This window comes from Granulicella sp. WH15 (genome assembly GCF_009914315.1).
In the GTDB taxonomy this organism is placed as follows: Bacteria; Acidobacteriota; Terriglobia; order Terriglobales; family Acidobacteriaceae; genus Edaphobacter.
In genome coordinates this window covers 1,954,929-2,011,471 of record NZ_CP042596.1, presented here as the reverse complement: position 1 = coordinate 2,011,471, position 56,543 = coordinate 1,954,929, and the positions used below count along the sequence as shown (strand labels likewise).

At 62.1% G+C, this 56,543-nt stretch carries 57 protein-coding genes (2 of these 57 cut by a window edge); 31 read left to right on the top strand and 26 right to left on the bottom strand.

All coding sequences use genetic code 11. The features are described 5' to 3' along the window. On the top strand, positions 1–387 hold the 3' portion of the coding sequence (locus FTO74_RS08360; RefSeq protein WP_162537730.1) for an anti-sigma factor. It extends 480 nt beyond the left edge of the window; 387 of the gene's 867 nt are visible here — the last part of the coding sequence; its start codon lies off the left edge, out of view; the stop codon is at positions 385–387. Positions 388–460: 73 nt separating this feature from the next. Here the strand turns inward: FTO74_RS08360 and FTO74_RS08355 are convergent, their stop codons facing one another. Then, complete coding sequence (locus tag FTO74_RS08355) at positions 461–1,822, bottom strand: YncE family protein (RefSeq protein ID WP_255462577.1); 1,362 nt, start codon at positions 1,820–1,822, stop codon at positions 461–463. Positions 1,823–1,925: 103 nt separating this feature from the next. Here FTO74_RS08355 and FTO74_RS08350 point away from each other — a divergent pair, with 103 nt between their 5' ends. Further along, positions 1,926–2,828, top strand: coding sequence for a DUF92 domain-containing protein (locus FTO74_RS08350; protein WP_162537729.1), 903 nt, complete (start codon positions 1,926–1,928; stop codon positions 2,826–2,828). Here FTO74_RS08350 and FTO74_RS08345 read toward each other — a convergent pair. Then, entirely contained in the window at positions 2,825–3,502 is a 678-nt protein-coding gene (locus tag FTO74_RS08345; RefSeq protein WP_162537728.1) for a YdcF family protein, read from the bottom strand. The genes FTO74_RS08350 and FTO74_RS08345 overlap by 4 nt on opposite strands. A gap of 172 nt (positions 3,503–3,674) precedes the next feature. After that, positions 3,675–4,319 carry an L-threonylcarbamoyladenylate synthase gene (locus tag FTO74_RS08340; protein ID WP_162537727.1) on the bottom strand — a complete coding sequence of 215 codons (645 nt, stop codon included), beginning with the start codon at positions 4,317–4,319 and terminating at the stop codon, positions 3,675–3,677. Between the two features lie 188 nt (positions 4,320–4,507). On the opposite strand from FTO74_RS08340, the gene FTO74_RS08335 reads away from it, so the two are divergent. From FTO74_RS08335 to FTO74_RS08325, 3 genes are read left to right on the top strand one after another with little or no spacing between them, the layout of a single operon-like run. Then, a complete protein-coding gene (locus FTO74_RS08335; RefSeq protein ID WP_162537726.1) occupies positions 4,508–5,302 on the top strand; it encodes an RNA methyltransferase in 795 nt (264 codons plus the stop codon). Continuing rightward, entirely contained in the window at positions 5,299–6,633 is a 1,335-nt protein-coding gene (locus tag FTO74_RS08330) for a replication-associated recombination protein A (RefSeq protein ID WP_162537725.1), read from the top strand. Before FTO74_RS08335 ends, FTO74_RS08330 begins: the two co-directional genes overlap by 4 nt. 50 nt (positions 6,634–6,683) lie before the next feature. Beyond that, positions 6,684–7,172, top strand: coding sequence for a glyoxalase/bleomycin resistance/extradiol dioxygenase family protein (locus FTO74_RS08325; protein WP_162537724.1), 489 nt, complete (start codon positions 6,684–6,686; stop codon positions 7,170–7,172). Positions 7,173–7,242: 70 nt separating this feature from the next. Here the strand turns inward: FTO74_RS08325 and FTO74_RS08320 are convergent, their stop codons facing one another. The 6 genes from FTO74_RS08320 to lnt form a co-directional block, all read right to left on the bottom strand. Continuing rightward, positions 7,243–7,842, bottom strand: a complete 600-nt coding sequence (locus tag FTO74_RS08320; protein ID WP_162537723.1) for a thioredoxin family protein — start codon at positions 7,840–7,842, stop codon at positions 7,243–7,245. An 85-nt stretch (positions 7,843–7,927) separates the two neighbouring features. Next, positions 7,928–10,027: a thioredoxin family protein gene (locus FTO74_RS08315; RefSeq protein WP_162537722.1), complete on the bottom strand. Its 2,100-nt coding sequence runs from the start codon at positions 10,025–10,027 to the stop codon at positions 7,928–7,930. A 79-nt stretch (positions 10,028–10,106) separates the two neighbouring features. Beyond that, the gene (locus FTO74_RS08310) at positions 10,107–10,514 is read right to left on the bottom strand and encodes a CoA-binding protein (RefSeq protein ID WP_162537721.1); all 408 of its coding nucleotides are present in this window, start codon (positions 10,512–10,514) and stop codon (positions 10,107–10,109) included. Between the two features lie 11 nt (positions 10,515–10,525). Then, positions 10,526–11,020 (bottom strand): DinB family protein, encoded by a 495-nt coding sequence (locus FTO74_RS08305; RefSeq protein WP_162537720.1) that lies wholly within the window; start codon positions 11,018–11,020, stop codon positions 10,526–10,528. 53 nt (positions 11,021–11,073) lie between these two features. Next, a protein-coding gene (gene prfB / locus FTO74_RS08300; RefSeq protein WP_181955723.1) for a peptide chain release factor 2 occupies positions 11,074–12,205 on the bottom strand; the annotation gives its coding sequence in 2 pieces (ribosomal slippage) (positions 11,074–12,135 and positions 12,137–12,205; 1,131 coding nt in all). A gap of 11 nt (positions 12,206–12,216) precedes the next feature. Continuing rightward, positions 12,217–13,776 carry an apolipoprotein N-acyltransferase gene (gene lnt / locus FTO74_RS08295; protein WP_255462629.1) on the bottom strand — a complete coding sequence of 520 codons (1,560 nt, stop codon included), beginning with the start codon at positions 13,774–13,776 and terminating at the stop codon, positions 12,217–12,219. A 403-nt stretch (positions 13,777–14,179) separates the two neighbouring features. On the opposite strand from lnt, the gene FTO74_RS08290 reads away from it, so the two are divergent. After that, positions 14,180–14,521 (top strand): hypothetical protein, encoded by a 342-nt coding sequence (locus FTO74_RS08290; RefSeq protein ID WP_162537717.1) that lies wholly within the window; start codon positions 14,180–14,182, stop codon positions 14,519–14,521. A gap of 92 nt (positions 14,522–14,613) precedes the next feature. Here FTO74_RS08290 and FTO74_RS08285 read toward each other — a convergent pair whose 3' ends face one another. Together FTO74_RS08285 and FTO74_RS08280 are read right to left on the bottom strand one after the other, a co-directional pair. Next, positions 14,614–15,159, bottom strand: coding sequence for a class I SAM-dependent methyltransferase (locus FTO74_RS08285; protein WP_162537716.1), 546 nt, complete (start codon positions 15,157–15,159; stop codon positions 14,614–14,616). 154 nt (positions 15,160–15,313) lie between these two features. Continuing rightward, positions 15,314–15,655 carry a polymer-forming cytoskeletal protein gene (locus FTO74_RS08280; RefSeq protein WP_162537715.1) on the bottom strand — a complete coding sequence of 114 codons (342 nt, stop codon included), beginning with the start codon at positions 15,653–15,655 and terminating at the stop codon, positions 15,314–15,316. Between the two features lie 211 nt (positions 15,656–15,866). Between FTO74_RS08280 and FTO74_RS08275 the strand changes: the two genes are divergently transcribed. Then, positions 15,867–16,814, top strand: coding sequence for a hypothetical protein (locus FTO74_RS08275; protein WP_162537714.1), 948 nt, complete (start codon positions 15,867–15,869; stop codon positions 16,812–16,814). A gap of 2 nt (positions 16,815–16,816) precedes the next feature. Here the strand turns inward: FTO74_RS08275 and menC are convergent, their stop codons facing one another. Genes menC through mazG form a run of 3 tightly spaced genes read right to left on the bottom strand, consistent with a single transcriptional unit; the run spans position 16,817 to position 19,541 of the window. Then, positions 16,817–17,929 carry an o-succinylbenzoate synthase gene (gene menC / locus FTO74_RS08270; RefSeq protein WP_162539779.1) on the bottom strand — a complete coding sequence of 371 codons (1,113 nt, stop codon included), beginning with the start codon at positions 17,927–17,929 and terminating at the stop codon, positions 16,817–16,819. Between the two features lie 23 nt (positions 17,930–17,952). Continuing rightward, the gene (locus FTO74_RS08265; RefSeq protein WP_162537713.1) at positions 17,953–18,723 is read right to left on the bottom strand and encodes a GNAT family N-acetyltransferase; all 771 of its coding nucleotides are present in this window, start codon (positions 18,721–18,723) and stop codon (positions 17,953–17,955) included. Continuing rightward, positions 18,723–19,541, bottom strand: a complete 819-nt coding sequence (gene mazG / locus FTO74_RS08260; RefSeq protein WP_162537712.1) for a nucleoside triphosphate pyrophosphohydrolase — start codon at positions 19,539–19,541, stop codon at positions 18,723–18,725. Before mazG ends, FTO74_RS08265 begins: the two co-directional genes overlap by 1 nt. 91 nt (positions 19,542–19,632) lie before the next feature. Between mazG and FTO74_RS08255 the strand changes: the two genes are divergently transcribed. Beyond that, positions 19,633–19,851, top strand: a complete 219-nt coding sequence (locus tag FTO74_RS08255; protein ID WP_162537711.1) for a DUF3311 domain-containing protein — start codon at positions 19,633–19,635, stop codon at positions 19,849–19,851. A 55-nt stretch (positions 19,852–19,906) separates the two neighbouring features. Here FTO74_RS08255 and FTO74_RS08250 read toward each other — a convergent pair whose 3' ends face one another. Beyond that, positions 19,907–20,668 carry an OmpA family protein gene (locus FTO74_RS08250; protein WP_255462576.1) on the bottom strand — a complete coding sequence of 254 codons (762 nt, stop codon included), beginning with the start codon at positions 20,666–20,668 and terminating at the stop codon, positions 19,907–19,909. Between the two features lie 354 nt (positions 20,669–21,022). Between FTO74_RS08250 and uvrC the strand changes: the two genes are divergently transcribed. Next, positions 21,023–23,014 (top strand): excinuclease ABC subunit UvrC, encoded by a 1,992-nt coding sequence (gene uvrC, locus FTO74_RS08245; protein WP_162537709.1) that lies wholly within the window; start codon positions 21,023–21,025, stop codon positions 23,012–23,014. A 39-nt stretch (positions 23,015–23,053) separates the two neighbouring features. Here uvrC and FTO74_RS08240 read toward each other — a convergent pair whose 3' ends face one another. Next, entirely contained in the window at positions 23,054–23,956 is a 903-nt protein-coding gene (locus FTO74_RS08240; RefSeq protein WP_162537708.1) for a neutral zinc metallopeptidase, read from the bottom strand. A 90-nt stretch (positions 23,957–24,046) separates the two neighbouring features. Between FTO74_RS08240 and rsmA the strand changes: the two genes are divergently transcribed. Then, a complete protein-coding gene (gene rsmA / locus FTO74_RS08235; RefSeq protein WP_162537707.1) occupies positions 24,047–24,841 on the top strand; it encodes a 16S rRNA (adenine(1518)-N(6)/adenine(1519)-N(6))-dimethyltransferase RsmA in 795 nt (264 codons plus the stop codon). On the opposite strand, the gene FTO74_RS08230 is transcribed toward rsmA, so the two are convergent. From FTO74_RS08230 to FTO74_RS08220, 3 genes are read right to left on the bottom strand one after another with little or no spacing between them, the layout of a single operon-like run. Next, positions 24,833–25,444, bottom strand: a complete 612-nt coding sequence (locus FTO74_RS08230; RefSeq protein ID WP_162537706.1) for a hypothetical protein — start codon at positions 25,442–25,444, stop codon at positions 24,833–24,835. The genes rsmA and FTO74_RS08230 overlap by 9 nt on opposite strands. Beyond that, positions 25,441–25,953: a crossover junction endodeoxyribonuclease RuvC gene (gene ruvC / locus FTO74_RS08225; protein ID WP_162537705.1), complete on the bottom strand. Its 513-nt coding sequence runs from the start codon at positions 25,951–25,953 to the stop codon at positions 25,441–25,443. Before ruvC ends, FTO74_RS08230 begins: the two co-directional genes overlap by 4 nt. 36 nt (positions 25,954–25,989) lie before the next feature. After that, positions 25,990–27,603: a glycosyltransferase family 39 protein gene (locus FTO74_RS08220; RefSeq protein ID WP_255462575.1), complete on the bottom strand. Its 1,614-nt coding sequence runs from the start codon at positions 27,601–27,603 to the stop codon at positions 25,990–25,992. 96 nt (positions 27,604–27,699) lie between these two features. Between FTO74_RS08220 and FTO74_RS08215 the strand changes: the two genes are divergently transcribed. From FTO74_RS08215 to FTO74_RS08205, 3 genes are all read left to right on the top strand, one after another. Then, positions 27,700–28,275 carry a TetR/AcrR family transcriptional regulator gene (locus FTO74_RS08215; protein ID WP_162537704.1) on the top strand — a complete coding sequence of 192 codons (576 nt, stop codon included), beginning with the start codon at positions 27,700–27,702 and terminating at the stop codon, positions 28,273–28,275. 57 nt (positions 28,276–28,332) lie between these two features. Beyond that, positions 28,333–29,286: an oxidoreductase gene (locus FTO74_RS08210; RefSeq protein ID WP_162537703.1), complete on the top strand. Its 954-nt coding sequence runs from the start codon at positions 28,333–28,335 to the stop codon at positions 29,284–29,286. Between the two features lie 141 nt (positions 29,287–29,427). After that, positions 29,428–30,846, top strand: coding sequence for a pyridoxal-dependent decarboxylase (locus tag FTO74_RS08205; RefSeq protein ID WP_162537702.1), 1,419 nt, complete (start codon positions 29,428–29,430; stop codon positions 30,844–30,846). Here the strand turns inward: FTO74_RS08205 and FTO74_RS08200 are convergent. Continuing rightward, a complete protein-coding gene (locus FTO74_RS08200) occupies positions 30,839–31,609 on the bottom strand; it encodes a thiazole synthase (protein WP_162537701.1) in 771 nt (256 codons plus the stop codon). The genes FTO74_RS08205 and FTO74_RS08200 overlap by 8 nt on opposite strands. 415 nt (positions 31,610–32,024) lie before the next feature. Here FTO74_RS08200 and FTO74_RS08195 point away from each other — a divergent pair, with 415 nt between their 5' ends. Beyond that, the gene (locus FTO74_RS08195) at positions 32,025–33,473 is read left to right on the top strand and encodes a carbohydrate porin (protein WP_162537700.1); all 1,449 of its coding nucleotides are present in this window, start codon (positions 32,025–32,027) and stop codon (positions 33,471–33,473) included. 103 nt (positions 33,474–33,576) lie between these two features. On the opposite strand, the gene FTO74_RS08190 is transcribed toward FTO74_RS08195, so the two are convergent. Then, the gene (locus FTO74_RS08190; RefSeq protein WP_162537699.1) at positions 33,577–34,488 is read right to left on the bottom strand and encodes an A24 family peptidase; all 912 of its coding nucleotides are present in this window, start codon (positions 34,486–34,488) and stop codon (positions 33,577–33,579) included. Between the two features lie 210 nt (positions 34,489–34,698). Here FTO74_RS08190 and FTO74_RS08185 point away from each other — a divergent pair, with 210 nt between their 5' ends. The 14 genes from FTO74_RS08185 to FTO74_RS08120 all read left to right on the top strand — a co-directional run bounded on the left by FTO74_RS08185 (position 34,699) and on the right by FTO74_RS08120 (position 49,462). Further along, positions 34,699–35,106, top strand: a complete 408-nt coding sequence (locus tag FTO74_RS08185; protein WP_162539777.1) for an NADH-quinone oxidoreductase subunit A — start codon at positions 34,699–34,701, stop codon at positions 35,104–35,106. After that, entirely contained in the window at positions 35,107–35,598 is a 492-nt protein-coding gene (locus FTO74_RS08180) for an NADH-quinone oxidoreductase subunit C (protein ID WP_162537698.1), read from the top strand. Beyond that, the gene (nuoD, locus tag FTO74_RS08175; RefSeq protein ID WP_162537697.1) at positions 35,598–36,869 is read left to right on the top strand and encodes an NADH dehydrogenase (quinone) subunit D; all 1,272 of its coding nucleotides are present in this window, start codon (positions 35,598–35,600) and stop codon (positions 36,867–36,869) included. The genes FTO74_RS08180 and nuoD overlap by 1 nt, the downstream gene beginning before the upstream one ends. Continuing rightward, complete coding sequence (locus FTO74_RS08170) at positions 36,870–37,184, top strand: transcriptional regulator (protein WP_162537696.1); 315 nt, start codon at positions 36,870–36,872, stop codon at positions 37,182–37,184. A 72-nt stretch (positions 37,185–37,256) separates the two neighbouring features. Beyond that, on the top strand, positions 37,257–37,766 hold the full coding sequence (locus FTO74_RS08165; RefSeq protein WP_162537695.1) for an NAD(P)H-dependent oxidoreductase subunit E: 510 nt from the start codon (positions 37,257–37,259) through the stop codon (positions 37,764–37,766). Continuing rightward, positions 37,766–39,091 (top strand): NADH-quinone oxidoreductase subunit NuoF, encoded by a 1,326-nt coding sequence (gene nuoF / locus FTO74_RS08160; RefSeq protein WP_162537694.1) that lies wholly within the window; start codon positions 37,766–37,768, stop codon positions 39,089–39,091. Before FTO74_RS08165 ends, nuoF begins: the two co-directional genes overlap by 1 nt. 151 nt (positions 39,092–39,242) lie before the next feature. Beyond that, the gene (locus FTO74_RS08155; protein WP_162537693.1) at positions 39,243–41,618 is read left to right on the top strand and encodes a molybdopterin-dependent oxidoreductase; all 2,376 of its coding nucleotides are present in this window, start codon (positions 39,243–39,245) and stop codon (positions 41,616–41,618) included. Positions 41,619–41,650: 32 nt separating this feature from the next. Further along, on the top strand, positions 41,651–42,706 hold the full coding sequence (gene nuoH / locus FTO74_RS08150; RefSeq protein WP_162537692.1) for an NADH-quinone oxidoreductase subunit NuoH: 1,056 nt from the start codon (positions 41,651–41,653) through the stop codon (positions 42,704–42,706). Positions 42,707–42,817: 111 nt separating this feature from the next. Further along, positions 42,818–43,327: an NADH-quinone oxidoreductase subunit J gene (locus FTO74_RS08145; RefSeq protein ID WP_162537691.1), complete on the top strand. Its 510-nt coding sequence runs from the start codon at positions 42,818–42,820 to the stop codon at positions 43,325–43,327. Beyond that, on the top strand, positions 43,327–43,632 hold the full coding sequence (gene nuoK / locus FTO74_RS08140; RefSeq protein WP_162537690.1) for an NADH-quinone oxidoreductase subunit NuoK: 306 nt from the start codon (positions 43,327–43,329) through the stop codon (positions 43,630–43,632). The genes FTO74_RS08145 and nuoK overlap by 1 nt, the downstream gene beginning before the upstream one ends. A gap of 17 nt (positions 43,633–43,649) precedes the next feature. Then, positions 43,650–45,617: an NADH-quinone oxidoreductase subunit L gene (gene nuoL, locus FTO74_RS08135; protein ID WP_162537689.1), complete on the top strand. Its 1,968-nt coding sequence runs from the start codon at positions 43,650–43,652 to the stop codon at positions 45,615–45,617. Positions 45,618–45,646: 29 nt separating this feature from the next. After that, complete coding sequence (locus FTO74_RS08130; RefSeq protein ID WP_162537688.1) at positions 45,647–47,239, top strand: NADH-quinone oxidoreductase subunit M; 1,593 nt, start codon at positions 45,647–45,649, stop codon at positions 47,237–47,239. Then, positions 47,239–48,759, top strand: coding sequence for an NADH-quinone oxidoreductase subunit N (locus FTO74_RS08125; RefSeq protein WP_162537687.1), 1,521 nt, complete (start codon positions 47,239–47,241; stop codon positions 48,757–48,759). The genes FTO74_RS08130 and FTO74_RS08125 overlap by 1 nt, the downstream gene beginning before the upstream one ends. Positions 48,760–48,769: 10 nt before the next feature. Further along, positions 48,770–49,462: an amino acid racemase gene (locus tag FTO74_RS08120; RefSeq protein WP_162537686.1), complete on the top strand. Its 693-nt coding sequence runs from the start codon at positions 48,770–48,772 to the stop codon at positions 49,460–49,462. 64 nt (positions 49,463–49,526) lie between these two features. Here FTO74_RS08120 and FTO74_RS08115 read toward each other — a convergent pair whose 3' ends face one another. From FTO74_RS08115 to FTO74_RS08100, 4 genes are all read right to left on the bottom strand, one after another. Next, positions 49,527–49,832 (bottom strand): ATP synthase F0 subunit C, encoded by a 306-nt coding sequence (locus FTO74_RS08115; protein WP_162537685.1) that lies wholly within the window; start codon positions 49,830–49,832, stop codon positions 49,527–49,529. 159 nt (positions 49,833–49,991) lie between these two features. Beyond that, the gene (gene atpB / locus FTO74_RS08110; RefSeq protein WP_162537684.1) at positions 49,992–50,723 is read right to left on the bottom strand and encodes a F0F1 ATP synthase subunit A; all 732 of its coding nucleotides are present in this window, start codon (positions 50,721–50,723) and stop codon (positions 49,992–49,994) included. 30 nt (positions 50,724–50,753) lie between these two features. Beyond that, positions 50,754–51,152, bottom strand: coding sequence for an ATP synthase subunit I (locus tag FTO74_RS08105; protein ID WP_255462574.1), 399 nt, complete (start codon positions 51,150–51,152; stop codon positions 50,754–50,756). After that, complete coding sequence (locus tag FTO74_RS08100; RefSeq protein WP_255462573.1) at positions 51,149–51,418, bottom strand: AtpZ/AtpI family protein; 270 nt, start codon at positions 51,416–51,418, stop codon at positions 51,149–51,151. Before FTO74_RS08100 ends, FTO74_RS08105 begins: the two co-directional genes overlap by 4 nt. Before the next feature lie 66 nt (positions 51,419–51,484). Between FTO74_RS08100 and FTO74_RS08095 the strand changes: the two genes are divergently transcribed. Continuing rightward, the gene (locus tag FTO74_RS08095) at positions 51,485–53,299 is read left to right on the top strand and encodes a lysine--tRNA ligase (protein WP_162537683.1); all 1,815 of its coding nucleotides are present in this window, start codon (positions 51,485–51,487) and stop codon (positions 53,297–53,299) included. 76 nt (positions 53,300–53,375) lie between these two features. Here the strand turns inward: FTO74_RS08095 and FTO74_RS08090 are convergent, their stop codons facing one another. Further along, the gene (locus FTO74_RS08090) at positions 53,376–54,524 is read right to left on the bottom strand and encodes an L-rhamnose/proton symporter RhaT (protein WP_162537682.1); all 1,149 of its coding nucleotides are present in this window, start codon (positions 54,522–54,524) and stop codon (positions 53,376–53,378) included. A gap of 191 nt (positions 54,525–54,715) precedes the next feature. On the opposite strand from FTO74_RS08090, the gene FTO74_RS08085 reads away from it, so the two are divergent. Together FTO74_RS08085 and FTO74_RS08080 are read left to right on the top strand one after the other, a co-directional pair. After that, the gene (locus FTO74_RS08085; protein WP_162537681.1) at positions 54,716–55,909 is read left to right on the top strand and encodes a TIM barrel protein; all 1,194 of its coding nucleotides are present in this window, start codon (positions 54,716–54,718) and stop codon (positions 55,907–55,909) included. 114 nt (positions 55,910–56,023) lie between these two features. Beyond that, positions 56,024–56,543, top strand: partial view of a substrate-binding domain-containing protein gene (locus FTO74_RS08080; RefSeq protein WP_345934178.1) — the start only. Its footprint extends 647 nt past the window's final position; the window shows 520 of its 1,167 coding nt (coding positions 1–520); its start codon is at positions 56,024–56,026; the stop codon falls past the right edge of the window.

The following is a 56,543-nucleotide window of genomic DNA, read 5'->3' as shown; positions in this document are numbered from 1 at the left end:
AGCCGGGTGATCGAGACCGTCGAGGACCCGGCGACGGTGCGGGCCACGCTATCGGCAGCCGATCACCTGGAACCGCAGGGAGAGGTGAGCTATCTGCCCGGAAGCGGCTCACTGGTCTTTCTCGCTGAGGGCCTGGCTCCATTGCATACCGGCATAACCTATGAGCTTTGGCTGATTCCCGCCAATGGAGGCACGCCTTTGCCTGCGGGAACCTTCCAGCCGGATATGCATGGCAGCGCCCATGTTCTGCTGCCGGATCTGCCGAAGAGCATCGCTGCCCAGGCATTTGACGTCACCATCGAGAGTGCGGGCGGAGCCACCTCCCCCACACTGCCCTTCATCCTAAAAGGTACTTCGTACCGTTCTCGGGGTGACGTGGGTGAGTAATCAGCGGTGAAAAAGTAACGAGCCATCCTCCACGACGTGAAGGATGGCTCGTTGCGTAGCAGATGCGGTCAGGCTAGGGAGCGGTGACGCGAACAGCGACTCCATTACCCTGCAGATTGATGTGCGCGGTCACAACGTCGATGTCGGTTCGCATGACCGTCATGTCGGTCGAGTCCGGCGCGGTGACATAGACCTTGCCCGTGGGTGTGCCGGTGGTAACGGCGATCCAGTTCGGATGGCCGTGAACCGCGGTGTCGAGGAGGTTGGTATCGCCAGAGACGGCAGGCAGCGTGGCCGTAACCGTGTTGCTGTTCAGGTCGATAACGCTGATCGAACCGGCGATACCGGCAGAGACGTTACCCGCGTTGGCGACGTAAGCCTTGGTTCCGTCCTGCAGAACCGCAATCATGATCGGGTTTACGCCGACCGGAACCGTGGCGACGGTGGTGCCGAATCCGGTTGCGTCGACCGGATTGGCCGGGTCGCAGTTCGGGTTATCGACCGCCGTCGTCGAGCAGAGCGGGATGCTGATGATGCTGACGCTTCCATTGCTCGTGCCGGTGCCCGAGTTGGCGACGAGCAGCTCCGAGCGGGTGGGGGCGAAGTCGGCCCAGACAGGCGCCACGCCCACGGGAATGGTGCTCGTGACCACCTTGCTGGAGTTGGTGAAGGTATCGAGCGCGTTGGTCTGCGCGTTGATGACACTGACGCTGTTGCTGCCCTTGTTCATCACGAAGGCGCGGCGCGTGTCTGCGGTCATTACGCCGTAAACGGGGTTGACGCCGACCGTGATCGGAGCGTCGGGGGTGTTGCTGGTGGTCTCAATGGGCGTGGCCAGGCCTGGAGCGGTCTTGTCGCCCACCGAGAGGGCGTAGACGCGGGTTGCCGTGTTGGCCCCGACGGTGTAGACCGGGTTCGATCCGGTCGGGATCTCCTGTTGCAGGGCGGGAGGAGAGCCCGTGAGCTGCGCAACCGCGCTGAGACCGCCCTCCGCAACGTAGGTGTTGGCCGCGACCTGCGACAGGCTGATGGGGTTCGCACCCGGGAGCAGCGTGGTCCGGAGAACCTGGCTGGTCAGCAGGCTGGTCGTAATGGTGAAGCTGTTCATCGTGCCGTCGGCGTGGAGCGTGAAGCCCGTGCCTCCGCTCGAATCCAGTTGCAGATACTGCGGCACCGGATCGATGTTGGCCGCGACCAGGACAGAGTCGCCGAATACATCGACGAAGGTGACCAGGCCCGGAGCATTCGCACTGGGGTTTGAGATCACCACGGCGTACTTGGTGGCCTGGCCCGCCGGGCCGACCGGATTGATCGAGCTGACGACGGGACGGTAGGTGTTGCCGCAGCCTGTAGCTGCAAGAGCAGCGGCCAGAACCACACCCGCAACCGACTGCGACCAAAAGGCGGAGTGCTTTGACGCGCTCTTAACGATCATCACTTCTTCCTGCTTTTCTGCTGAATGCAAAAGTGCTCCCACGAGTGTTCCCGTCTTGGCTATGCTCAAGGTTCGATTGTAAATCAAGGCAGGGGTGGAGAGCGTGGCAGCCGAACCGAATGTGAGTCCTCAAGAAATACTATGGCGAAAACCGATCCCCCTTGAGCGAGACCGTCGGCAATCGAGCTGGCTGGTGGCCGTGGTGGGAGTTCTGCTGGCGGCGTTATGCGCGGAGACGATCCTCTGGGCGGCTGTGCCCTGGCGGGAGCTGGCGGTCAGCGCCATCTTCGCACTGTCGGCCTGGAGGCTGCGGGCCGCAACCCCGGCGGCAGCCGTCGCGGGAGGCTCGATCTGCCTGCTGCTGACCTTCTGGACCGCCTCGGGGCTGCGGCAGAGCGTGATGCACACGGCGCTGACTCCCCTTCTGGCACTCTTTGTCATCACCTTCTCGGCCACCCGCGCGGGCAAGCGGCGCAAGATCGCCGCCGGACTCGCCGAGGGTAGACGCGGGCGGAGCGCCTCGCAGATCATCGCCAACCTGGGGGCCGCCGGGCTTTTTGCCGCGTTGCCTGTTCTGACAATTCACAGGGCAACGGTGCCGCTGTTCCTCGGCAACCTGATCCGTGTGCTGGCGCTGGCCGCACTCGCCGAGGCCACGGCAGACACAGTCTCCTCCGAGATCGGTCAGGCCTTCGGGGGCAGGCCGTTTCTGCTGACCAGCCTGCGCCGCGTCGAGCCGGGCACCGATGGCGCGGTCAGCCTCCTCGGCACCGTCGCCGGAGTCGTTTCAGCGGCACTGGTAGCTCTGGTGGGCGCATGGGCGATGTTTCCCCAAGTGGGAACAGCAGCGGGGATTGCTCTGCTGGGAGGAGTGGCGGGGTTGGTCTTTGACAGCCTGCTGGGCGCAACGATTGAACGCAAGGGATGGCTCGGCAACGATCTGGTGAACTTCACCTCGACGGTCTTCGCAGCCGTGATCGCCTACCTGCTGTTTCGGATGATCTAATCTTCGTTCCGGCCCTCGGCCCAGCGGTGCACGCTGCCGTTCAGGTGCAGGGTCAGCGCGGTGTAGCTGACGATCTCGTGCAGGTACCGCATCGCCAGATCCCACGGGCCGATGTTGCCGAAGCTCGGCCGCGGCGAGGTGTAGACGTCCAGCCCGGCGGCGGCGCAGAGCTGCTGGATGCGGAACAGGTGGGTCGGATCGCTGACCACCACGATGCTGTGCATCTGGTTCTCGCGCGCGATGGCGGCCAGACGGCGCACCTGCTGCTCGGTATCGGTCGAGCGCGTCTCGGCGATGATCCGTTCGAAGGGGATGCCGTTGGCCAGCAGATAGTCTCGGCCCACGCCGCCCTCAGTCTTGCCCGAGTCGCGGTCTCCACCGCCACCCAGCGTGATGACGATGGGGGCGATCTGCATCCGGTAGAGCTGCACGGCGTGGTCGAGCCGGGCGTGGAAGACCGGCGACGGGCGACCGGCGTACTCCGCCGCGCCGAAGACCGCGATGGCATCGGCGGGCTGGGCCTGATCCTGCTCGGCGACCTTGTTGATGCGGAGATAGATCCAGAACGACCACGCCAATGCCACCAGCACCAGAAGAGCAAGCAGACGGCCGAGCAGACGCGCGAAGCTGCCGGAGTCTGAAACGGATCGCGGGTTGGAGGGGCGAGCGGTCATGAAAAAAGCGTCAGAAGTCCGTACGCGTGCCAAAAGGGAGTGTACGGTGTCCTTAGGTGATTGGAACAGTATCGCCCGGTATGGGCTATCGCGCCAATCCCAACAGCAACAGCGTCCTAACGCCGGACGAGCGGCGCTTCGTGCGGTTCTGGACGCTTCGCGTGTTTCTTGCCTACCGTTGCAGGCAGAGGGCTATCTCATGCGTCGGGATCGCGCCCTCACGCAGGATCATCCACGAGTTGCCGCCACCCGAAAGATCGACGATCGTCGTAGCCACCGTGCGCGAGGTCGGACCGCCATCCACGATGAGCGGAATCTTATCCCCCAACTGGTCGAAGACGGCGCGGGCATGGGTGCATTCAGGCAAACCGTGCAGGTTCGCGGAGGTCGCCGTGATGGGTAGCCCCAGACGATCCACCACGGCGCGGGAGATCGCTGCTTCGGGCACGCGCAAGGCCACATTGCCGGTGTTGGCCGTCACCCGCAGCGGTAGCCGCGAGCTGGCCTTGACGATGATCGTCAGCGGCCCCGGCCAGAAGCGCTCGGCCAGCCGGTCGAAGGCCGTGTCGATATTGCGCGCGAGGCCATAGGCCTGGGCGACGTCGGAGATGAGCAGCGAGAGCGGCTTGTGCCGGGCGCGGTTCTTCAGGTCGTAGATACGCTCGACCGCGTAGAGATTGACCGGATCGACGGCGAGCCCGTAGAAGGTATCGGTCGGGAGCGCCACCACGTTGCCTGTGTTGATGCTTTTGACGACGTAGTCGATGAGGCTGGCTTCGGGCTCGTCGGGATGAATGCGGAGAATCTCTGCCGTCAAAGTTCAGGCTCCTGTGCCGGTTTCAGTTTGGTAAACGACCACGGGCCATCACGGCTGGGTCAGTCGAGGGCCGTTCCCTAGCATACCGTCTGACGGCCTATGGCGAAACGGGGGTGCCATGACTGCGTGGACCTTTTTCCCACAAACCGCCGGAGCCTTTCCCATAACCGGACGCGTAAGATTTTGAGATGGGGTTTACTCAAAGCGGCGAACAGGCAGTGGTGACGAGCCGCAGCAATGCGCGGGTGAAGCAGTTGCGCGCGGCCTTCGCCGGGCAGGCGAGGCTGAGCAGCGGACTGGTTGCGATTGAAGGCGAGCATCTGCTCGAAGAGGCTCTGCGCAGTGGGCAGGTGCTGAAGACCGTCTTCGTGAGCGAGCGGCGGGAGACGCCGTCGTGGGTGCCTCGCGGGGTTGAGGTCATCCGGCTGGCTGGCGATGTCTTCGCGAGCTGCGTCGAGACGCAGACGCCGCAGGGGATCGCCGCGCTGCTGGTACCGCCGACGGCGAGCGTCGAGGCGATGCTGGTGGGGACTCCGCTGATCTTGATTGCTGTGGGATTACAGGACCCCGGAAATTTAGGCACGCTCATCCGCTCGGCCGAGGCGTTTGGCGCAACGGGAGTGATGACCTCGCCGGGAACCGTGAGCCCGTGGAACCAGAAGGCTATCCGAGCCTCAGCCGGATCGGTCTTTCGGATGCCGCTGGCGGTCGCGGGGAGCGAGGAGATGAAGCTGCTCGAGGCCCATGCGGTAAGGCTCTTTGCCGCAATGCCGGAGGACGCGAAAGACGCGGGCAGCACCGACCTGACCGGACCGGCGGCGCTGCTGATCGGCAACGAGGGCGCGGGTCTGGGCGAGGGTTGGGTCTCAATGGCCGACGCGCGGATAACGATTCCCTGCCCGGGACGCGTCGAAAGCCTGAACGCCGCGGTGGCGGGATCGCTGCTGCTGTATGAGGCTTCGCGGCAGAGGAGAGTGCTTTGAGCTTATTCGATACATCGCCGCTGGCTGCCGCGCAGGCCGCCAAGCAGGCTCCGCTGGCCGAGCGTATGCGACCGCGCACGCTCGCCGAGTACAGCGGGCAGCAGCATCTGCTGGGCGATGGCAAGCCGTTGCGGCTCGCCATCGAGCACGACGACGGCGGCTCCATGATCTTCTGGGGTCCGCCCGGCGTGGGCAAGACGACGCTCGCCAAGATCATCGCGCAGGTCACCCAGGCCAGTTTTATCGAGTTCTCCGCCGTGCTCTCGGGCATCAAGGAGATCAAGCAGGTGATGGTCGAGGCCGAGAAGGCTGCGGGCTTCGGCTCGCGCACCATCCTGTTTGTCGACGAGATTCATCGCTTCAATAAGGCTCAGCAGGATGCATTCCTGCCCTACGTGGAGCGCGGGACGATCCGGCTGATCGGCGCGACGACCGAGAACCCATCGTTCGAGATCAACGCGGCGCTGCTCTCGCGCTGCCGCGTGTACACGCTGGTCGCGCTGAGTGAAGATGAGGTTCTGGCGCTGTTGCGGCGGGCTCTTGCCGATGAAGAGCGCGGGTTGGGAGCGATGGGGCTCGAAGCCGACGATGACGCTCTGACGACGATTGCGGCCTATGCCAGCGGCGATGCTCGCAACGCGCTGAACGCGCTCGAAGTAGCGGCGAAGCTGGCCGACGGGCGCGGCGGCAAGACCATCACCAAGGCTCTGGCAGCCGAGGCCATGCAGCGGCGGATGCTGCTCTACGACAAGAAGGGCGAGCAGCACTACGACATCATCTCGGCGCTGCACAAGAGCGTGCGCAACAGCGATCCGGATGCGGCGCTCTACTGGCTGGGACGGATGCTCGAGGCGGGTGAAGACCCTATGTACTGCGCGCGGCGGGTGGTGCGGATGGCCGTCGAGGACATCGGACTGGCCGCGCCCGAGGCGCTGAACCTGTGCCTCTCGGCTCGGGACGCGATGCACTTCCTCGGCCAGCCGGAGGGTGGGCTGGCGCTCGCGCAGGCGGTGGTTTATCTGGCGTTGGCTCCTAAGTCTAATGCGGTCTATACAGCTTACAACGCGGTGAAATCCGATATTCAGGCAACCATCGCCGAGCCGGTACCGCTGCATCTGCGCAATGCGCCCACGCGTCTGATGAAAGAGCTGAACTACGGGCGCGACTACCAGTACGCCCACGACGTCGAAGGTCGCGTGGCCGACATGGAGTGCCTGCCGCCCTCGCTCGCCGGGCGGCGCTACTACCAGCCCACGCAGGAGGGACGCGAGCGCCAGTTGGCGCAGCGGATGGAGGAGATTTCACGGATTAAGGCAGCAAAACGTGGGTAGAGCGTGGTAGATTTTCCGTGTTCACCAGATCCGCCTGATCGAGGATGCCCATGTCCACTCCCGTACCGCCTCTGACTCCCTACCTGATCGTCTCGAACGCAGCCGAGGCCATCGAATTCTACAAGAAAGCCTTCGGCGCCATCCAGGAGGGAGAGGCCCACCTGATGCCGAAGACCGATAAGATCATGCACGCGCGGCTGCTCGTCAACGGCGCGATGATTATGCTCTGCGACGACTTCTCCGAGATGATGCACCAGCCGTCGATGACACCCATTGCGCTGGGTGGAACGCCGATCACGCTGGCGCTGCAACTGGACGACGTGCAGAGCTTCTGGGACAAGGCCGTGGCAGGCGGCGCGACCGTGAATATGCCGCTCGCGGATATGTTCTGGGGCGCTCGCTACGGGCAGTTGACGGACCCGTACGGGCATAAGTGGTCGGTCTCCCAGGAGCTGCGCCAGATGACTGCCGAGGAGACGCAGGCAGCAGCCGACGAAGCGCTCGCCAGCAGGGGCACGCTCATGGGCGATAAAAACTAAGGCAAAAGCGCCCTCACGCCGGGCAGGCGGCACTTCGTGCGGTCTTGGACGCTTCGCGTAAAGGCAAAAGCTACTGCGCGTACTTCACCGAACAGCCGTAGGAATGCGTCATCGGTGTCGGCACCGGCTTGCCCGCTATGGCGGCGTTTAGCGCCTCGCTAACGTAGTTGTGCGCGTGAGCGATCTCGGCTGGGTCTGGCGTGGGCTGATCGTCGATGGCTCCCTGGTAGATGACCTTGCCATTGGGGTCGATGACGAACATGTGAGGCGTCGTCTTGGCCTGATACGCACGGCCAATCGTACCGCTCGGGTCTAGGATCGCCGCCGTCGGAGACGCGTGCATCTGGGCCAGATAGGCGTTCTCTTCGGAGGGTGTCACATTTCCCTGCTGGCCGGGAGCCGACGAGATAACCGAGAGCCAGACCACGCCCTTCGCAGTCCACTCCTTTTGCAGCTTTTCCATGTTGCCGCTGTTGTACTGCTTCTGCTCGTAGGGACAGCCCTTGTTGGCCCATTCGAGCACGACGAACTTGCCTTTGTACTGCGAGAGCGAGTGCGTGTGGCCGTTCGAGTCGGTTCCGGTAAACTCCGGCGCTAGAGAGCCGGGCGGGATGGCGTAGGCAAGGGTAGAGGCGAGGAGAACGAGGGGAGTAAAGCGGATGAGATGCATGGGTACAACCTCCGAATGGAGGATGAACTGCGCCTCAAGTTTGCTCCCACTCGCCTTTGGGATGCAAGTGAAAATTCACGCCGAGCTACTTTGTATCGCGTTCGATGGCGTCGAGCACGAGGCTCTTGGTCAGCAGCTCGGGCAGAACGTCGGCCTTGCTGTCCTGCTTGCCCGGATAGAGCACGTAGGTGGGTACGCCGCTCCGGCCCACTGCGGCCAGTTGCTTGGTGATCTCCGGGTCCTCGTGGGTCCAATCCGCGCGCAGCAGGGTAACCTTGCCCGCCGAGAGCTGGCGTTCGACATCCGCCGAACGCAGGACGGCCTTCTCGTTCACCTGACAGCTCAGGCACCAGGCGGCGGTGAAGTCGATGAAAACGGGATGCCCTGCGGCGCGGGCCTGGTCGAGCGTAGCCTGCGAGTAGGGCTGCCAGACGAGCGGATCGCGGTTCGGCTGAACCAGAGGCACCGCCAGCGCGACGGCACAGAGTAGCGTGGCGGCAATGGCGCTGCCGGTCTTGGCGGGCCAGCGTCCAAGCGCCCAGCCCGCGATGGCCAAGATCAGCAAACCGAAGAGCAGGCGGGCGATATGGTCGACGCTATCGCTGACGCTGCTCGAATAGAGGCTGCCGTAGACCCAGACCAGCCCGACCACCGTGATGAAGAGCGGCACGGAGGTAAGCTGCTTGAGCACCTCCATCCACGCGCCTGGACGCGGCAGCAGACGGGTCCAGCTCGGCTGGAACGTAAGCAGCAGGTACGGCAGCGCGAGCCCTACTCCGAGGGCGGTGAAGACCGCAAAGGTAATCAGCGGCGGCTGGGCCAGGGCGAAGCCTACTGCCGCTCCCATGAGGGGAGCGGTGCAAGGGGTTGCAACCACAGTAGCCAGAACGCCGGTGAAGAAGCTGCCGGTGAGGCCCTCCTTCTTAGCCAGACTGCCGCCCGCGCTGGTGAGCGAGAGGCCGAGATCGAACTGGCCCGCCAGCGACAATGCGAAGAGGAAGAGGAACGAGGCCAGCACCGCGATGAACGTCGGCGACTGGAGCTGGAAGCCCCATCCGGCCTGACTTCCGCCCGCTCGAAGAATCAACAGGATCGCGACGATGATCCAGAAAGAGACGAGGATGCCGAGCGTGTAGACGAGGCCGTGCGCGCGCATACGGCTGCGCTCTTCGCCCGAGGACTGCACCAGGGCCAGCCCCTTGAGGAAGAGAACCGGGAAGACGCACGGCATCAGGTTGAGGATGGCTCCGCCCAGCAGTGCGAGGCCGATGGCGCTGAAGGCAGTGAGCTTGCTGGCCGAGCCGTTCTGCGCCGCACCAGCCGCTTGAGGAACTTCGCCAGCCACGACCGGAGCCGTGAACTCATACGCCAGCTTGTCGTTCAGGCGCAGCAGCCCATGCATCTCCGAAGGCAGCTTGGTCAGATCGGGCGACCGCTTGACCCGCAGCCGGAAGCCGCCGGGGATACGCTCGAAGCTCTGCTCGGCGGCGTTTTGAATCTGGTCCTGATCGAAGGGGTAGAACTCCACGTCGCTGGTGTCGTCCTTGGTCAGCAGCGTGAAGACGAACTCGTTCGCGCCACCTGTGACGGTGAACTTATCGCTCGCGGGCAAGGGCTTCGGCAGCGCGTTGATCGCCGCGCCAAGAGCGCCAATCGGCTGCCCGGCGGGGCTGTTGGGAGCGATCTTCAGGTCCAGCCCCATGTGCGCCTTACCGGGGATGCAGACCTCGCGGCAGACCAGCCAGCTCACCTTGGCATCGAGGTGTACCGTGCCGGGCTTCAAGTCGGGAGAGGCGGTGAGCAGCATCGGGAACGCCGCCGTGTCTTCGTAGCCGAAGTCCATCAGCGGTCCCAACGGCAGCCGCGTGGGCGGCGCAAACTGCATCGGCCCTGCTGTGATTCCGGCAGGCAGCGTCCACTCCACCTTGGGTGCCTGGCCGGAGTCGCCCGCGTTGATCCAGTAGACGTGCCACTTCTCTTCCATCGTCAGCACAAGCCCAGCCTGCAACGTGCCGCCGGGCGAGATCGACGGGGCCAGCGTCACCATCTCTGCCGTAAGATGCTGGGCCTTCACCGGACCCGGGCCGCCATCGCCGACCACGGCGATCTGTGCCTGGGAAGAGACACCAAACAGAAGCAGAGCAGCGGCAAAGAGCAGAGAGAGGTGGGTACGCATAACTTTCATCACGAACAATTGTATGTGCCTCGACGGATATTAGACGCAGCCGCCACAAAATGATGACAAAACAATGACGGCATGTGAACTAGACCTTGGCACGATGCGCGTGCTCGACCATGATGCAGCGGTCCATCACCACCTGGATGCCCGCTGCCTCGGCCTTTGCCGCTGACTCCAGGTCGACGATTCCCTGCTGCACCCACAGCCGCTTGAGGCCGAGCGCGATCATCTCGTCGACAATCGCAGGAATCGCGGCTGGTAGACGAAAGACATCGACGACATCTGGAGTAACCGGCAGCTCGCTCAGCGACTTGTACGCCGTCTCGCCCAGCGCCGACGGGATCGTCGGATTGACCGGAAGAATACGATAGCCGTGGCTCTGCATGTAGGCCGAGACACGGTGGCTGGCCTTCGCCGGATCGTCCGACATGCCAACGACAGCGATGGTCAGGCCGTCACGCAGCATCTCGCGGATCGCTTCGGGTTCATTCATGTGTCACCCCGCTATTTGTGCCACGCGCCGAGCAGCCGACGCAGCATAACCAGCTCGCCCAGATGGTACGCATTGTGATCGGCGACCAGCAGCGCCTCGCGCAGCAGGTTCTGACCATCGCCCCAGAGGAACGGCTTGTACAGATCGATGTTCGGCTTGAGCAGAAGCGCCTCAAACTTCTCGCGGTCGTGCCGGATGGCATCGACCGTGTGCTGCCACGACTGAGCGCTCGGCGGCTCGGGCGACTTAGGCCAGTAGTCGTCCGGCCACTCCATCGAATGGTATCCGCCGGTGGGCGGGGCCGAGAAGTTGAGGATGTCGCGCTGGGTAATGCGCAGGTGCTCCAGCAACTGCCACGCCGAGTAAGGCAGGTTCGGCACCACGGTCCCGCGCAGCTCTTCGGGAAAGCCTTTTACAGCGGAGTCGAAGTCCGCGTGGGCCTGGCCGCCGCGAAGCAGCGCCAGCAGTTGAACGACGACGGGATTCGAGCTTTCAACCTGAGCCATAGGTCAATACCTTTCGGGCCTTCACCGTGTTGGATGCTCGAAACCCCGTTGAGTTACAAGTCTTCTGAGTCGTCGACCGTCGCCGGTAGATTTCCTTCGCGGCGCATCCGCAGGTAGCCGCGGATAAACGGCTCCAGGTCGCCGTCGAGCACCTTGTCCACGTCGCCGACTTCAACGCGCGTGCGCAGGTCCTTGGCCATCCGGTACGGCTGCAAGACGTAGCTGCGAATCTGCGAGCCGAAGCCAATCTCCAGCTTCGAGTCCTCGATCTTGCGCGTCGCCGCTTTCTTTTTATCCAGCTCGTACTCATACAGCTTGGAGCGCATCATCTTCATGGCGCGTTCCTTGTTCTTATGCTGCGAGCGTTCGTTCTGGCAGCCGGTCACGAGGCCCGTCGGCAGGTGAGTGATGCGAACCGCCGAGTCCGTCGTGTTGACGTGCTGGCCGCCCTTGCCGCCGGAGCGATAAGTGTCGATGCGGAGGTCTTCCACCTTGATGTCGATGACGATGGTGTCGTCGATCTCAGGGGAGACGAAGACGCTGGCGAAGCTGGTGTGGCGACGCTTGGCCGAGTCAAAAGGCGAGATGCGCACCAGGCGATGCACGCCGGTCTCGCCCGAGAGCAGGCCGAAGGCGAACTCGCCGCTGATGGTGAACGTAGCGGACTTGATACCTGCCTCGTCACCATCCTGAATTTCGTTGATCTCCACCTTGAAGTGCTGGCGCTCGCCCCAGCGGATGTACATCCGCATCAGCATCTCGGCCCAGTCCTGGCTCTCGGTGCCGCCCGCGCCGGGGTGCACCGTGACGATGGCGTTGAGCATATCGGTCTCGCCCGAGAGCATCGTCTTCGACTCAAGCTGATCGGCGTACTCGACCAGCGCGGGGATCTCGCGCTCGAGATCGGCGAGCGTAGGCTCACCCTCGCGCGCAAGCTCAAAGTAAGCTTCAATGTCCTCGGAACGGCGGAGCAGCTCGGTGTCGTCCGCAAGCAGCGTCTCCAACCGCTTACGCTCACGCATCAGCGGCTGTGAGCGCGAGGCATCGGCCCAGACGGCAGGGTCGGCGATCTTCTCTTCGATGGAGGCTAGTTCACGACGCAGGCGAGGCGAGTCAAAGATACTCCCGCAGATCGCGCACTTTGTCGCGGACCGGGGAGTAGGCGTATTCAAGATCACTCAACATAGAGATTTATTCTAGTTCATTCGGCGCAAGAAGCTAAATAGAACCGCTGCACCAGTTATCAAGGCACAGAGATAAGCCAGCCAGTCACCGAAACGAGTGTAGATGGTCTGGTCCTGAGTAAAGCCGAAGCGGAAGGCAAACGCCGCACGCACATGACGCGGCGCTTCGACGGCGATCTGCCCGCGTGGATCAATCGCAGTGGTGATGCCGGTGTTAGTCGAACGCAGCACCCAGCGATGGTTCTCGATGGCACGCATTCGAGCCATGTTCAGGTGCTGCCACGGCGCGCCGGTGTCGCCATACCAGCCGTCATCGGAGATATTCACCAGCACTTCGGCGCCACGCTTTGCAAACTGCCTCACCTCATCGCCAAAGATAGACTCATAACAGACAAAGGCACCATAGGTGTGATCGCCGAGCTTGAAGACTGAACGGTCCTGTCCACGATCCATGTCGCCGACGCCTTCGGTCAGCTTCTGCGCGAAGGAGAAGAACTCCTTGAAGGGAACATATTCGCCCCACGGGACCAGGTGAATCTTGTCGTAACGTCCGCGATATTCTCCGCTGCGATCGAAGACTGAGGCAGAGTCGTAAAGGTAATAACCACGCGCAGGAATGTTACTCATATCCACGCCGAGACTACCCGCTACCACGGCCGCATCCGCACTCCGAGCCATCGCACCAAGCTGCGCGCGGAAGTAAGGATCGGAGGACTCGAAGTGCGAAGGAGCCTCAGGCCATACGATAATATTCGGAGTTACTCCCGAAGTATCAGACCAATGGGTTGCTCCGCCTTCTTCTTTAAAAACGTACGGATGAAGGCTTCCGTTGATGAACTGTTCATACTCCTGGCTACGAGTAAGTGGGATTACTTCTCTGCCCACTGCGCCGACGCTTAGATTCTCCTGCATCAGCACCGCAATCTGGCTGGGCGAGGAGCTACCCGTATCACGCAAGGCAGGTACTCTTCCCGCAACTTCAAGAATAAGTGCCAACGCCACAGCTACTATCGGTAGAGCGATAACTCTTCGTGCCCTCTCCAGAAATAAAGACGCGATGCCCGCGTTGACAGCGGCGATGACAAAGCTAAGCCCCATTACGCCAGCAACCGGAGCCAGACGCGTCAACAGAAGGTTATCTACCTGCGTATACCCCAGCAGGTCCCAGGGAAATCCGGTAATCTGGCCGCGTGCAAGCTCGACGGTCACCCATAAAAAAGGAGCTGCAAGTAAGGCACCACGAGCACCCGAGGCCGAACGGCGTATGACCACAAACATCGCCGCGAAGAGTCCGTGGTACAGCCCTAAGTAGAGGGAAAATAAAAATAATATCCCCACCGATACAGGCTTAGGCAGCCCTCCGTAGAGGTACATCGTCTGGTAGATCCAGTAACAGTTGCCCGCATACCAGACAATGCCGCAGAGATATCCAAGCATCGCGCCGCGCCGTATGGATAACGGCTTCCCCGTCTTATCCGGCTGAATCAGCGCGTAGAACAAGGGCACAAGCGCAATCCAGCCTATCCCTGTTCGCCAGGCAGGCACTGGTCCGGCAAGAGGAAACGGAAGCATCTGCAGGACTGCAGAGAGAAGGATCGAAAGCCAGACTCGCGCTGGAATAAGTCGCATAACCAGTCGAAGTCTAACATTCACCCGGCGGAAAGGTACTTCCTGAATACCTTCAAAAGCCTGCATTAAACGCAGCGATCAGCATTACGTAACAAAATGACACCGAGTGACACAGCCGATCTTGCGTTACAGATCAAAGTATTTTTATTCGACTTTATTTCGCTTGAATGAGACGCACTCCGGCTCTCATTTTTTATTTGCATACCCATCGAATTTAATTTGCCAAGTACTTTTGTCAGTTTTTCTTGCACGATGCACGATTTTTTCTGTATCGTCAATTCTGTGGTTCGCCGCCGTGTGCAGATAAGTACCTCTCTGCATCGTGCGGAAGAAAAGGAAGGTATAAGTGGAAGTTAGTAATATCCTCGCTGTCATCGACGCCGAGATCGCCAAGCTGCAACAGGCCCGGGCGCTTCTCGCTGGTGCTGCGACTGCACCGAAGAACGGTCGCGGCCGCCCCAAGGGAAGCAAGAACAATGTGGCCTCCGCCATTGCGAACACGCTGAAGGCAGTAACTCCGGCGAAGACCGCGGCTCCGGCAAAGACTGTAAAAGCTGCAAAAGTGGCAGCCAAGACTGCCGGTGGCAAGCGTCAGCTGAGCCCCGAAGGACGCAAGGCCATCGCCGATGCGATGAAGCGCCGCTGGGCCGAGCGCCGCAAGCAGGCGGTCAAGCAGGCTGCGAAGTAAATCGCTTCACTGCTCTTTTCTAACTTTTTTATTCTTTGTTAAGAAAAAGAGGCATCGCTCTGGGCGATGCCTCTTTCTTATTTCATATGCGCCTAACGCGTAACAAGCACCTCTCGCAAGGAATCTTTGGCAAGAAAAGAGCGATGGCTGCTGAAAGACTCGAACAGCTTCTCGACTTGACGCGTGGTGAAAGTCTGCTGGATGGCGTAACTGCCGAAGCGCTGCATCTCCACCGTATCGTTGTCCGTCAGGTGATAGCGCACGAACTCGGTGTCAGGCCCAGTCGGCTTGGCGTGGAAGAAGGCCAGCACCTGCGCGCCGGGATCGGTCACATCGTGGAGCCGCTCGATAACACGAGGCAGCGCCGCGGGCGGCAGATAATCCGCCATATCCCATAGCGTCACCACATCGAAGGTCCTGCCCGAGAAGTTAAGATTCTGGGTAAGAAAGCCGTCGATATCGAAGCTGGCGCTTCCCTCCGCGTTCTGAACGCTCCACTCCGGCCGATTGGCCTCTTCCACCAGATGGGCCATGTAGATGCTATGGCCGAGCCCGGTCACATAGTTGATGTTCGAGGGAGAGGTAGGCCCGATGTCGAGCACGCGCAGCCCCTCGTTCGACTGCAGGTGCTTCCTCATCTGGGCCCAGCCGCTGGAGTGTCGAGGCGTACGCTCAGTCTGAAGGCGTGCGGCGGCGGCATGATCTCTTTTACCGAAAAAGCTCACGTAGCAGTGTCTCCTTACAACTCAAGCGGCGGTCTCTTACGTGTTGCATCGAAGCGGGCGACTGCCGTCAAACGGCGCTCGATCCAGTCAGCTCAATACGTCCCTTGATGACCGCAGTATCCTCCACCGAAAGCCGGCTGGCAATGACATCTCCATGAACAACAGCAGTCTGACGCAGCTCCAGCCGTCCCGTGGCCTGGATATTTCCGTCGACCCGTCCAAAGACGATCAGATCCCGCACGGCGATATCGGCTTTGATGCCGGCATTGGGCCCGATGGTCAGGCGGCACTCGGTCAGCGTGATCTTACCCTCCATCGTTCCGTCAAAAAAGAGATCTTCGCTGCCCAACAACTCGCCGCGAATGACGACGGACTTGCCGATAACGGTGGAACCCTCTGCTGGCTTCATGGTCGAACGATCTCCTTGTTATTTCCGGTTAGATGAAGCACTGTTTGGTAGACCTGCTTTTTTACGTCGCTTGCCCGAACTATACCCATCCCTCAACGCGGAGGCAAACGAGAAAACTTTGTACCACCTCCGACGTCTGACACCTGTACGATCACTGCAGGGGTACATGCTGCAAACTCCTCCCTGCAACCATAGGAGCGATTTGGCGAAGATGGCATCGAGAAAAGACCGGCGGATGTTGCAGAGAGCGATCAGTCTGCCTTTTCCGCTCAGCCCTGCGGCTCGAACGATGCACACTCTCCTGTTTCTTCTTGCGTCGATCTCTATCCTCTCGATGCAACTCTGCGCACAGCAGGGCAATCCATCGGGCGATCCCAAGAGCTGGGCCGAAGATGCCGCGCACAACGAGCTGAAGGTCATCCAGTTCGACCGCTTCTATCTGCGCTACCGCGCACACATCGCAAACGCCCGCGGAGTTCAGTTGCGCGACGTACTCGAGACGCGTGACGGCACGGTGGCGCGTCTGATCGCCAGAGACGACCGTCCTTTGACCGCAGAGGAGGACGCTGCCGAGCGCAGCCGTCTACAGGCCATGCTCGATTCGCCCGCAGCCTTCGCCAAGCACGTCAAGGGCGACGTTACCGGCAAAAAGCTGGCGGTCGACATGGTAAAGATGATGCCCGACGCCATGATCTACACCTACGTTCCCGGCCAGCCGCAGACGGGCCGCCCCGGGCCTCATGCGCCCGAGGTGGTGCTCGACTTCGCGCCGAATCCGCGCTGGTCTCCGCCCAACCTCTACGCGGAGGCGCTCACCGGCTTCAAGGGCCGCATCTGGATCGACTCCGAGAGTCGCATCCTCGTGCGGCTCGACGGAACTATCTTTCAAGGCGTCAACTTCGGCTTCGGGATGATCGGCCACATCTACCCCGGCGGCCGGCTCATGCTGGAGCAGACTAACGCCGGACAGCAGCATTGGATCTTCTCCCACTTCGTCGAGCACCTCACGGTCCGCGCGCTGATGGTCAAGACCCTGCATGAGAACAGCGAGATTACCTCGTCCGAGTTCCAGATGGTCCCCGCGATGAGTTACCAGGAAGCGATTCACACACTGCTCGAGACGCCCCTGCCGACGCACATCGCCGCATCCGGGCACTAAACTTAACTACGCCGCAGCGTCGTCTTCCTCACTGTCAGCGAGTCGATGCGATCTCGCCGCACTACAAAGCCGCTGCCCGGCGTCGTCGGCACCACAATCTCACCGGCCTTGCTCACTGTAACCTCCGGTTCAATCACATCCTCAGCCCAGTAGCGCTTCGAAGCCGATACATCCCCCGGCAGCGAGAAGTTCGGCAGCGACGAGAGCGCGATGTTATGCGCGCGGCCGATGCCGGTCTCGAGCATCCCTCCGCACCACACCGGAATACCGCGCTCGGCGGTCGCGTTATGAATCGCGATAGCCTCGCTGAATCCGCCTACACGGCCGACCTTGATGTTGATGATCCGGCATGACTCCATATCGATCGCCGCCAGCGCATCGCGCCGGTTGCGGATCGATTCATCCAGGCAGATCGCGGTCTCGAGCCGCTTCTGCAACATCGAATGGAAGTAGAAGTCGTCGTACCAGAGAGGCTGCTCGATCATCAGCAGCTTGAACTGGTCCCACTCCGCGATGCGGTCGATGTCCTTCATCTGGTAGGCCGAGTTGGCATCGCAGCTCAGCAGAATATCCGGCCAACGATCCCGCACCTTCTCGAAGAGCACCGTGTCGCGCCCCGGCTCGCACTTCAGCTTGATGCGCTGATACCCCGCCGCCAGCTCGGTCTCAATCTTCTCCATCAGTAGCTCATCGGTATCCTGCAAGCCAATCGAGACGCCGCACGGAATCTTCTCGCGCGTCCCGCCCAGCAGGTTCGCCAGAGAGATCCCCTGCCGCTGCGCCTCCATATCCCACACCGCGTTCTCGAGTGCGGCCTTGGCCATGCGATGTCCGCGCACCTGCTTGAAGATATCGGGGCAATTTCCTCCGCCCTGCAGCTCGGCCTTCAACAGACGCGGAGCCAACTCGCTCTCGGTGATGATCCACGCGGTGTCGATCATCTCGTCGGAGAAGTAAGGATGCTCTCCCGCCGCGCACTCGCCCCACGCCGTCAGGCCATCGGCCTCAAGCTCCACCAGCAGGATGCGCCGCACCGTCGTCAGCCCAAAGCTGGTGCGAAATGGAAACGCGAGTGGCATCGTGATCTCGCGAAGGTGAATGGCGTCTATCTTCAACATCGAGTCCTCTTTCCAAGCCCTTAAAACTTCAAGTCAGGATCAGCCGCAGTCCCCAGCACGAAGGTGCCGTTACGCTCTGCATCGACCTCGTACCCTACAACCGCAAGCCCGCGTGCGAAGCCGCTCTGCAACGCCTCACGGTTGCGCGTCTGCACCTTGAGAGCCAGCGCACGCTGCTCAGGGTTCTGCTTCCACTCATAGACATCAACCGGCACATTGACCTGCTCGACCATCTCGGCCTTTGCCGATTCTCCACGCAGCACGCGCTGCACACGCTCGGAGCCCAGCCACCACTCGGCATAAAGCCGATCCGTCGGCAAACCGCCCTGCAACGGCGAGCTGGACGGTCCATAGAAGTCCGGCTGGTAACGCCGCACGATAGCACCGAGCCGCGTAATGTTCAGGTGCGCGTTGCGAATCTCCAGCGGGTCGAAGGTCCACTCGATCAGGCGAATCCCGCGCGCCAGTGCATCCTCCCGCTGCGCCAGCTTCATGCGCCGCCCCAGGCCGTAGTTGCGATACTCCGGCAGTACCGCCAGCATGTGCGAGTGCAGGTACGGCACTCCATTGCGGATGCCGGGAATCGCCATCAGGAAGCCCACGATGGTGTCTCCGTCGAAGGCCCCCAGCACCTGCCCTCCGATGCGATTGGCCACGATAAACATCTTGCGCGGAATCACATCCCCGCTCGAGTAGCCCCACGTCTCCAGTTGTAGTTCGACACACCGCTCCAACTCGGCAAATGTGCTCAGTGCCCGGATCGGCAACTCTTTGCGTTCGTTCTCGTTCATTATTTTTGCTTTGCCCTTTGCCACATTGCTTCCAGTTCTTCCGACGAGGAGGCTGCCAACGCATCGGCACTTCCTGCCTCGCGCTCCATGACTCCAAACCGCGCGCGAAACTTGGCGTTAGCCGCACGCAGCGCAAACTCGGGATCGAGCTTCAGATGCCGAGCCAGATTCACCGCGGTAAACAGCAGGTCGCCCAGTTCTTCGAACGCGGCCTCATGGTTCGGCTCGTCGCCGACCTCCGCCTTCAGCTCCGCGATCTCCTCATCGAGCTTCGCAAAGAGCCCGCTCGCATCCGGCCAGTCGAACCCCACCTTCGCCGCCTTCGAGCCGATCTTCGCCGCCTCGATCATCGCGGGCATACTGCGCGGCACGTCGTCCAGCATCGACTCCGCAGCCACAGGCCGAGCCGCTTTTTCCTGCTGCTTGACCGCATCCCACGTAGCCTTCACGGCCTCGGCGTTCTCTGCCACCGCGCTGCCGAAGATGTGCGGATGCCGCCGGATCAGCTTGGCGTTCAGATTCGCTGCCACATCGCCGATGTTGAAGTATCCGGCCTCATCGGCCATCTGCGAGTAGAAGAGCACCTGCAACAGCAGGTCGCCCAACTCGTCCTTCAGCTCCGGCCACGCCCTGCGCTCAATCGCGTCGAAGACCTCGTAAGTCTCCTCGAGCGTATGCCGCTTGATCGAGTCGAAGGTCTGTTCTCGATCCCACGGGCACCCATCCGGCCCGCGCAGACGGGCCATCAGCGCAATCGACTCGGCCAGCGCGGACGCGCCGGGCACACTTTCTTGATCCTGCTCAGGTAAACGCTTCATCCTGAATCACTCTAAACGATCCACCGGCTCCACGGGGTGCTGCCGAACAGGCTGACGCAACCGAAAGAAACGAGTTATTCTGGGCAGCATCATGTCCTCCGCGCCCACTGAAGCCCGCAAGGCCCCCAATCCCTACTGGAAGCTGCTGCTCCTCCTGCCCTTCCTGGGGCTCGCCTTCCCGCAGCTCTACTCGCAGGCGACACCCGCACTGTGGGGTTTCCCGTTCTTCTACTGGTATCAGTTTGCGTGGGTCGCCATCGAATCGCTGCTCCTCTACCTGGTCTATAAAAAAGCCAACCCGCGCAAATAAAAAACTGCGGAGCACCGAAGTGCCCCGCAGTCATGCGGAAGAAGCTATCTGAAGGCTAGTTGCTGCCGCCACCGTTGCCCGGCGTCGCAGCGGCGCTCATGTTCGAGAGCACCTGCACCTCCACGCGACGGTTCTGGGCGCGTCCGGCAGCGGTCTTATCGCTCGCCACCTGCAAGTCCTTGCCGATGCCGACCAGGTAGAACTTATGCGGCGGCACGTTGTACTTCGTCGCAAGATAGTTCGCCACCGCGTCGGCGCGGCGCTGGCTCAGCCGGTAGTTGTACTCCGCGTCACCCACCGAGTCCGTACCGCCCGTCACCTGCAGGATGTATCCACGCGTCGAGGTCAGCGACCCCGCCAGCGCATCCAGATCCGCCTTGTCCTGCTTCGTCAGCACCGCCTTGTCGAAGGCAAAGGTCACACGCACATCGGAGAGCTGCTTGTAGTTATCCAGATTGGCGATCACACCGCTCAGCGAGTCCACGCGGTTATACGCCTCCTGGGCCGACCGGCCCGCAACGTTCGCCTGCTGCCCCGCCGCCAGCGCGTGCTGGTCAGCCTGATCGGCCGCCGTCTGCGCTCCGGCGATGCCCTTCTGCGCGCGCTCATCCGTATCCAGAATTGCGCGGTGATCGGCAGCCGTCTTCGCATCCAGATCGTTGGTCTGCTGGATCAAGGGTGCGGTCTGAGAACGAACATAGTTCTTGGAAGAGCAGCCAACGAACGCAGACGAGAGAACGAGCGCGCTCGAAAGAGCCGCCACATAAAATTTGTGATAACCAGCCGGTTCGATTGACTTGTTTAGCTTGGCTTGCATATTCATCTCCTCCATTTAGAGAACGAAGCAACATCCACTTCAGGGGCCCAACTTCTGTAATAACCCGATTGCTCAACGTGGCCCGAATTCATAACCCAACAACGCAGCCCAACTACCTGACCCCACTTCTGGCCCGACAACACAGAAGATCACTGCAATCTCCGTGCCACTTCCGCGAAAAAATACAACCCCATATACCTCAGCAACTTACAGGAGATATCCGATAAGGAAACCCAATTCGCCAATCGCGGCAGCGCGTAATTTTTACTGCATCGCAGGGCCAAAATATCCCCCGTTATCCCATGCGTATTCAGCCTGATACCTCCGCAGCTAAACTAGTGAGAGCGGAGAAACATGGACCTGCTGCAGAAAATCCGGACCCTGCCCACCCAGCCGGGCTGCTACCTCTACAAAAACGCTGAAGGCGAGGTCATCTACGTCGGCAAGGCCAAGAACCTGCGCGCCCGCGTGCGGTCTTACTTTCTCGAAGCCAACCAGCTCAACAACCGCAAGACCGGCTCGCTCATGCGCGAGGCCGTCGACGTGGACTACATCACGGTGGCCAACGAGCGCGAGGCCCTGGCGCTCGAGAACAACCTCATCAAGCAGCGCAAGCCCCGCTTCAACATCCTGCTGCGCGACGACAAGACCTACCCCTACATCAAGCTCACCCTGGGCGACCGCCACCCCAAGGTCTTCGTCACGCGCAAGCTGCGCAAGGACGGCAGCGCCTACTTCGGCCCCTACTTTCCGGCCAACCTGGCCTACCGGCTGGTCGACCTAATCCACCGCAGCTTCCTCATCCCCTCCTGCAAGGTCGATCTCAACCGCTACCACCCCCGCGCCTGCTTGCAGTACTACATCAAACGCTGCCTCGGCCCCTGCGTCGAGGGCCTCATCTCCAACGAGAGCTACCTCGAGACCATCCGTGACGTGCAGCTCTTCCTCGACGGCCGCACCGATGAACTGGAAAAGTTATTGGGCCAGCGCATGGAGGCCGCCGCTGAGGAGATGCACTTCGAGGCCGCCGCCCGGCTGCGCGACCAGATCCTCACCGTCCACCAGATGCAGGACAAGCAGCGCATCGCCACCGTGGACAACGAGGACGCGGACGTCTTCGGCTTCCACTACGAGAACCAGATGCTCGCCGTGAACCTCTTCCACATGCGCGGCGGCAAGATCGTCGATCGCCGCGACTTCTTCTGGGAGGACCTGCCTGAGTCGCTCGACACCACGCTGAACGAGGGTGCCTACGACCCAGTTGAAGACGAGTCGCACCTCGAGCCTAACCCCATCGCGAGCGCGCCCGAGGTAGAAGACTCCCTCGCCCTCACGCAGCGCGCCCACGTCACCGAGCTGGACGGCGAGTTCTCCCCCGCGGCCTTCTTCTCCGCACTGCTCAAACAGCTCTACCTCGACCAGGCCTACGTTCCCCGCTCCATCTATGTGCCGGTGGACTTCCCCGACCGGGCGCTGCTCGCCGACGAGTTATCCGAACGGGCCAAGCACCGCATCGAGCTGGCCGCTCCCCAGCGCGGCGACAAGCGCTCCCTCGTGGACCTCGTCTGCCAGAACGCCAAGCAGTCCTACGACCAGCGCTTCCGCGTCCTGCAACCCGGCGCGAAGGTCATTCAGGAGGCGTTGCAAGAGGCCCTGATGCTTGAGGAGCTGCCCCGCCGCATCGAGTGCTTCGACATCTCGCACATCCAGGGCTCGGAGACTGTCGCCTCAATGGTCGTCTGGGAGGACGGGGCTATGAAAAAGGCGGATTACCGCAAGTTCCAGATCAAAACCGTCTCCGGCAACGACGACTTCGCCAGTATGCGCGAGGTGATCCAGCGCCGCTACAAGCGCCTGATGGACAAGGAGGGCAAAGACGCCGAAAAGGGCTTCCCTTCCTTGATCCTGATCGACGGAGGTCTCGGCCAGCTCCACGCCGCCCACGCTGCGCTGGTCGAGATCGGCGTTACGCTACAACCGCTCGCCTCCATCGCCAAGAAGGAGGAGATCATCTACGTCTACGGCCAGGAGAACGACCCAGTGGTCCTCGACCGCCGCTCCCCCGTGCTGCACCTGATGCAGAAGATCCGCGACGAGAGCCACCGCTTCGCCGTCACTTACCACCGCAAGCGCCGCCAGATCCGCGACCGCGCCACCGAGCTGGATGCCATCCCCGGCGTAGGCCCGCGCACCCGCCAGCGCCTCATCGAACACTTCGGCAGCGTCCGCGGCATCAAGCAGGCATCCCCCGACGCTCTGACCGCCGTAGTCAACGCCGCCACAGCCAAGAAGATCACCAGCTACTTCGCTGGAGAAACCGAACCCGTACTGCCGATCCTGCTCTAAGCAGTTTGCACGCGGAGCGTCGAGAACAGCACGAAGTGCCTACGGGGCCAGCTTCCCATCGAACGTCGCGCAGGCCGAGACCTTCCCCGTGCTCAGCCCGGTCGTGAACCACTTCTGCCGCTGCGCCGAGCTGCCATGCGTCCAGCTCTCCGGGCTCACCGCCCGCCCGCTCATCTTCTGCAGGTGGTCGTCCCCGACCGCCGCCGCCGCGCTCAACGCGCCCGCAATGTCGTCTTCATGCACGATATTCCGCTGTTGTGTGCTGTGCGCCCAAACCCCGGCGAAGCAGTCCGCCTGCAACTCCAAGTCAACCGAGAGCACGTTCTGCTCCTCAGGATTAGCCGAGACCGCCTGCCGCTCCCGCGCCTCGATCCCCAGCAGCTTCTGCACATGGTGCCCCAGCTCGTGCGCGATCACATAGGCCTGCGCGAACTCCGTCGTCGCCCCGCCAAAGTGCTTCAGCTCATCCCAGAAGCTCAGGTCGATGTATACCTTCTGGTCCTGCGGGCAGTAAAACGGCCCCGTCGAAGACCGCGCCGTGCCGCATCCCGAGTAGGTCGCGCCCCGATAGATCACCAGCTTCGCATGGGGATACGTCTTACCCGCAGCCGAAAAGATCCCGGTCCAGGTCTTCTGCACGTCGTCCAGCACAAAGCTGATGAGCTGCACATCCCGGTCCTCGCCCGCCGAATGTGGCTGAGCTGGTCCTGCCGCCCGCGGCCCCGCCTGCTGATACTGCGACGGAGCAGCCCCCGGCCCCGAGAGTACGCCGCTCAGAAAATTTCTCCCCGTAGCCAGGCTGAGCACCACCAGCACCACAAAACCTGCGATTCCCAGCCCACCTCCGCCGCCAAAGCCGAAGCCGCCCCCACCGCCATCCCCACCCGAAGAGTCTCTTCGGTCCTCAATATCCCCGCTCTGCGCTCCCGGTGTCCAGTCCACGGCCTTCTCCTTCGTAGTTCCTTATGTCCCTGTTAGATGCGCTTCAACCCCGAACTATCGTAACCCGCCCCGCGCGTTTACCCTCAAGAGATGCACAAGTTACGCAAGCCCAAGCTCGGCCAGAACTTCCTCGTGGACGACCGCGCCCGCCACCAGATCGCGGACTCCCTCGGCGACCTCAGCCAGCGCACCGTCATCGAGATCGGCCCCGGCCACGGTGCTATTACCGACATTCTGGCCACCCGCTGCCAGCGCCTCATCGCGCTCGAGCTGGACCGCTCCCTAGCCGCCGAACTGCGCTTCCGCTTCCGCGAACGCATCAACGTCCAGATCGTCGAAGCCGATGTGCTCGCAACCGATCTGCTCTCCTTCGCCCAGCCCGGAACGACCGTAGACATCATCGGCAACCTGCCCTACTACATCACTTCGGACATCCTCCTGCATCTCTTCGCCGCGGCCACCGCGGGAATCCTCGGTCGCGCTGCCCTGATGATGCAGCGCGAGGTAGCCGACCGCGTCTCCGCTGCCCCCGGCGTCCGCGACTACGGCCTGCTCTCGGCCACCACCCAGATGTATGCCCAGGTCGACAACCTCTTCACCCTGCCACCCGAGGCCTTCAATCCCCCACCCGACGTCTACTCCACGGTCCTGCGCCTGCACTTCGCCCCCCGCTTCGCCGAGCTAGGCGTAGATCCGGCAGGTTTCGACGCCTTCCTCAAGCAGGCCTTCGCCCAGAAACGCAAGACGCTCCAGAACAACCTCCGATTTGCCGGAGTCGATCCCCAGTTGCTGGCAGAGAAATGGCCCGCCGGAATCCCCGCTCAATCCCGCGCCGAGCAGCTCCCCCTGGAAGACATGGCCCAGCTCTACCTGGCTTTAAGGTAGAGCTGCCAACTCCGCCGCCCGCACCCGCACCCGCTGTATCACCTGCGCATCCTCCGCAATCGACCGCAGCACCGGCGCGATCATCCCCGGCTCCAGCGCGCTGCCGTCCTTCAGCTCCTTCACCAGCGTCTCCATATCCGCATCCAGCCCCAGCCGGTCGAAGCGGTGATCCACTTCCAGCTTCCGCCCCAGATCGAGGGTCATCGCCAGCCCCAGAAAGACATTCGTCAACTGGACAAGCTGCTTATTCTCCGTGTAGTCGTACGCGCAGCTCCCCTTGCCGTCGGCCCCCGCATAGGTCATCGACTTCGCGCCCGTACTCGCCACCTTGGCCTTCGAAGCGCAGACCATCTCGAAGCGGTTCAGCCCACGCGCCGCAGCCATAATCGCCTCAGCCCTCACCGTCGGCACCTCGATCTCCCGATCCACCTCCTGCCGCTCCCCCACCCCGCCACGTGGAGCCACCTGCGCCACATAGCGACCGCTGCCGTCCTCACTCACGCTCAGCTCATACTGCGGCACCGGCATCCCCTCGCGGGCATAGGTAAACGTCACTCGAGCCGTATCGGCCCCCATTGCGAGCAGCAGCAGCAGTGCCTTCACCGGCCGCTCTTCCTGGCTACGGGAGCACTCTGCGCCGTATGGATATGGCAGATCGCAATCGCCAGCGCATCGGCCGCGTCCGGCGAGTCGAAGGCCCCGTCCATCTCCAGCAGTCGAGTCACCATAAACTGCACCTGCTCCTTAGCCGCCAGCCCATACCCCACCACCGCGCTCTTGATCGAGAGCGGCGCATACTCGAACACCGGCCGCCCGCAGTTAGCAGCCGCCAGCATGGCCACTCCGCGCACCTGCCCCAGCTTCAGCGCGCTCTTCGCGTTGGCCGAAAAGAAGACCTCTTCAATCGCCACCGCATCCGGCTGGTGCAGCTCGATCAGCGCCGTCAGCTCGGCGTACACCTGCGCCAGCCGCTGCGGAGTCGTCTCCTTCTTCTTCAGCCGGATCGTCCCCGCCGCGCAGTGCAGGAGCTTCGGGTTCCGTGCGGTCTCATCCACCCGCACCACGCCATACCCGGTAAACTCCGTCCCGCAGTCGATCCCGAACACCCGCATGGCTGCCAGTGTAACAACCTGTGCCACCCGCCGACACTAGATGAAGTCCTTCATCTTCTCCCACACGAACGGCATCTCCGGCCGACGTCGCCGCAACAGGTAGATATGCTTATGCCGCTCGAACGGCATAGCCAGCGGATCGTCCATCCGCCCAAGCACCGTCACGCTCTCGTACTGCCCCTGCAACTCTTCGAGCGAGCCGCCGCTAATCGCAATCGCGATCTCACCCGTGCAGCCATGCGTACCCCACATCCAGTAGCTGTTCTGCGGACTGATCGCCGCCGGAAGGCTCGGCTCCTCACGCCGCCCCAGCAGGTCCAGCGCCCCGGCCTCGCCGTAGTCATCCCCATAGATGCAGACCTCCCGCTGCTCCGCCGGAGTCAGCCCCCGATACGCCTTCACCACCGTATCCACCTGCTGCTGCCATCCAAACCGGTCCGCATAAAACTGCGGCAGCGGCCCGGTCTCCGCCGTCTCGGACTTCGATCCATGCAGGTGCATCGCCGTGGTGTAGCGGATCCACGTATATGGCCGCAACACCGGCGAAGCCATCGGCAGGACCAGCACCGTGCTCACCAGCAGCATCCCCTCGAAGACCGGAAACGCCACCACGCGCCCCTGCCGCACGCTCTTCCTTGCGGCAAAGCGATGCTCCCACGCGATCGCGCCCGCGGCAAAGAACGCCGGGTAGATCCCCGCAAGGTAATAGTCCTTGGCGTGCAGGCCGAACATCGTCACAAAGAACACCACAAAGGCGACGCCCAGCCACCGCATCCCACGAATTGACCTTCCCCGCAGCAGCGCGACCACCCCAGTACCCCAAAGAGCGAAGTTCATCGGCTGCATATTGAGAAACTGTTGCATAAAGAACGGAACCGGCCCCAGAATCACGTTCTTATGCTCGGCCCGTCCGTTCTCTAGAAACTCCAGCGTAGGCCAGTGATTCTGCGCCTGCCACAGCAGATTGGGCAGCGCGATCAGGATCAGCAACCCTACTCCCACCGCCGCCCAGCGCGTCGCCAGCAGCCTGCGCTGCGGGGTGCAGAGCAGGCCAATCGCCACCGCAATCAGGAAGAACGTCATCGAAGGCTTGTTCAGCAGCCCCACCCCAGCCGAGACGCCGAACACCATCCACCACATCCCCTCCGAGTACCCCCGTTGCACCAGGACCAGCGCCAGTACACAGACGCTCCAGAAGATCGGCTCGAACGAGTTCATCGAGAGAAACCCATGCAGCGCGATGTACTGCGGGCATAGCAGCACGCCGAACATCGCCAGCGCCTGCGCCGGTCTCCGCCCGCCCAGCGCCCACGCGATCACCCCCGTCAACCACACCACCACTGCTCCGGCAGCAGACGAGAGCACCCGCAGAGCAAAGACGCTGGTGCCGAAGAGCAGCTCCCCCAGTCGCGCCTGCACCGCGACCACCGGCCCATGATCGACATACCCCCAGGCCAGATGGCGTCCACAGGCAAGGTAGTAGAACTCATCGCGAAAGTAGCCATACCCCAGATGCTCGGTCCACAGCGTAAGCCCAAACTGCAGCAGCAGTTTCACGACGGCGAAGATCGCCGCCAACCGCAGCGCTGCGGACAAGGCAGACCGATCCGGATGATCGACGAGGGAGACACTCATAGTCATATCTGCCATCTACGCAGGCAACGCAGCCACGGTTCCATCTCAATGGACTTCCTTCGCAAGCTATCCCGGAAATAGTGAGTGTATGCTTACTAAAGGAGATCGTACATGGCACGGGTCAAGAGCGCGGACAAACGCAATGCCATCCTTACCGCCGCCACACAGGTGGTGGCCGAGCGCGGCGTCGGCGCCACCACCGCCGCCATCGCGGGCAGAGCGCAGGTCTCTGAAGGAACCATCTTTACTTACTTCGCCAGCAAGGACGAGCTGCTCAACCAACTGTACCGCGAACTCAAGCTGGAACTCGCCGACGCCATGATGTCCGGCTTTCCGCGCCGCAACGGCGTCCGCAGCCGCTTACAGCATGTATGGAACTGCTACGTGGATTGGGGCGTCGAAAACCCTTTCAAACACAAGGCTCTCCAGCAGCTCATCCTCTGGTCAGGCCTTACGGACGAATCCAAAGCCGCAGGCATGGCCCCGTTTGTCGAGATCCAGCAGATGCACCGGGAGGCGACCGAGAGCCGTATCTTCCGTGAGCTGCCGGAAGAGTTCGCCGCAGCCACCATGTCCGCGCTCTCCGAGACGACCGTAGCCTTCATGCAGCAGCAGTCTGAACAGGCAGCCATATACCGCGACCTCGGCTTCGAGATGTTGTGGGCAGCAATCGCGCGAAAAAAGTGATTTTTTATTGCACCATATTGAGTAAACACTCAATCAATATAAAAGGAGGAATTCAACATGGCGGCATGGACGACACATAACATCCCCTCACAGGCAGGTAAGCTCGCGGTCGTCACCGGGGCAAACAGCGGCATCGGCTGGAACACAGCTCTGGAGCTGGCGCGAGCCGGAGCCTCGGTCATCCTGACGGCGCGCTCACGAGAAAAGGGCGAAGACGCGGTGCACCGCATCCAGCGCCTGCTCCCCTCGGCCCAGGTGCGCTACGAGCAGCTCGACCTGGCCAGCCTCGCCTCGGTCCACGGCTTCGCGGCAAAGATCGGCTCCGAGCTGAAGCTCGATCTTCTGGTCAACAACGCGGGCGTCATGCGCATCCCCACCCGGGAGCTGACCGAGGACGGCTTCGAGAAGCAGTTCGGCACCAACTACCTCGGCCACTTCGCCCTTACTCTGCTTCTGCTCCCGCTCCTGCAACGCTCCCCCGCTCCGCGAGTCACCTCGGTCAGCAGCGGAGCCGCGAGCATGGGCCTGAAGAAGATCAACTTCGACGACCTTCAGTTTGAGAAGACTTACGCGCCCTGGAAGGTCTACTGCCAATCCAAACTGGCGAACCTCCTCTTCATGCAGGAGCTGGCGCGACGTAGCGCGGCCCAGGGCATTCCGCTTCTCAGCAACGCCGCCCATCCCGGCTGGGCGAGCACGAACCTCCAGAGCAGCGGCCCAGGCCGTCCACTCAATCGCTTCGAGAACTTTATCCAAAACCGCTTCTCGCAGAACTCCGCCCAAGGAGCGTTGCCCACGCTGCGCGCAGCCACCGCGCCCGATACCCGCTCCGGCGAATACTTTGCCCCCGGCGGAACCCTCCAGCTTACCGGCTCGCCCATCCTGGTGCCACTGCCCAAGCCCGCGCAGAACTCTGAAGCAGCACGAAAACTGTGGGACGTTTCGGAACAACTGACGAAGGTGGAATGGCCTGTTACGAACTCAACCCGAGCCGCCTTCCTGCGCTCCTGAACAAATCCCGGTGCCCCATGTCTCGATTCTGAGACATGGGCTTCACTCGCAGCACAGCCCTGCCACACAGCCCCCAAGGCCGCACGAAGTGCCATCAGGAGATAATCTACCCAGACCCTCCGAGAACGGTACGAAGTACACATGACCCCAGAAGAGTTTCGCAGCTACGGCCATCAGCTCATCGACTGGCTCGCCGACTACCACGCCACCCTCGCCACGCGTCCCGTCCAGGCCGCCACCGAGCCGGGCGAGATCCGAGCCCAGCTCCCCGCCGCGCCGCCCGAGCAGCCCGAGCCCTTCGCCGCCGTCCTCGCCGACCTCGACCGCGTCGTCCTCCCCGGCCTCAGTCACTGGCAGCACCCCCGCTTCTTCGGCTACTTCCCCTCGAACGCCCTGCTCTCCGGCATCCTCGGCGACATCGCCAGCACCGGCCTCGGCGTCCTCGGCCTCTCCTGGCAGTCCAGCCCCGCCATCACCGAGGTCGAAGAGGCCGTCCTCGACTGGGTCCGCCAGATGACCGGCCTCTCCGCCGCCTGGTCCGGCGTCATCCAGGACACCGCCTCGACCAGCACCCTTGTCGCCCTCATCACCGCCCGCGAGCGTGCCACCGGCTTTGCCCTCGTCCACGGCGGCCTCCAGGCCGAGACCCATCCGCTAACCATCTACGTCTCCACCCAGAGCCACAGTTCTGTGGATAAGGCCGCGCTTCTCGCAGGCTTTGGCCGCGACAATATCCGGCTGGTTCCCTGCGACGAAGACTTCGCCATGCGCCCCGACGCCCTGGCCGAGATGATCGCTGCCGACCTCGCCGCCGGTCTCCATCCCTGCGCGGTCGTCGCCACCACCGGCACCACGGCCACCACCGCCATCGACCCCATCGCGCCCATCGCCGAGGTGGCCGCCCGCCACGGCCTCTGGCTCCACGTCGACGCGGCCATGGCCGGTTCGGCCATGATCCTGCCCGAGCTGCGCTGGATGTGGGACGGCATCGAGGCCGCCGACAGCATCGTCGTCAACGCCCACAAGTGGCTGGGCGCGCCCTTCGACTGCTCCCTCTACTTCGTCCGCGACCCCGAGCATCTGGTCCGGGTCATGTCCACCAACCCCAGCTATTTACAGTCGTCCAACGACAGCAAGGTGCGCAACCTCCGCGACTGGGGCATCCCGCTGGGCCGTCGCTTCCGCGCGCTCAAGCTCTGGTTCCTCATCCGCGAGCAGGGCGTCACCGGCCTGCAAGCCCGTCTCCGCCGCGATATCGCCAACGCCCGCGCCCTGGCCGACGAGATCGCCGCCACTCCTAACTGGCGCGTCCTGGCCGACGTTGTCCTGCAAACCATTTGCATCCGCCACGAGCCGCCAAACTTGACTGGAGACGCTCTCGACGCCCATACCCGCGCCTGGGCCGAGGCCGTCAACCGCTCCGGCGAAGCTTATCTCACCCCGGCCGTCATTAATGGTCAATGGATGGTCCGCATCTCCATCGGCGCGATCGCCACCGAGGCCGCCGACGTGGCCGCCCTCTGGACCACCATCCAGAGAGCAGCCGCAGCTACTACTTAGAGATACCTTCCATCGGCGAGCTGGCCGACGCGTACAGCTTCCTCGGCATCCTGCCCGCCAGGAAGGCCTCGCGACCAGCCGCCACCGCCTTGCCCATCGCCGAGGCCATCAGCACCGGGTCTTTCGCCCCCGCGATGGCGGTGTTCAGCAGTACACCGTCGTAGCCCAACTCCATCGCCAGCGCCGCGTCGGAGGCAGTGCCAAGCCCGGCGTCGCAGATCAGCGGAACCTCGGTAATCAGCTCGCGCAGCATCGTCAGGGTGTGCCGGTTCGCAATTCCCACGCCCGTGCCGATCGGCGCTCCCAGCGGCATCACCGCCGCCGCGCCTACGTCGATCAGGCGTTTCGCAAAAACAATGTCATCAGAGGTATAGGGCAGAACAGTGAAGCCTTCCTTCACCAGCACCCGCGTAGCCTCCACGGTCGCCGCCACGTCTGGGTAGAGCGTCGGCAGATCGCCGATCACCTCGATCTTCACCCAGTCCGACAGCCCCACCTCACGCGCCAGCCGAGCCGCCCGGATCGCCTCCTCAGCCGTGTAGCAACCAGCCGTATTCGGCAGCAGAAAGTACTTCTTCGGGTCGATATAGTCCAGCAGCGACTCCGAGTTGCGGTCCAGGTTCACCCTCCTGACCGCCACCGTCACCATCTCCGTACCCGACGCCAGGATCGCGTCCCTGGTCTCCGGCCCGTCCTTATACTTCCCCGTCCCCACGATCAGCCGCGACTCGAAGTGCCTACCTGCAATTACCAAAGGGTCCATGGTTGCCATTCTAAATCCGCCACGACCATAAAACAGAAGGCCCGCAGCTCAAGCGAGCGGCGGGCCTTCTGGCGGTGAACTGTTGAGATTGACCTGAGGCATCCGCACTCGGATGGGCCTCGGCGTAGAACTTCTGTGGAACGCCAGGACGAAGAGCGGGATGCTCTAAGCCTCAGTCACCTCACGTACCGTTGTGCAACTCTTGCTCTTAATTTTCATAGGCTGGACCATCCTCCTTTCCCGTGTGACAAGAACATAACCGATCAACATACGCCGGTCAAGCAGCCCGTATGCGGCTGCGGCCATCCCATTTACTCTGTTATAGATACCTTCGCAGATACAAAACATCGCATCCACAAAACCTTCGCCGCAGATTCTTATTCTGTTCACGAAGGCCATAGATGATTGGAACTCCATGACCTTCTCCCCTACGACCAGCCTGCTGGCCGCCCTGCTGCTCGCCGCTCCCTGCTCCTATGCCCAGCAGCAGCCAATGCCCGATGCTCCCCAGCCCGTCAGCCAGAGTGCTGACCATAGCAGCGATCAGGACGCCTCCGAGCCGGTCGCCACGCTCTTTCCGCACTCGGACCACACGCGCTACCTCATCCTGGGACAAGCCAATATCATCTTTCAGGCCCACGGGCCGTTCCACTCGCCCTACTCCGGCCCCAACAGCCTGCTCGGCCGCGGCGAGTATAAAACGTCGATGGTCGGCACACTCTTTTTGGGCTTCCAGCTCAACACGCGGCCGAAGTACGCCACCGACATCATCTACGACGAAGAATCTGCCGGAGGACGCGGTATCTCCGAGGCGCTCGGCCTCGCCGGGTTCACCAACCTCGACGTCGTCCGCAATCCCAATCTCGGCTCTACGCCGTACCTGGCCCGCGTGGAGCTGCACCAGGTCGTTGGACTCTCCAGCAAGCTCACCGATACCCCTCGAACGCCGTTCTCGCTGGCCACACAACTGCCCGAGAGACGGCTTGAGTTCCATGTCGGCAAGATGGGGATGCCCGACTTCTTCGACCAGAACTCCATCGGCACAGACTCGCACCTCCAGTTTATGAACTGGACCGTCGACAACAACGGCGCGTGGGACTACGCCGCCGACACTCGCGGCTACACCTACGGCTTCGTCACCGAGTACTACTCGCCCACCTTCAATGCGCGCTACGGACTGGCCCTGATGCCCACGGTCGCCAACGGCATTGACCTGGAGTGGAACCTGCGCCGCGCCCGCGCTCAGAACTTCGAGTTCGAGCTGCACCGCGGCCTGCTGGGATCGCTGCTCAAGCCTGAGCGCAAGGGCGTGGTGCGGGTGCTCGGCTTCGTCAACGACGCCAACATGGGCGTCTACCGCGACGCCAACAAGGCCTTTCTCGCCGGGCTTACAAAGACGCCGGAGGTTACGGACCACGCCTTCCGCACCACGCAGAAGTACGGAGTCGGCCTCAACGTCGAGCAGGAGATTACGCCCTATCTGCGAGCCTTTGGCCGCTTCGGCTGGAACGAGGGCCAGCACGAGTCGTACGCCTACACCGAGGTGGACGACACCTACGAGATGGGCGCCGACTACTCGGGCCGCGCCTTCAACCGGCCTCTGGACAAGATTGGCCTGACCTTCGTCACCAACGCCATCAAGAAGGATCACCAGACGTATCTGGCGCTCGGCGGCAAGGGCTTCATCCTGGGAGACGGCAAGCTGAACTACGCTCGCGAAGACACGCTGGAGGGGTACTACAACCTGCACGCGTGGCGCGGCGTCTTCTACGCGCTGGATCTTCAGTACATCAACCACCCCGGATATAACCAGGACCGAGGCCCGGTGCTGGTCGAATCCGTCCGAATGCACGTCGACTTCTAGGTACTTCGTACCGTTCTCGGGGCGGCATAGGGGAATTCTCGGCATGGGGCCTTCCGTTGGTCGGCAGCGAAGATTTTTATTTCCGACCAAGCCGTGCCTTTAATTACCCCAGCAGGCCTCGATACCACTCCACCACGCGATCACCCCAGAGCGCCGCGACCAGCCCGCCGATCCCCAGAAAGCTTCCCAGCGGCAGCTTCGTCAGCCCATGTGCCCGGCCGCGCAGCATCAACACCGTTCCGTATAGAGCGGCACACAGCACCCCGACGAATAGGGCCACCATTGTCGGCCAGAAGCCCAGAAACGCCGCGATCATCGCCAGCATCTTCACGTCGCCCAGCCCCAGCCCGTCCTGCTTGCGCAGAGCCCGATAGATCCACCGCACCATCAGCAGGAGCAGTGCCGCACCCACTACCGCCGCTATCCGTCCGAAGATCAGCGCCTCCGGCCCGGTCAGGAAGACGTTCCCGCGCGCCGCGAAGCTGCCGGGGCTGGAGAGCCTGAGCTGATGGCTGGTGTTGAGGACGATCTGGTCCTCGCCCGGTCCCAGGAAGATAGCCTGTGAGCAGACCAGGAATAACCCCATCGCCACACCGAGCAGAGTGAACTCATCCGGTAGCCGCAGCGTCTGCCAGTCGATCACGATCAGGCCGATCAACAGGAAGCCCAGGACGGCAAAGCCAATCACGTCGATATACTCGCCCGGGGTGGTCACAGCCGCTACGGCCAACTGGCGCACGACCACGGCAAACCAGACGCCCACCGCCAGTTCCACCGCCGGATACCGCCACGGGATTGCCTTTCCGCAGTCGCGGCAACGGGCCCGCAGCAGCACCCAGCTTACGAGCGGCAGGTTATCGAACCACCGAATCCCTGCTCCGCACTGAGGGCAGCGCGATCGGGGCGAGACCACACTCAGCCCCTCCGGCACCCGTGAGATACAGACGTTCAGAAAGCTGCCGAAGAGCAGCCCCACCAAAAACCCGGCCAGTTCAAAGATGTACAAGGAAGCCACCACCCAAGTATAGGGACTCGGCGGCCTCAGCCCTAATCCGGCCTAAACTGGTCCGAAATCGGCTTTACGCTGAAATCTCGAAGCTCTCGAGACTCCAGTAAAGACGCGGTCGCGGCGGCTTGCCGACACCTGCTATCCACAGTTCGATACGTCCCATTACCGCCCGCTGCTTGACTCTTGACGATGCTGAATCTAACGTAAAACATGGCCATGCAGACATATCCGTATCTCTGGCAATACCTTCCTCTCGTGCTCCAGATCCTGGTCGCCCTGGCAGTCGCCGGCGGCATGGTCGGAGCCTCATTCTTCATCGGTAAACACAAAAACTCCCGCACCAAGAGCGAGACCTACGAGTGCGGCATGGACCCGGTGGGCGACGCCCGCGGCCGCTTCTCAGTGCGCTTCTACCTGGTGGCGATGCTGTTCATCCTGTTCGATGTCGAGGCCGTCTTCATGCTTCCCTGGGCGGTCATCTATCGGCAGCTTCCGGCAATCACTGGCTCGCGGCTCTTCGGTTTCTGGGAGATGCTGGTCTACATCGGCTTCGTCGCCGTGGGCCTCTTCTACGTATGGAAGAAGGGCATCCTGAACTGGGCCAACGACAAGGGAGACCTCTAAATGTACGATCCCGCCACTGCCCTGACCGGCACCGAAGCCGTCTTTGCGGCGCACCCTGAGAATGCAGCAGTCGTCGCGCTTCAGGGTCTCGCCAACGACGCCAAGTTCGACCGCGACGAGCTGACCATCTACGTTCCGCGCGAATCCATTATTGCCGCCGCCAAGACGGTACAGGCCGCCGGGTACAACTTCCTCGAAGACGTGACCGGAGTAGACTGGTATCCGTCTGAGCCGAGGTTCCAGGTGACCTACCACATCCTGAGCCATAAGTTTAAGCAGCGCGTTCGGCTGGCCGTACGGCTCAGCTCGGAGGACGCTTCGCTCGACTCGATCACCTCCGTGTGGCCCTCGGCAAACTTCTACGAGCGCGAGATCTTCGACCTCTTCGGCGTCCACTTCGGTGGGCACCCCAACCTGCGACGGATCATGATGCCGGAAGAGTGGCAGGGGCATCCGCTGCGCAAGGACTACCCGGTGGAGGGCTACCGCTAATGGCTACCGCAGCGCCGCCAGAGTACGACATCAACCGCGATATCGACCCGGGAGTCGAGCAGGTCATCGCCGATGCCGCCCGCCACACCAGCAGCGAGCCCGGCCCCGATCACACCATGATTATCAACATGGGCCCGCAGCACCCGTCTACACACGGAGTTCTGCGCCTGGTCATCGAGATCGACGGCGAGACCGTGGTCTCGTGCGCGCCCGATATCGGCTACCTGCACACTGGTATCGAGAAGACCTGCGAGGCGAAGTTCTACCAGCAGGTGGTGCCGTTGACCGACCGCATCGACTACTTGTGTCCGATGACGAACAACACGGCCTACTGCCTGGCGGTGGAGAAGCTGCTGGGGCTCGAGATTCCGGAGCGCGCGCAGTACATGCGCGTTCTGCTGAACGAGTTGCAGCGCATCCAGTCGCACCTGGTATGGCTGGGAACGCACGCCATGGACGTGGGCGCGCTGACCGTCTTCCTCTACTGCTTTCGCGAGCGCGAGCAGTTGCTGAGGATCTTCGAGAACATCTCCGGCCAGCGCATGATGACCAGCTACATGCGCATCGGCGGGCTGGCACTGGAGCCACCGTCGGACTTCTACGGACAGGTGCAGGAGTTCCTGACCACCTTCCCCAGCAAGATCGCCGAGTATGAGGGTCTTCTTCAGACCAATCCGATCTGGATGGGCCGTCTGAAGGGCGTGGGCTATCTTTCGCCGGAGAATGCTATTGCTCTGGGCGTCACCGGCCCCCCGCTGCGGGCTTCGGGCATCGACTGGGATCTGCGCCGGGATATGCCCTACTCGGGCTACGAGAAGTTCCAGTTCAACGTGCCGACCTCGACGGTTGGCGACGTGTGGGCGCGGTATATAGTACGGATGCAGGAGATGCGCGAGTCGGTGAAGATCTGTCAGCAGGCGCTGGACGGAATGCCGAGTGGCCGCATCGTGGCCGACGCTCCGAAGATCATTCTTCCCGATCGCGAGCAGATGAAGACCCAGATGGAGTCGCTGATCCATCACTTCAAGATCGTGACCGAGGGCTTCGGCGTTCCGGCTGGCGAGGTCTTCCACGCCATCGAGGCTCCGCGCGGCGAGATGGGCTACTACGTGGTGTCGGACGGCACGGCGAAGCCCTATCGCGTACACATGCGGAACCCCGGATTTGCGACGTTGCAGGCGCTCGAGACGATGTGCAAGGGACGGCTGATTGCGGACGTGGTTGCTGTGATTGGATCAATTGATATCGTGCTTGGAGAGATCGACCGATAGATGGATGCGCGGCTCAGGACCGAGCTTTGGACGTCCTGGGCCTCGATGCTTCGGGTGTACGCTGCGGCGCATGGCTTGAACAGCACGCATCATGCAGTGGTTGAGATCGGCAAGGATGAGATTGTGCTGCGGGTCGATACCCGCTGGCTACGGTTCACGCAGGATGAGGCAACAGGCAGTGCGGGCGAGCAGATGACGTTCGCGCTCAACGAAGACGGAAGCGTTCGGATCGGGGCCACAACGGACGATATGGACATGGCGGCAGAGAGGGTGGCTCGGCAGATGCTGGCTCACCCTGTAGTTGCGGTAATCTGAAGCTATAACGCATAGGCCAAACTCGAAACATTAGTAAGACTCGAAAGATTCAGATTCGGCAGCAGGAGCAAGATGAGCGCAATCGCGAATACGATTTTTTCGCCAGAGATGGCGGCCCGCTTCGATAAACTCGTCACGATCTACCCCGTGAAGCGCTCGGCACTGGTGCCGATGCTGCTCTACGCGCAGGACGAGATCGGATACGTCTCCGAGGCTGCGATCCAGGAGATCGCCAAGCGGCTCGACCTCTTCGACCTGGACGTGCGCAACGTGCTGAGCTACTACTCCATGCTGCGGACTACGCCGGCGGGCAAGTACAACGTGCAGGTATGCACGAACATCAGTTGCATGTTGCGCGGCGGGTACGAGATCCTCGACCACTGCAAGGCCAAGCTCGGCATTGGACACAAACAAGTAACCGAAGATGGTCTTTTTTCGCTCGAAGAAGTCGAGTGCATCGGGGCCTGCTGCTGGGCTCCGGCCATGCAGGTGAACTACGACTTTCACGACGATCTGACGACCGTGAAGGTGGACGACATTCTCGCGCAGTATGCGGCGGGCAACGGAAAGGACGTGAAGTAATGCCACGTCTCGTATCGCATCCGGATGAGGTAAAGGTTCTGTCGCGGCGGTTTGGCATGGGTGCGGCGAACATCGACAAGTACATTGAGTTGGATGGCTACAAGGCCGTGCAGCAGGCCATCGCCGAAGGCCCGGAGTGGATCATCAACGTGATGAAGGCGAGCGGGCTGCGTGGACGCGGCGGCGCGGGCTTCCCCACCGGGTTGAAGTGGTCGTTTGTGCCGAAGAATATCGACAAGCCGAAGTATGTGCTGGTGAACGGCGACGAGTCCGAGCCCGGTACATGCAAGGACCACGTGATCTTCCTTGAAGACCCGCACTCGGTGATCGAAGGCACGATGATTGCCGGGCTGGCGATTGGCTCGAAGCTCGGCTTTATCTACCTGCGCGGCGAGTATCGCTATCTGCTGAAGATCGTCGAGAAGGCTGTCGCTGACGCCTACGCGAAGGGCTTCCTGGGCAAGAACATCTTCGGCTCGGGCGTGGACTTCGACATCATCACGCAGACGGGTGCGGGTGCTTATGAGGTCGGCGAAGAGTCGGCACTGATGGAGTCGCTCGAGGGCAAGCGCGGTGTGCCGCGCATCAAGCCGCCCTTCCCTGCTGTGGTTGGGTTATATGGCGGGCCGACGGTCATCAACAACGCCGAGACCATTGCCAGCGCGCCGCACATCCTGCTGATGGGCGGAGAGGCTTACTCGAAGCTGGGTTCGGAGCGCAATGGCGGCACGCGCCTGTTCGGCATCAGCGGCCACGTGGAGCGGCCGGGCGTGTACGAGCTGCCCATGGGCTACAACTTGAAGAAGGCAATCTACGATGTTGCGGGCGGCGTCAAAGGCGGCAAACAGCTGAAGGCCGTGGTGCCCGGCGGCTCGTCCTGCCCGGTGTTGCTGCCCGATGAGATCGACGTCGGCCTGGACTTCGACCAGATGGGCAAGGCCGGGACGATGCTAGGGTCGGGCGGAATCGTGGTGCTCGATGAGACCGTCTCCATCGTCGAGTTCGCTCTGCGGGTTATCTCGTTCTACCAGCATGAGAGCTGCGGCTGGTGCATCCCCTGCCGCGAGGGAACGGACTGGATCAAGAAGACCCTGACCCGCGTGTACGAGGGCGGCGGCATGAAGAAGGACGTCGACAACGTGCAGTACCTGGCCGAAAACATGATGGGCCGAACCTTCTGCCCGCTTGGCGATGCGGCTGCGATGCCGACTCTGGGCTTTGTGAAGAAGTTCCGCAAAGAGTTTGAAGATTACATCGAAGGCAAGAAGGCTGGAACGCCGATCATCACCGAACAGGCGCATCACCCTGTTGGGGCGGCGCATTGACGAATCGCGGGCTGGCGCTCGCACTGTTTATGGTCGCGGTGCTGCTTGTCGCGATGCTGGTTAAGTCGAGGGAGCATCACCGAAGCGCCGATCAACAGATTTTGTTGCGGAAGGCGCGGTAACAATGCAGGACGCTGGATAAGGATTCACTATGGCTGACGTGACGTTTACCGTTGATGGAAAGAAGGTCACCGCACCCGCGGGGACGCTGCTGATCGAGGCCTGCAAGTCCGCGGGGATCGACATTCCTGCGTTCTGCTACTACCCCGGGCTGAGCCTGCAGGCTGCCTGCCGGATGTGCGTGGTGCGGATCGAGAAGATGCCGAAGCTGCAGACGGCCTGTACGACGCCGATTGCAGAGGGCATGGTGGTCTCGACCGAGACGCCGGAGATCACGCAGGCGCGCAAGGCGACGCTGCAACTGCTGCTGGGCAACCATCCGCTGGACTGCCCGGTGTGCGATGCGGGCGGCGAGTGCGAGTTGCAGGATATGACCTTCAAGTACGGTGCGGCCGAGTCGTTCTACGCCGAGCCGAAGAATCATCGCGAGGAGCAGAAGTGGTCGCCGGTGGTGTACTTCGACCGTCCGCGCTGCATCCTGTGCTATCGCTGCGTGCGCATGTGCGGCGAGGGCATGGACGTCTTCGCGCTGGGCGTCCAGAACCGCGGATCGTCCGCGATCATCGCGCCGAATGTTGCCCCATCTGTAGCTGAGGATCATCTTGCTCACGTGGACTGCGAGCAGTGCGGCATGTGCATCGACGCCTGCCCGGTGGGCGCGTTGACCTCGGGCACGTACCGCTATAAGACGCGGCCGTGGGAGATGAACCACGTCGCCACCGTCTGCACGCACTGCGGCGATGGCTGCAAGACCACGCTGGGCGTGCGCTCGACCGGTGACGGCTCCGAGATTGTGCGCGGCGACAACCGCGACAAGTCGGGTATGAATGGTGACTTCCTTTGTAACAAAGGACGTTACGCATTCGACTTCGCCAACCATGACGACCGCATCACGCAGCCGCTGGTTCGGCAGGCGAACGGCAAGCTCCAGCCCGTAAGCTGGGAGGCCGCGTTCGACCATGTGGCCAAGAAGTTGAAGGAACTGCGCGAGACGCGCGGCGGCGAGTCCATCGGTGTGATTGGCGGCAACCGCCTGACCAACGAAGAGGCTTACCTGCTGCAGAAGTTTGCTCGCACGGTACTGGGCACCAACAACATCGACCACCACCGCACGGCGGATCATGTGGCATTCGCGCATGCTCTGTCGGGGCAGAAGGGCCGCACGGCTTCCCTGCGCGATACGTTGACTGCGAAGGATGTACTGATCGTAGGCGGCGATCCTACCAACCAGTCTCCGGCCACGGCCTGGAACCTGCGAACCAACGTTCGGACCAACGGCGCAAAGCTATATATCGCGAACGATAAAGAGATCAAGCTGCGGCGGCAGGCGAAGGCCTTCGTCAAGTTGCAGCCGTTTGGCTACGGTCCTCTGGCGAGCTTCCTTGCGGGCGACGATGCGGCTGGTTCGGGAGCGGTAGAGAACGTCGAAGCGCTGGCCACTCTGCGCGCGACCCTGAAGAGCACCGAGAACCTGCTGATCCTGATTGGCTCCGAGCTGCGCGGACAGGATCTGAAGCACCTGGTCGAGTTCGGCCTCAGCATCCCGGGCGCGAAGTTTGCCCTGCTCTCCGACTACGTCAACTCCAAGGGCGCAGCCGATATGGGTCTGCTGCCTGATCTTCTGCCGGGCTACACCCCGGTCGGCTCCGAGGTCTTCGCCGAGTACAAGTCGCCGGAGACGCCGGGCCTGGATATGCTCGGGATCTTCGACGCCGCAGCGGCAGGCAAGCTCTCCGCACTCTACGTCGTCGGCTCGAACCCAGTGGCGCGTTATGACGTCGATCCCGCCACGCTCGCGAACACCTTCCTGGTCGTGCAGGAGATGTTCATGACCGAGACGGCGGTGCTGGCCGATGTGGTTCTTCCGGCCGCGAACCTCTATGAGAAGTCCGGCTCGGTGACCAATCACTACGGCGATCTGCAACTGGTCAAGAAGGCCGCCGACCGTGCGGGCGTCCGCACCGACTTCGAGATGATCGTGCGCATCGCCGACAAGATGGGCGCGCACATCCCGACGCTGATTCCTTTCGGCAAGGGCCTGCGTGCCGACATGGGCCAGACCCGTGGCGCACAGTCCGGCGAGGCCGATCGTCATGCAGTCTGGCTGACGGCGAACAATATGGAGCCGCGCCTCAGCCCGTTCGATCCTTTCGCGATCCTCGATGAGATCCAGCGGCTGGTGCCGGGCTACAACATCCTTCGCCTGCAACTGCTGAGCGGCAACGACCAGCACCTCGAGACCGCGCCAACCACCGTTCAGATCTCCAACCGTCGCGATCTCGTGCTGCCCTCGGGCGATACCCTGTTTACCTCTGGAACACTCGGCCACTACTCGGCGATGCTCCTTGACCTTCAAGAGAACGAGGCGCGTAAGCTGCCGATACTCGACCAGACCGCCGCCGATTAGGCCAGAAGAAAGCCAGGAAGAAGACAACAGACGTGAGCAACCTGACCCAATTCCAGACCTTTTTTCTCTTGAGCGTGCTCAAGATCATTGTCGTGCTTGTGATTACGCTGACGGCCGTTGCCTACACCGTGCTGCTGGAGCGCAAGGTGATCGGCCGGATGCAGAACCGCTGGGGACCTTCGCGCGTAGGCCCGGGCGGACTGTTGCAGCCTCTGGCCGACGGCATCAAGCTCTTCCTCAAGGAAGACCTGACCCCTCTGCTTGTCGAGCGCCCTCTCTTCCTCATCGCCCCGATCATCGCGCTGAGCTGCGCGCTCATCTCCGTATCGGTGGTCCCGTTCGGCGCGCTCACGACCTTCCACGGCGTCGATCTCTTCCAGATCGCCAACGTCAACATCGGCCTGCTGGTGATCCTCGGCATTACCTCCATCGGCGTCTACGGCATCGCGCTGTCGGGCTGGTCGAGCAACAACAAGTTCGCCCTGCTGGGTTCGCTACGCGCGACCTCGCAGATGATTAGCTACGAGTTGGCGCTTGGGCTCTCGCTGGTAGGCGTCGTGCTGCGGGCCGGATCGCTGAACCTGCGCACCATCGTCAACAGCCAGTCCGCGCATGGAGCGTTGTCGTGGAACGTCCTCGGCGGCCTCCAGATCGTCGGCTTCCTGACCTACCTCATCAGCGCCTACGCCGAGACCAACCGCTCGCCCTTCGACCTCCCCGAGGCCGAGTCCGAGCTGGTCGCCGGATACCACACCGAGTACTCCTCAATGAAGTTCGCGATGTTCTTCATGGCCGAGTACGCCAACATGATTACGGTCTCCTGCGTCGCCACGCTGCTCTTCTTCGGCGGCGCGGCGAGCCCCTTCGGACACCTCTTCCCCAGCTTCGGCGGCTTCCTCGACACGATCCTGCCGATCTTCTGGTTCGTCATCAAGATCTTCGCGTTCCTGTTCCTGTTCATCTGGGTACGCTCCACGTTGCCGCGCTTCCGTTACGACCAGCTGATGGCCTTTGGCTGGAAGTTCCTGCTGCCGGTGGCGATGGCCAATATTCTTGCTACCGCACTCGTTCTTGCGCTCCGCAGTTAGACGTTAGAACGGCGACGTTAGCCGTTTACAATCAGCAGTACAGCCAGCAGTCGCAACATGAACATCGGACGTATCTGAGAAAGACACGCTCGAGAAGGACACGACGGAGCCATGCAACTCGCACTCTTCATCATCTTCGCCGCGCTGGCCATACTAGGAGCGCTCAACCTGCTGCTGCAGCGGCATCCGATCAACAGCGCACTCTCGCTCGTGGTGGTCATGATGTCGCTTGCGGTCCTCTATTGGACTCTGGGAGCCGAGTTTCTGGCAGCAGCGCAGGTGATCGTTTATTCGGGCGCGGTCATGGTGCTCTTCGTCTTTGTCATCATGCTGTTGAACGCGGGTGAGGAAGAGCATACGACCGGAAGCCGCGCGGCTTACTTTGCCGGAATCCCCGGCGCGGCCGCCGTCTTCTGCCTGCTCAGCTTCATCTTCCTCACCGAGTCGAGCGCCATCGGCAACGCACAGCTCGGCGGCTTCCTGAACGATCCGGTGAACAACATCGCCCAGATCAGCCGTGTACTCTTTACCCGGCTGCTGCTGCCCTTCGAGGTGACCTCGGTCCTGATCCTGGTCGCGATTCTCGGCGCAGTCGTGCTGGCACGCAAGGAGGAGCAGTAATGGTTGTGCCTATCTCGGCGTACCTCATTCTTGCAGCCGTTCTCTTTTCGATCGGCGTGGCTGCCTTCCTCATCAAGCGCAACATCATCAGCGTCTTCATGTCCATCGAGCTGATGCTCAATGCGGTCAACCTCACCTTCGTGGCGTTCGCGCATCGCTGGCACGCCGTCTCCGGACAAATCTTCGTATTCTTCGTGATGGTGGTGGCAGCGGCTGAGGCCGCCGTCGGACTCGCCATCATCATCGCCATCTTCCGTTCACGACAGACCCTGAACGTCGACCAGATCAATCTGATGAAGTCGTAGCAAAAGAGACGAGCACAATGCCCCCTTCCCTTCTCTGGCTGATTCCGCTTCTGCCATTCACCGGCTTCCTCATCAACGGGACGCTGGGCCGCAAGCTGCCGCGCGCCGTCGTAGCCGGCATTGCGCTTCTGTTTACCGCGGTTCCCGCCGCGATCGTTCTATGGCTCTGGCAGACGATGCTGTCGAGCGGCACCGAGAAGCTCCAGGTCGTGGGTGCTCCGTGGATCGCGATCACCGGCTTCCAGGTCAACTTCGCCTTCACGGTCGATCACCTGACGATGATCATGCTCGCCGTCATCACCGGCGTCGGCTTCCTGATCCACCTCTACTCGGTCGGCTACATGGCGCACGAGGACGGCCAATGGCGCTTCTTTGCCTACCTGAACCTCTTCATGTTCTTCATGTCGATCCTGGTGCTGGCGGAGAGCTTCCTGCTGCTCTTCGTCGGCTGGGAGGGCGTCGGCCTCGCCTCGTACCTGCTGATCGGCTTCTACTTCAAGAAGGACTCGGCAGCGAACGCCGGCAAGAAGGCGTTCATCGTCAACCGCATCGGCGACTTCGGCTTCCTGCTCGCCATGTTCCTGCTGATCCAGCACTTCGGCACGCTGAACTTCACGCAGATCTTCGCGGCCATCACAGCGCATCCCGAGTGGCAGGGCGGCATCCTTACCGCTATCGCATTGCTCCTGGTCGTCGGCGCGACGGGTAAGTCCGCACAGATTCCCCTGTACGTCTGGCTACCCGACGCCATGGAAGGCCCCACGCCGGTCTCGGCCCTGATCCACGCCGCGACCATGGTGACGGCGGGCATCTACATGGTGGCACGCTGCCACACGCTCTTTGACCGCTCGCCCTATGCGCTGGGCGTGGTCGCGATCATCGGCGCGGCAACCGCGATCTTCGCCGCCGCCATCGGCATGGTGCAGCACGACATCAAGCGCGTGCTGGCCTACTCGACCATCTCGCAGCTCGGCTACATGTTCCTCGCCTGCGGCGTCGCTGCCTACTCGGCCGCGATCTTCCACCTGCTGACCCACGCCTTCTTCAAGGCGCTGCTCTTCCTCGCGGCCGGTTCGGTCATCCACGCCCTCAGCGGAGAGCAGGATATGCGCCTGATGGGCGGGCTGCGGAAGAAGATTCCCGTCACCTTCTGGACCATGACGATGGGCGTCATCGCCATCGCCGGAATCCCGCCCTGGGCTGGCTTCTTCTCCAAGGATGAGATCCTCTACAACGTCTTCATCTCGGCCAATCCCCTGGGCAAGCTGCTCTGGTTCGTCGGCCTGGTCACCGCCGGTATGACCTCGTTCTACATGTTCCGGCTCTGGTTCAAGACCTTCTGGGGCGAGTCGCGGTTCGAAGCTTCGCATCAGGAGCACGGTCACGATGACCCCGGCCACGCGCACGGTGTGCACGAGTCCCCGTGGATCATGCTCTTCCCGCTCGCAGTCCTCGCAGTCCTCTCGGTGATCGGCGGGTGGGTTGGAGTTCCCGGCGCCCTCGGCGGACACAACGAGATCGAGCACTTCCTCGATCCGGTCTTTGCCGCACCTAAGGTCGCCGAGGCTGCTGGCTCTACCGGACTCGAACTCGGTCTGGCCGTAGTCTCTGTCCTCGTCGCGCTGCTGGGTCTGGGCGTCGCTTACTTCTTCTACTGCCGCAAGCCGGGCACGGCAGCGGCCATCGCCGACAAGGCGAAGCCGCTCTACAACCTCGTTGTGGGCAAGTTCTACATCGACGAGATCTACAACGCCATCTTCGTCACCGGCCTGCTCGGATTCACCCGCCTTATCCTCGGCGGTCTGGTCGATCGCGGCCTCGTCGATGGCTCGGGCAAGCTTGCAACATTTGTAGCTGTCGACTCTGCCGCAGTCACGCGGCGTATGCAATCGGGCAATATTCGTTCCTACGCGGGCTGGCTCGCACTGGGCGCGGCGTTCGTCATGGCAGTGATGATCTTTGGCCGCACATTCTTGACGCACTAGTTTCCGGGAAGTCTTTGTAAAAGGATCCGATGAATTTAGATCACTCCATCCTGACGCTCATCACCTTCGTCCCCCTCGCGGGAGCGATCGTGCTCGCGCTGCTGCCCGACCGCGGCAAGACGATGCAGTGGGGCGCGCTGATCGTAACGCTGGTCACCTTCGCGCTCACCCTGCACCTGCCCGCGCACTACAACCACGCAGCCTCCGGCTTCCAGTTCACGCAGGACAGCGACTGGATCGCGGCCCCGGCCATCCGTTACCACCTCGGCGTCGACGGCCTCTCGATGTGGCTCATCGTCCTGACGGGCTTCCTCGCCCCTCTCGGCGTACTCGCCTCCTGGAATGTCATCTCCAGCCGCCACAAGACCTTCTACGTACTCTTCCTGCTGCAGCAGGTGGCGATGCTGGGCATCTTCGTCGCGCTCGACCTCTTCCTCTACTACGCGTTCTGGGAGCTTTCGCTCGTTCCCATGACCATCCTGATCGCCACCTTCGGCCGCACCGAAAAGCGCCGCAACGCCGCGATCAAGTACTTCCTCTACGCCTTCATTCCCTCGGCCCTGCTGCTGGTCGGAATGCTCTGGCTCTACGTGAAGACGGGCACCTTCGATCTGCCCAAGCTCGCGGCCCTGGCCACGGCGCACGGCATCTCCACCAACTCGGCAGCCCTTTGGATCTGCTCGCTGGCCTTCCTCGTGGCCTTCGCCGTCAAGGTGCCGATCTTCCCGCTGCACGGCTGGCTGAGCGACGCCATCTTCGAGGCTCCTACCGCCGCTGTGATGGTGCTCGCCGGAAAGACCGGCCTCTACTCCATCCTGCGCATCTCCTTCTCCATCTTCCCCACCGAGTCGCGGCGCATCGCTCCGCTGATGATGGCGCTGGGCGCGATCGGCATCGTCTACGGCGCACTGATCGCCATCACCCGCAAGGACATGAAGCGCTTGGCCGCATACTCCACGCTGGGCCACCTCTCGTTCATCACGCTCGGCATCTTCACCTTCACCGTCGCGGGCCTTGACGGCGGTATCTACCAGATCCTGAACCACGGTATCTCGGGCGGCGCGCTCTTCCTTCTACTCGGCTTCCTGTACGAGCGCTACGGCACCTACGATATGCGCGAACTCGGCGGCCTCGCCCAACTGCTCCCCTGGATGGTGACACTCTACGTCATCACCGCGCTCTCGAACATCGGCCTGCCCATGCTCAACAGCTTCGTCGGCGAGTTCCTCATCCTTTCCGGCTCCATGCAGAGCGTCTTCTGCCACCACATCGCGTGGACGGTACTGGGCACAACCGGCGTCATCTTCAGCGCGGGCTACATGCTGCTGCTGATCCAGCGCGTCTTCTACGGAAACCTCGGCCGCAAGCCGGAGGAGATCGCACCGCGCGATCTGGGCACCCGTGAGCAGCTCGCAGTATGGCCGACGGTGGCTCTCATGCTCCTGATGGGTGTGGCCTCGCCTTACTGGATGCACGCCATCGACCAGGCTGGAACCGCCATCGCTCAGGGCACGGCAGCCGTCTCGGCTGAACCTGCAGCCCGGCTTGAACTCAACTCCGAACTCAAAACGGCTTCTCTGAAAGAACTGGACCGCCTGGCTCAGGTTGGAGGTAAGCACTAATGTCCCCGAACCTCCTTGCACTTTTGCCGGAGTTGATTCTCACGGCCTTCGGCGTGCTGATTATGCTCGCCGAGCCCTGCCTGGCCCCTGGCCTCTCGCGTAAGCCGCTCGGCTGGCTGGCGATCATCGGCACCCTCGCCGCGGGCTACGCCAGCTACTTCCAGCTTCGCTTCGGCACGGTGAGTGCCTTCTACGGCACCCTCCAGATCGACGCCTTCTCGGTCTTCTTCCATCTGCTCATCGCCTCTGTTCTTCTGGCGACGCTGCTGATCTCGCTCGACTACTTCGACAACCCGCATGGGCACGCCGGTGAGTACTTCGCGCTGGTGCTCTTCGGCTCCGTCGGCATGATGCTGATGACCTGCTCGGTCGAGCTGCTGATGGTCTTCGTCGGCCTCGAGATCTCGTCCATCTCGACCTACATTCTAGCCGGTTTCCGCAAGGGCAAGGCCACCAGCGCGGAGTCCAGCATCAAGTACTTCCTGCTCGGTTCGTTTGCGACCGCGTTCTTCCTCTACGGCATCGCGCTGGCCTTCGGCGCGACTGGCGGAACCTCCATCGCGGCGATTGCCGGTGGACTCGCCACCTCCACAACTCCCCGGATGGCCTTCCTGGCGCTGGGCATGATTATCATTGGCCTCAGCTTCAAGGTCTCCGCCGCGCCGTTCCATGTGTGGACGCCCGACGTCTACCAGGGCGCTCCGGCCCCCGTCGTCGGCCTCATGTCCACCGCTCCCAAGGCCGCGGCCTTCGCGGTTCTGCTGCGCATCACCTTCATCGGCTTCCCCCAGATGCAGCATCGCTGGTCAATCCTGATCTGGATTCTCGCGGCACTCTCAATGACCATCGGCAATCTCGGTGCGCTGCTGCAAACGAACGTCAAACGGATGCTGGCCTACTCGTCCATCGCCCACGCAGGCTACCTGCTCGCGGCCTTCACGGCGTTCCCGCAGGACGGCATCGCGGCAGCTTGCTTCTACACCGCTTCTTACGCCGCCATGAACGTAGGCGCCTTCGCGGTTATCACGCAGATCACCGGTTCCTCCGAGCATACGCGCTCGTTCGAGGACTACACCGGCGTGGCCATCCGTCGGCCTCTGCTGGGCGCGCTGCTCTCGTTCTTCCTTCTGTCGATGATCGGTATTCCCTTCACCGGTGGCTTCTTTGCCAAGTTTTACGTCTTCTCCGCCGCCGTGCATGGCGGCCACGTATGGCTCGCCATCGTCGGCCTGCTCAACTCCGGCGTAGCCTGCTTCTACTACCTCCGCCTGATCACCGTGATGTACACGCGGCATCGTCATCCCGAGGCCAACGAGCGTGCAACCAGCACACCTCTCTCAGTGCCCGCGTACCTCGGCCTTGCCGCCACCGCACTGGCTACCCTGATGCTGGGTGTGCTTCCGGGACGGGTTCTGAATCTCGCAAACCGTGCATCCCTAAGTAGCCGCCAGCCCGCGACGGTTCCCTACCTCTCGGCTGGTTGTACCCCCAATTCGGAAACTCCCTGCGTCAAGGAATAAGCGAGCGGCGATGCCCCAGCATATCGGCATCGTCGCCTGTTCCGCTGAGGGCGCTGCGCTCTGCTACCGGACGATCTGTGTAGAGGGCGCAAAGCTCCTCGGAGAACATGCCCATCCGGAGATATCGCTCCACACCTACTCGCTCGCGGAGTATATGCAGTGCATCTACCGCGATGACTGGCAGGGTGTGGCTGAGTTAATGCTGGCATCGGCGAACAAGCTGGCCGGCATCGGCGCTGACTTCCTGATCTGCCCCGACAACACCATCCACCAGTCTCTTCCCTTCGTCCAATCCAGGTCGCCGCTGCCGTGGCTACACATCGCCGAGGTGGTGGCTATGGAGGCGTCGGCACGTGGATTCCAGCGCATCGGCCTGACCGGAACCCGCTATCTGGTTGAGAGCGAAGTCTATCCCGAGAAGCTCTCCGCACATGGACTCGAGTACACGCGTCCCTCCGCAATGGAGCGTGAGACGATCAACCGCATCATCTTCAATGAGCTGGTCTACGGGATCATCACTCCGGAGGCTCTGGCCGACTTCCAGCGGATCATCGGCCGAATGAAGGCTGAGGGCTGCGATGCAGTTGTGCTCGGCTGCACTGAGATTCCGCTGTTGATGAACGATACAAACTCGCCACTTCCGACGCTCGACTCCACGCGCCTTTTGGCACGGGCTGCCCTGCATCGAGCTACCCGGCTATAGTCTTAAACAAAGAAGCCCCCGCACATGGCGGAGGCTTTCTTCGTTGCTGCCGAATTAGTCGAGACTACTTGACCTTCAGGAAGATGATGACGAAGGTGAAGAGCGCGAGCGACTCGATGAAGGCGAGACCGAGGATGAGGAAGGTGAACAGCGCCGGGCGCGCGCCGGGGTTACGGGCGAGACCTTCGGCAGCCGAAGCGGTTGCCTTACCCTGGGCGAGACCGCAGAGACCAGCCGCGAGGGCCATGCCGAGACCGGCAGCCAGAGGAGCGAGATCGACGGGGGTGCCAGCGGCACCGGTCTGGGCGAACGCCGGGGTTGCCAGCAGCAACACGGCGAGAGACATGAACAGCATCTGAAGCTTGCGCATCGTAGTACTCCGAGCCCCCGTGAGATACGCCGCCAGTGGGTGGTTGATGCTCACCGTGCTGGCACCCTCACGCTATGCGGCGTTGTTGCATACCAACCAAGAGGGGGCGCCCCAAGATCGGTAAGATCGAACCGGAAAACGGACCCGGTAAACTTGTTCCTAGTGCTCGTGCGAGACCGCGAGCGACAGGTAGATCATGGCGAGCAGCATGAACACATAGGCCTGAATGATCGCCACGCCGAAGTGAAGCCCAAGAAAGACCAGCGGCACACCCACCGGGATAAGCGAGAAGAAGGCTAGCGTCAGTAGGTCACCGGCAAACATATTCGCGTAGAGACGTACCGTGAGCGAGAGCACGCGGGCGAAGTGCGAGATGATCTCGATGGGCAGGAGCAGCCAGTACAACCACCAGACCGGTCCCAGGAACTGCTTGAAGTAGCCGATGCCGTTGGCCTTGATGCCGTGGTAGTGGTAGTAGGCGAAGGTGACCAGAGCGAAGCCGAGCGGCACGACGACGTTAGCGGTCGGTGACTCGAGGCCGGGGACGAGGCCCATCAAATTTGCAAGCAGGATGAAAAGCAGCAGCGCCGTCAGGTACGAGACGAACTTCTCAGAGCCATGGCCGATGATGCTCTCGCCCTGCCCGGAGACGAACTCGTGGGTCATCTCGGCCAGGTGCTGCACGCCTCCGGGCTTCTCCACGCTGAGCGTCGCGCGCACCGCGATGAAGTAGACCATCAACAGCAGAAAGCAGAGAAGCTCCATCGCGAAGGCGTTCGAGATGGGGGCCTTCGGGAACTCCGGCTGGATGTGCAGCGTCTGGAGCAGCGCCGTGACGGGCGCGGCGAAGGCATGGTTCAAAATCTGGGTGAAGAGCAGTTGTGTCGGCATATAAAAATCTTCTCAGCAGAACTTTTTGCTTCAGATCTTTCTCAAAACCTCGGCGGTAAGGCAGAAAACTCCCAATCCAAGCCCCGCGGCGAGTGCGAAAACCGATCCGTGCAGTGCCTTAAGACTAACATAAAGCACCACTAAGGTCAGGCCGAGGCGCAGGAAGAAACCGACCAGGACCAGCCCCATCGGCTTGGCCTCGGAACCCGCGTCCATGCGAGCCATCACGACGGTCATCAAGCGCAGCCACTCCCACAGGCCGGAGCCGGAGATAAGTGCTCCCACCAGCAACAGCACAGCGCTCGCCCAGCCGAAACGCCACCATACTAATGGTGTCGCCATCAGGCACAGGACCGCCTCCAGCCGGATCGCGCTCAGCATAGTTCGTTTAAAATCTGCGTCGGTAAAATCTGCCAGTGCCTTGCTCAATCGCGCCTCGAGATGTAGCGGGAGGCGGTGCGGTAGATCTGGATGAAGCCCCCGGCCGCGCCCAGCAGGATGCCGGTCACGCCCATCCAGCCCTGGTGGAAGCGGTGGTCGAGCCAGTGACCGAAGAGCCAGCCCAGCACGCAGCCGATCGGCATCGCGAGGGCCACCTGGACCATCGACTCGGCCTGCACGAGGCTCGAGAGGCCACCGCCGCCCGGCTTCCGTATCTTTTGCTTGCCCATCTCTTGCTTTTGCTCATCCGCCATCGTGTTCCATTATCTCCTACTTGTTACTCTTAGTAGGACGAGCCAAGTAGCTCCAAAGGAACCTCATTGTTCGAATCGGAATTTGAAGAAAACCTGTACCGTGTCCGCGAAGAGAAGCTCGGCGAGATTGCAGCCATCGGCGAGCGTGCCGGGCTGACGCGTGCCGCCGCCACCTATCCCAACCAGTTCCTCTTCACCCACACCATCCCCGAGCTGCGCGCCGCGTATATCGACGTCGCCGAGCCGATGGCCGAGGAACAGTTCACCGCGCAGCCAGTCGAGGCGGCCATCGCCGGACGCCTGATGCAGATCCGCGTGCAGGGCAAGGCGGGGTTCGCGCAGCTCCAGCAGGGCGGTCAGCGGTTGCAGATTTATGTCCGCAAGGATGCCGTGGGCGAGGACGCCTTCGCGCTCTACAAGCTGCTCGACCTGGGCGACCACATCGGCGCGCGTGGCTACCTCTTCGTCACCCGCACGGGCGAGACGACGCTGCACGTCACCGAGCTGAAGTTCCTTGCCAAGGCCATGCTGGCTCTGCCGGATAAGTACCACGGGCTCGAAGATGTGGAGCTGCGCTACCGCCAGCGCTACGTCGATCTCTTTATGAACGTCGGCGACTCGAAGAAGCAGGTGGAGCACGGCCCCGCGCCTGCGCTCGCCAACGAGACCGAGCCGTACGCCTCCACGAACGAGTCGTCGCCGGTACAGTCCGATACTCCCCCGCCCAACGTGCGTGAGGTCTTCGTCAAGCGGGCCTCAGTGTTGCGCGCGCTGCGCCAGTTCTTCGATACACGAGGCTACCTCGAAGTCGAGACGCCGATGCTGGTCGGGATCGCCGGAGGCGCAGCGGCCAAACCCTTCCTGACGCACCACAACGCGCTCGACCTCGACCTGTCGCTGCGCATCGCGCCGGAGCTTTACCTGAAGCGGCTCGTCGTCGGCGGACTCGATCGCGTCTACGAGATCAACCGCAACTTTCGCAACGAGGGCATCAGCACGCAGCACAACCCCGAGTTCACGATGCTCGAGTTCTATCAGGCGTATGCGAACTACCACGACCTGATGAACCTGACCGAGGAGATCGTCCAGTTCGTTGCGATGCAGGTGAATGGAACAACGATAAGCCAATTCAATGGCGTCGACATCGACTTAGCGAAGTGGACGAAGCTGTCGATGCGCGAGGCCATCATCAAGTTTTGGCCCAAAGAGCTATCCGTAATCCCCACCGTCGATTCATTTGAATCAGCTGATAATCTGGCCGAATTTTCGCATCTTTTTGATCAGTGGTTTCTTGCAAAGATTGAGGTTGAGATTGATGCGTTTGAGAAACTTGGCAATGCACAGACACGAATCGCGGCCCAAAGGTTTATGTCCGATTACGCTAGCGATGTAGCCCTGACAGCCGCAACTTTGAAGCGCCGGTTGGAAGCTGGAGAACCCAGTGGCAAACTCATCGCAGACCTATTTGAAGTTGTCGCTGAACCCCATCTCATCCAGCCCACCATCATCTACGACTTCCCTCTCGCGGTCTCGCCGCTCTCGAAGCAGAAGCCCGACGAGCCGGAGTGGGTGGAGCGTTTCGAGTTCTACATCGGCGGCTTCGAGGTCGGCAACGCCTTCTCCGAGCTGAACGATCCCGCCGAGCAGCGCCGCCGCTTCGAGCAGCAGCTCGCCGAGCGCGACCGCGGCGACGACGAGGCACACCAGATGGACGAGGACTACGTGCGCGCCCTCGGCTACGGGCTTCCGCCCACCGGCGGTGAGGGCATCGGCATCGACCGGCTAACCATGATCCTCACCGGCTCGCGCTCGATCCGCGACGTCATCCTCTTCCCATTGCTGCGCCCCATCGTCAAGCAGAACGCAGCCGAAACCAAATAAGAGTAGCGAGCAAAACAGGTACGGCCAGGCAATCTACCCTGCCTGGCCGTACTTGTTTTGTTGAGCAAACCTTCTGCTAACGTACTTTCAGATAGCTTCCATAACCCACCACCACGGTCGAGCCAACCAGCAGCGCCAGCCCGCAGCCCACCAGCACACGCGTGCGCAGGCTGGTTCCCTTCCACTCCCGCAGCGCGATGCCCCACAGCGTGGCGAAGATAATGATGCTGGCCATGTGCAGCGTCCAACTGGCAAAGTCGTACTTGCCCATCTTGGTCGATCCCATGGAGTAGAAGAAGAACTGGAAGTACCAAATAATGCCCGCCATCGCGGCCAGCACGTAGTTACGCAGCAGCACGCCACCTGCGATTCGCTGCGTGTAGCTGGTGAAGTCCACGTCCATCAGAGTATCGCCGGTCGTCGTCGCGGTGCCCAGCGGGTTCGACCCCGGCTGTCCGATGAACTGCGCACCCGAACGATTACGCAGAATCAGGATCACCGACCAGACCAGGTTGGTCGCAAAGCCGCCCCACAGAACCACGATCAGCACCGGCAGATTCTGCCACAGCTCAGACTTGTGGTTCGCCACCAGCTCCAGCCGCGCCAGATCGCCGATGGGTTTACCCGCGTCCAGACCGACCGCGAAGAACGAACTCATAATGCCCGCGAAGACCGCCACGGCCAGCCCCTTGACGAACGAAAAATCACGCTCGCCACCCTCGGCCTTCAGCTCATCGGTAATCTCCAATTCCTTCGAGTAGCCCGCCGCGCCGCTGACCGCAATCGCCAGCAGGCACATGGCCACGCCGAGCAGGATCACCTGCCCCGAGCGATCGTGCAGGATCATCCCCATCTGTCCGTGCGAGATCGGCGGAATCAGCGTGCCGAAAGCCGTGCAGAAGCCCAGCGCAATCGCATACCCCAGCCCGAGGCCGAGGTAGCGAATCGCAAGTCCAAAGGTAAGCCCACCGACACCCCAGAGCATCCCCCAGAAGACCGCCGTGCCGACCGTAGCCGAGGGCGCGCTGCGCAGAATATGGGTGAGGTTCGGAACCAGCAGCACTGCCATCACAACCGGCGCGATCAGCCACGCGGCGACGCCCTGGATGATCCAGTAGATCTCCCACGACCAGCGTTTAATGCCGCGAAATGGAATGAAGTTACTTGCGGAGGCGAGTCCCCCCAGCCAGTGGAACAGCACACCTAAGAACGGGTTGGGATTCATCGAAACTCCTCGAACGGACCGCTCCTCTGCCGGAAGGGTGCGCACCTATCGTAACTGACCGGAACGATTTCTGTGAAATGATTTATCTATTGGAGCCGGACTGCCTTACAAGCACGTTTTCAATAGGTATAGTAAGTTCACGCAGGAATTTACGCGCCCCGGCGCGGCGAGTACAGAGGGGATGCACTTCGATGAAGAATGAACAGGCCACGCAACGCATATTTGCCGCAATGGATGCCTTTGCGATCGAGATTCCGTCGTGGGGTTTTGCCAACACAGGCACACGATTCGGCAAGTTTGTGCAGGAAGCCGCAGCCACGAACATCGAAGAGAAGTTCGCCGACGCGGCAGAGGTCAATCGCCTGACCGGCGCAACCCCGACGCTCGCGTTGCACGTGCTGTGGGATCTGCCCGAGGGCCTCGCCAGCGTGCCCGCCATCCAGGCGCTGGTGAAGAAAACCGGCGTGCGCGCCGGTTCCATCAATCCCAATCTCTTCCAGGATCAGGAGTATAAGTTCGGCTCCATCTGCAACCCCAGCGCCGAGGTCCGCGCCAAGGCCACCGCGCACATGATCGACTCGGTCGAGATCGGCAAGGCGCTCGGCTCGGCCGAGGTCTCCCTCTGGGTCTCCGACGGTTCCAACTACCCCGGCTCGCAGAGCATGCGCCGCCGCATCGGCTGGATGCAGGAGACGCTCCAGAAGACCCATGCCGCGCTCGCTCCCGGCCAGACCCTGCTGGTCGAGTACAAACCCTTCGAACCTGCCTTCTACCACACCGATATCGCCGACTGGGGCATGGCGCTCGAGCTGGCCCGCAACGCCGGCCCGCAGGCCAAGGTGCTCGTCGACACCGGCCACCACTATCAGGGCACTAACATCGAGCAGATTGTGGCGTGGCTGCTCCAGCTCAACGCACTCGGCGGCTTCCACTTCAACGACCGCAAGTACGCCGACGACGACCTCACCCTCGGCTCCATCGACCCCTACCAGGTCTTCCGCATCTTCCATGAGATCCACTTCCAGCAGCATCTAACCGGTAGCAAGACCACCCCGGCGTTCATGATCGACCAGAGCCACAACCTGAAGGGCAAGATGGAGGCGATGGTCCAGACCGTCGTCACCGCGCAGGAGCTGTACGCCAAGGCCGCGCTCGTCGATCAGGACAAGCTGGCCGAGTTGCAGGACTCCTGCAAGCTGGTCGAGGCCGAGGAGTTGTTCCGCAGCGCCTTCTGGTCCGACGTTCGCCCTGCCCTGGCCGAGTGGCGCACTGCTCGCGGCCTCGCTGCCGACCCCATGGCTGCCCTGCGCACCGAGGGCTACGTCGAGAAGATTACCGAGGAGCGGCGTGCGAAGAACGCCGGTTCCGTCAGCTCCTACGCCTGATGATTCGGAGTGGATCGTGCAGCGATGCGCGGTCCACTCTGAGAGGCAAAGGTGATTCGCTGCGATAATGGTCCACCAGAGCTGCGCATCTCCAGATTGAGGCTGTCTACATTCATGTCCATGCCACGCAAGGCGAAGACGAAACGTCTATACCTGATCCCGGTCCTCACCAAGGCGCTGGACATCCTTGAGCTGCTGCAATCGCAGAGCGAGCCTCTGGTGCTTGAGGCCATCCACAAGCAGACCAAGGTCTCGAAGACCACTGTTTATCGCATCCTTAAGACACTGGTTCATCGAGGCTACGTCGGCCAGACGCCCGATCGCGGCTACCACTACATCGCCCGCCCCAAGAAGGTGCGCTTCGGCTTCGGCGGCCAGAGCGCAGAGATGCCCTTCTCGCAAGCTGTCACCGCCAGTCTTAAACAGGCCGCCGCCGGGCTGGGCGTCGATCTCATCGTGATGGACAACTGCTACGACGCCGAGACCGCAGTGCGGAACGCCGAGTCCTTCGTCCGCGAGGGCGTGGACGTGGTCATCGAGTTCCAGGTGGAACAGCACGCCGCGCCCATCATCGCCGACCGCATCGCCGCCGCCAACATCCCGCTGATCGCCATCGACATTCCCCACCCGCACT

Coding starts and splice junctions, on each gene's coding strand:
- FTO74_RS08205 (WP_162537702.1), top strand. CDS start 29,428: ATGACCCCAGAAGAGTTTCGCAGCTACGGCCATCAGCTCATCGACTGG.
- FTO74_RS08275 (WP_162537714.1), top strand. CDS start 15,867: ATGGCATCGAGAAAAGACCGGCGGATGTTGCAGAGAGCGATCAGTCTG.
- FTO74_RS08355 (WP_255462577.1), bottom strand. CDS start 1,822: ATGATCGTTAAGAGCGCGTCAAAGCACTCCGCCTTTTGGTCGCAGTCG.
- FTO74_RS08120 (WP_162537686.1), top strand. CDS start 48,770: ATGCCCCAGCATATCGGCATCGTCGCCTGTTCCGCTGAGGGCGCTGCG.
- rsmA (WP_162537707.1), top strand. CDS start 24,047: ATGCACAAGTTACGCAAGCCCAAGCTCGGCCAGAACTTCCTCGTGGAC.
- FTO74_RS08085 (WP_162537681.1), top strand. CDS start 54,716: ATGAAGAATGAACAGGCCACGCAACGCATATTTGCCGCAATGGATGCC.
- FTO74_RS08215 (WP_162537704.1), top strand. CDS start 27,700: ATGGCACGGGTCAAGAGCGCGGACAAACGCAATGCCATCCTTACCGCC.
- FTO74_RS08130 (WP_162537688.1), top strand. CDS start 45,647: ATGAATTTAGATCACTCCATCCTGACGCTCATCACCTTCGTCCCCCTC.
- FTO74_RS08155 (WP_162537693.1), top strand. CDS start 39,243: ATGGCTGACGTGACGTTTACCGTTGATGGAAAGAAGGTCACCGCACCC.
- nuoD (WP_162537697.1), top strand. CDS start 35,598: ATGGCTACCGCAGCGCCGCCAGAGTACGACATCAACCGCGATATCGAC.
- uvrC (WP_162537709.1), top strand. CDS start 21,023: ATGGACCTGCTGCAGAAAATCCGGACCCTGCCCACCCAGCCGGGCTGC.
- FTO74_RS08255 (WP_162537711.1), top strand. CDS start 19,633: ATGTCCTCCGCGCCCACTGAAGCCCGCAAGGCCCCCAATCCCTACTGG.
- FTO74_RS08090 (WP_162537682.1), bottom strand. CDS start 54,524: ATGAATCCCAACCCGTTCTTAGGTGTGCTGTTCCACTGGCTGGGGGGA.
- FTO74_RS08325 (WP_162537724.1), top strand. CDS start 6,684: ATGTCCACTCCCGTACCGCCTCTGACTCCCTACCTGATCGTCTCGAAC.
- FTO74_RS08320 (WP_162537723.1), bottom strand. CDS start 7,842: ATGCATCTCATCCGCTTTACTCCCCTCGTTCTCCTCGCCTCTACCCTT.
- FTO74_RS08200 (WP_162537701.1), bottom strand. CDS start 31,609: ATGGACCCTTTGGTAATTGCAGGTAGGCACTTCGAGTCGCGGCTGATC.
- FTO74_RS08345 (WP_162537728.1), bottom strand. CDS start 3,502: ATGACCGCTCGCCCCTCCAACCCGCGATCCGTTTCAGACTCCGGCAGC.
- FTO74_RS08170 (WP_162537696.1), top strand. CDS start 36,870: ATGGATGCGCGGCTCAGGACCGAGCTTTGGACGTCCTGGGCCTCGATG.
- FTO74_RS08310 (WP_162537721.1), bottom strand. CDS start 10,514: ATGAATGAACCCGAAGCGATCCGCGAGATGCTGCGTGACGGCCTGACC.
- ruvC (WP_162537705.1), bottom strand. CDS start 25,953: ATGCGGGTGTTCGGGATCGACTGCGGGACGGAGTTTACCGGGTATGGC.
- FTO74_RS08165 (WP_162537695.1), top strand. CDS start 37,257: ATGAGCGCAATCGCGAATACGATTTTTTCGCCAGAGATGGCGGCCCGC.
- FTO74_RS08265 (WP_162537713.1), bottom strand. CDS start 18,723: ATGAACGAGAACGAACGCAAAGAGTTGCCGATCCGGGCACTGAGCACA.
- FTO74_RS08285 (WP_162537716.1), bottom strand. CDS start 15,159: ATGAGGAAGCACCTGCAGTCGAACGAGGGGCTGCGCGTGCTCGACATC.
- FTO74_RS08220 (WP_255462575.1), bottom strand. CDS start 27,603: ATGGCAGATATGACTATGAGTGTCTCCCTCGTCGATCATCCGGATCGG.
- nuoF (WP_162537694.1), top strand. CDS start 37,766: ATGCCACGTCTCGTATCGCATCCGGATGAGGTAAAGGTTCTGTCGCGG.
- FTO74_RS08185 (WP_162539777.1), top strand. CDS start 34,699: ATGCAGACATATCCGTATCTCTGGCAATACCTTCCTCTCGTGCTCCAG.
- lnt (WP_255462629.1), bottom strand. CDS start 13,776: ATGCTTCCGTTTCCTCTTGCCGGACCAGTGCCTGCCTGGCGAACAGGG.
- FTO74_RS08100 (WP_255462573.1), bottom strand. CDS start 51,418: ATGGCGGATGAGCAAAAGCAAGAGATGGGCAAGCAAAAGATACGGAAG.
- FTO74_RS08195 (WP_162537700.1), top strand. CDS start 32,025: ATGACCTTCTCCCCTACGACCAGCCTGCTGGCCGCCCTGCTGCTCGCC.
- FTO74_RS08315 (WP_162537722.1), bottom strand. CDS start 10,027: ATGAAAGTTATGCGTACCCACCTCTCTCTGCTCTTTGCCGCTGCTCTG.
- FTO74_RS08115 (WP_162537685.1), bottom strand. CDS start 49,832: ATGCGCAAGCTTCAGATGCTGTTCATGTCTCTCGCCGTGTTGCTGCTG.
- FTO74_RS08335 (WP_162537726.1), top strand. CDS start 4,508: ATGGGGTTTACTCAAAGCGGCGAACAGGCAGTGGTGACGAGCCGCAGC.
- mazG (WP_162537712.1), bottom strand. CDS start 19,541: ATGAAGCGTTTACCTGAGCAGGATCAAGAAAGTGTGCCCGGCGCGTCC.
- FTO74_RS08125 (WP_162537687.1), top strand. CDS start 47,239: ATGTCCCCGAACCTCCTTGCACTTTTGCCGGAGTTGATTCTCACGGCC.
- FTO74_RS08145 (WP_162537691.1), top strand. CDS start 42,818: ATGCAACTCGCACTCTTCATCATCTTCGCCGCGCTGGCCATACTAGGA.
- FTO74_RS08250 (WP_255462576.1), bottom strand. CDS start 20,668: ATGCAAGCCAAGCTAAACAAGTCAATCGAACCGGCTGGTTATCACAAA.
- nuoK (WP_162537690.1), top strand. CDS start 43,327: ATGGTTGTGCCTATCTCGGCGTACCTCATTCTTGCAGCCGTTCTCTTT.
- FTO74_RS08210 (WP_162537703.1), top strand. CDS start 28,333: ATGGCGGCATGGACGACACATAACATCCCCTCACAGGCAGGTAAGCTC.
- FTO74_RS08180 (WP_162537698.1), top strand. CDS start 35,107: ATGTACGATCCCGCCACTGCCCTGACCGGCACCGAAGCCGTCTTTGCG.
- FTO74_RS08280 (WP_162537715.1), bottom strand. CDS start 15,655: ATGAAGCCAGCAGAGGGTTCCACCGTTATCGGCAAGTCCGTCGTCATT.
- atpB (WP_162537684.1), bottom strand. CDS start 50,723: ATGCCGACACAACTGCTCTTCACCCAGATTTTGAACCATGCCTTCGCC.
- FTO74_RS08305 (WP_162537720.1), bottom strand. CDS start 11,020: ATGGCTCAGGTTGAAAGCTCGAATCCCGTCGTCGTTCAACTGCTGGCG.
- nuoL (WP_162537689.1), top strand. CDS start 43,650: ATGCCCCCTTCCCTTCTCTGGCTGATTCCGCTTCTGCCATTCACCGGC.